This window comes from Cupriavidus sp. Met-2, from assembly GCF_049843575.1.
GTDB classification, from domain to species: Bacteria; Pseudomonadota; Gammaproteobacteria; order Burkholderiales; family Burkholderiaceae; genus Cupriavidus; species Cupriavidus metallidurans.
This window is the reverse complement of sequence record NZ_JBBHZL010000008.1, coordinates 1-56,738: the sequence shown is the minus strand read 5'-3', so window position 1 is coordinate 56,738 and position 56,738 is coordinate 1. Positions and strand designations below refer to the sequence as shown.

Below are 56,738 nucleotides of genomic sequence, written 5' to 3'. Positions count from 1 at the left end.
GATAGCAGATGGCCGGGGATGTAGCCCGTGCTGAGTTCGATAACCTGCAGGCGAACCTTGGGCCATCGCCGGATCACCTCGCGGACGATCGGGACGGTCAGGATCTTGGCCATCGATTGCGGTAGGCCGATGGCAACACTGCCTTCCGGATCGACCATCAGGTCGCGCACGTCCTCACATGCGATGTCGAGGCGCTTCAGGATGTCCCGGGCGTGGATCTCAAAGCGCTGGCCGGCCACGGTCGGCTCCACGCCCTTGTGGCTGCGCATGAACAGCGTGACGCCGAGCGCCTCTTCCAGATGCCGGATTTGCAGGCTCAGGGCCGGCTGGGCGATGTGAAGGGTTTCTGCCGCACGCGAGATGGATCCCGCCGCTGCCACGGCAAGAAAACACTGCATCGCGCGCAAATCGACTGGCATTCCCACAGTTGTCTCCTGTCCTCCGATCTTGCCGGCGCGTCCTGCTCATGCGTCCGGCCGATGATCCAAGGGGTATATGCCGCCACGATAGCCGACATCAAAAAGATATCTTGGACATATATGCGCCCGAGGGCAATAGTGCGACATCACACAGGCCGCATTACCCGGACAGCACAGGGTCGGCCACAAAAAGGAGACACGATGGGTATCAGTCGCCGCAAGCTTCTGATGGGTACCGGGATCGCATTGCTTTCGCGGCCATTGCTGGCAAGTACATGGCCCGCGCGGCCGATCCGGTTGGTGGTGCCGTTCGCGGCAGGCGGGCCTGGGGATTTCGTGGCTCGGCAGATCGCCATGCCACTGTCCCGGAAGCTTGGCCAACCGGTGGTGGTCGAAAACAAGCCCGGCGCGGGTGGCAACCTCGGCACGCAGACCGTGCTCGATAGCGAGGCCGATGGCTATTCGGTCCTGCTCAACACGGTTGGCATGCACGCGGTCAACCCACTGATGTTCCCCGATCTGCGTTTCCAGCCCAGGCGCGATCTGGCGGCGGTTGGCGTGATCGCCACCGTGCCGAATGTGCTGGTAGTGCATCCCACCAAGCTCGGTGTGAGCAACCTGGCCGATCTGGTTCGTCTTGGCCGGCAGCGTCCGAACAATCTCAGCTACGCCACATACGGGGCGGGTAGCTCCCCGCATATCTATGGCGCCTTGCTCCAGAAGGAAGCGGGGTTCACCGCGGTCGCCGTGCCCTACAAGGGAAGCGCGCCAGCAAGCAGCGACGTGATGGCCGGAAATGTGGACTTCCTCTTCGACAGCATGACCACCTGCATCGGGCAGATTCGAGGGGGCAAGCTCAAGGCGCTGGCTATCACCTCGGCAGCGCGCTCGTCATTGCTGCCCGATGTGCCGACGCTACAGGAGTCGGGCTACCCGGCGCTCGACCTGAAATTCTGGCTCGCATTGCAGGTCTCGGCCAAGACGCCCGCACCAGTCCTGCAGGCGCTGCGCGAAGCCGTGGCGGCCTGCACGCAGGATGCCACCTACGGCGACGCGCTGGTGGCGCGTGGCGCGGAGCCATTCCGCATGGCGCCGGCGAGTGTGCAGGATTTCGTCAATCGGGATGCTGCGCGCTGGACCGACCTCGCACGCTCCATAGGCATCAAGCCCGAATAGAGCGCACCGGCAACGCGGGCCGCCCGACGGCGGTCAGTCGCAGTCCTTGAAGCGGCATCAGCATTAGACATACATCCATGATTGCATTGAACGGTATCCGCGTACTCGACCTGAGCAAGGTGCTAGCCGGTCCTTTGTGTGGCCAGTACCTGGGGGAGCTTGGCGCAGAAGTCATCAAGGTTGAACCGGTTGGCCGTGGCGACGACACACGGGCATGGCTGCCGCAGGACCGAGGCCAGTCAGCGACCTTCCTCGCGGTCAACCACAACAAGCGCAGCCTCGCTGTCGATCTGAAGACCGCCGAGGGCAGGCAGATCGTGCAGACGTTGGCAGCAAAATCGGACGTGGTCCTGCAGGGCTTCGGCAGCGGTGCCGCCGCACGGCTGGGCGTGGACTACAAGACGCTGTCCGGCATGAACCCGTCGCTGATCTACTGCGAGATTTCCGGATACGGAAGAACGGGCCCGCTAGGCCAGGAACCTGGTTACGACGTGATGCTGCAGGCGTTCAGCGGCATGGTCAGCACCATGGGCGAAGCGGGTGGCAAGCTGGCGCGCGCCAGCTTCTCGCCGGTAGACCTGGGGACGGGCATGCACGCGTTCAGCGGCATCCTGGCGGCCCTGCTCGAGAGACAGAAGACCGGGCGAGGCATGTTCCTGGAGGTGTCGTTGCTCGACACAGCCATGGGGTTCATGAGCTACCTGGCACAGAACTACTGGTGCAGCGGGAAGCTGCCGCGCCCAATGGGAACCGCCCATCCCGCCATGGCGCCATACCAGGTATTCGAGGCATCGGACGGCCCCATCATGATTGGCGTTGGCAATGATGCCCAGTGGCGGCGCTTTTGCCCGGTCGCCGGACTCGACGATGTCATCGACGCACCCAAGTTCGCGACCAATGCCGCGCGCGTCGCGCATTTCGATGAAACCGTGGCGATGGTGCAGGCGCGCATTGCGCTGCAGCCAGTCGCGCACTGGATCGAGGCATTGCGCAAGGCGGGTGTGGCTTGCTCTCCCATTCACACGCTCGGCGACGCATTGGCGCATCAGCAGGTTGCGGCACGCGAACTGATTGTCGAATCCGATCACCCCGTGCTTGGCAAGGTTCGCAACGTTGGCTTGCCGATCCGCTTTGGCGAGGCGCCACGTGGTGCGCATCGCGCTCCGCCGCTGCTGGGCCAGCACACCGACGAGGTACTCGGCGAGGCTGGCTACGGCCCCGATGCTATTGCCGATTTCAAGGCGCGAGGCGTGATCGCCACCGCCAACCTGCCGCAGGCTGATTCCCAGCCGGCCGCGGCCCCTCTCACTGCATGAGTGGAACCCCATGACATCCGTTTCCTACGAGGTCCGCGACAACATCGCGGAGATCCTTCTTGATAGCCCTCCCGTCAACGCGCTGAACGAGGCGATGATCGACGCGTTGCTGCAAGGGCTGCGCCGAGCAGCCGAGGACGACTCGGTACGCGCCGTGATACTGGCCAGCGCCGTGCCACGCCGGTTCTGTGCCGGGCTGCAACTCGATAGCCTGCGCGACGCGCCGCCATCGCGCGGCTACGCACTGGTGGAGAAGCTCTATAGCGGGCTGTGCGAGGCACAGTTCCATCTTGGCAAGCCGTCGATCGCCGCCGTCGGCGGTACCGCCCGGGGCGGTGGCATGACACTGGCGATCCACTGCGACATGATCGTTGCCGCTGACACCGCGACCTTCGGCTATCCGGAGATCGATGTCGGGCTGGTACCCGCGATTCACTACACCCATCTGCCGCGCATCATCGGCCGGCATCGTGCCTTCGATCTGCTGTTCACGGGGCGTTCGTTCGATGCGGCGGAAGCCATGTCGTTGGGGCTGGTCAACCGCGTGGTGCCAGAACAGCGCGTCATGGAGGAGGCTCGCGCGCTGGCGCGCTCCCTGTGCCAGAAATCGCCCGAGATCATGCGGATGGGGCGGCAGGCATTCATGCGGGCTAACGACATCGACTACCGGCGTGGCGTGGCAGGCGCGGTGGAAACGTTCGGGAACATCTTTGCTACCGAGGACGCGCAGGAAGGCATCGCCGCATTCGTGGAGCGACGCAAGCCACGCTGGCAAGCGTGAAGACCATGACGATGCGTGATCCTGGAACATCAGATGGGGCGCAAGACAGCGACGAGGCATTCCGCGCCGAGATCCGCTCCTTTCTTAGGAATGCCGTGCCGGCGGATATCCGCGCCGCCACGCGCGCGCACTGCCTGGTCACGCGGGAACAGGCGGCGCGTTGGCATCGCATCCTGCATGCCCAAGGCTGGGCAGCACCCGGCTGGCCACGCGAGCACGGCGGCACGGGGTGGTCGCTGGTGCGGCAGGCCATCTTTCGGGAAGAACTTGCGGCCAGCGACGCGCCCTACATCGAGAACCTCGGCATCGATACCATCGGCCCGACGCTGATCCGACACGGCACCGATGAGCAGTGCAAGCGGTTCCTGCCAGGCATGTTGTCGTTCGACGACTTCTGGGCGCAGGGCTACTCCGAGCCCGACGCAGGATCGGATCTGGCTGCACTGCGAACCACGGCCCGTCGCGAGGGCGATTGCTGGATTGTGAACGGCAGCAAGATCTGGCAAAGCCTCGGCCACTGGGCCAACTGGGCGCTGTTGCTGGTGCGTACCGATCCGGCCGCATCGCGCAAGCAGGATGGCATCTCGATCCTGCTCGTGGACCTGCGCACCCCCGGCGTGACAGTGCGGCCGATCCGGTATATCAACGGCTCGCATTTCCACGTCCAGATGTTCTTCGACGATGTGCGCGTGCCGGCAGCCAATCTGGTTGGCGAGCCCAATGGCGGATGGGCGATCGCCAAGGGCCTGTTGGTCATCGAACGCCTGTTCGTGGCCCGCATGGCGGAGTGCAAGGCGGAGCTGGCCAGGGCCGCTGCGCTGCTCCACCCGCCGCCAGGCGAAGGCGATCCGGCCATGCGCGGCGAACAGGAGATGGCGTTTGCGCTGACGGCGCGGCGCCATGCCGCACTGGAAATTCGTATGCGCGCGCTCGAAGCCGCGTGGTGGCCGGCGATCCAGCAGGCGGCCGAAGGTGGTCGGCCGGATCTTGAAGCTTCGCTGCTGAAGCTCGAGGGCATCCAGCTGCTGCAGGATCTTCATCTGTTCCGGATGGATACACATGGCACAGCCTCGCTGCGGCTCTATCCCGAAGCGCTCGATGGCCAGCCGCCTGGTGTGCCCGACGATGCCGCGTCCGCTGGCAATCAGACACTGCACATGTGGCGCTATCGCGGGAGTTCGTTGGCAGGCGGTTCGTCGGAAATTCAGCGACAGATCATCGCCAAGGCGATCTTCGACGGACAGACCGAACTGGACGTGCCGCGCAACGACCATCTTGGCGACGAACAGGCCATGATGGTCGACACGATGAGGCGGTGGCTGAGCAAGCATTACAGCTTCGAGTTCAGGCAGCAGGCCATGCACACGCCAGGCGGGTGCAGTGCATCCGCGTGGTCAGGCCTGGCCGGGCTCGGCATCACCAGCCTGACCATACCGGAGGCGCTAGGGGGCATGGGGCAGCCGATGACGGATCTGCTCCCACTGATGGAGACGCTGGGTGAGGCATTGGTACTGGAACCCGTGCCGTGGAGCGCGGTGTTCGGTACGCAGATATTGCTTGCGCTCCCCGTCGGCCCGTCACGTGATGCGCGCCTGGCCGCATTGGCCGGTGGTGATGCGCGCTGCGCAGTGCTATGCGGGAAGGAACCAGGCGTCGGGAAGACGCCGCAACCGACCGTGATCGCGCAGCGTGTCGGCGACGAGTGGCAGCTCAATGGTGACGATGCAATGGTCATGGGCGGCACCGATGCGCATCACTTCATCGTGGCCGCGACGCTGGACGACGGCAGCCTCGGCCTGTTCGATCTGCCGGCCGATGCCTCTGGCGTCGTCGTGCAGGGCTATCGCTTTCATGACGGCCGCGGCGCGGCGGAAGTGCAGCTGACCAACGTGCGGCTGAGCGCGTGCTCCATGCTTGGCCAAGGCGAACAGGCGGCGACGGCGCTCGATATAGGCATGACATTCGCCACGCTGGCCTTGTGTGCCGACAGTATCGGCGCCATGCGGCGCGCGCTGGGCATCACTGCGGAGTACCTGCGCACGCGCAGGCAGTTCGGCCGCACGCTCGCGGAACAGCAGGTGGTTCAACACCGCATGGCCGACCACTTCCGCGCCTGGAACGGTGCGCGTCATCTTGCAAGGCGGGTACTGGCCGATTGGGATGCGGCGCCGCCTGCCGAGCGCCGTCGCCGCATCTGCGCGGCGAAGCACCTGTCTGGCGTGGTTGGCCGCGCCATTGCGTTCGACGTCCTGCAATTGCATGGCGCGGTTGGCTTGCAGGATGAGACGCCGATCAGCCACTACAGCAAACGGCTTGTCGGCAACGATTTGCTGCTTGGCAGCGCCGATACCCATCTGGGTCGCTTCGCCGCCGCAGCGGATGCGGTTCCGCCAGCGCCGGTGCGCTGACAGAGACCGATCAGAGACGCATCAGTGCAATGGATCAGGAGGAGACAAAGAATATGCGGGCATTCCATGCTTCAAGACGTCTGATACGCGCGCTCGCTGGTGGTCTGATCGCGTTGGCAGCCACCGCAAGCTTCGGCGCGCCGGATGCCGCCTGGCCATCGCGGCCCGTCACCATCATCGTGCCCGGTGCGGCGGGCGGCACGATCGACATCCCGATTCGCCTGCTGGCGCAAAAGCTTGGCGCGCGTCTGGGGCAGGCCATCGTCGTAGACAATCGTCCGGGCAGCGGCGGCATCATCGGCACACAAGCCGCGCTGCGCGCGCCTGCCGATGGCTATACGCTTCTGGCCGGCAACGTCGGCCCGCAGGCCATCAACTACAGCGCGTACAAGCATCTCTCCTACCAGCCATCGGACCTGACGGCGATCACCGACATCATTGCCTTTCCTAACGTGCTGGTGGTCAACGCCCAGTCGCCAGCGAGGACCGTGGCTGATCTGGTCGAGCAGTTGAAGCGGAATCCCGGCAAGCTCTCCTTCGGCTCTGCCGGTATCGGTCAGACCAGTCACCTCGTGGGCGAACTGTTCAGGATGCGCACCAGCACCGATGCCATCCATGTGCCTTACAAGGGATCGACACCGGCCACCACGGCGTTGCTGGCAGGAGAGACCACGTTTCAATTCGACAATCTGACGCAGGCGCTGCCGTACATCCGTGCCGGCAAGCTGCGTGCCCTGGCGGTGGCTGCCTCGCAGAGAGCGCCGTCGTTGCCCGATGTTCCCACCATGGAGCAGGCTGGCTTCGCCAATTTCACGTCGACAGCGTGGATCGGCATCTTCCTGCCAGCGAAGGCGCCACCTGCCGTCATCGCTTCGCTCGAACAGGCCCTGGCGGCGGTCATGCGAGACCCCGACCTCATCTCCCAGTTCCGGCAGATGGGCGGCATTCCGGGCGGACAGTCGCCGGAGAAGTTCTCCGCGTTCGTGGCCGCGGAGCGGGAGAAATGGGGGCTTGTGATTCGCACATCGGGCCTGACGCTGGATTGACGCCCAGTGCATCGGCCAGCCGGGTGATTCAACCGGCGACCCGCCGCCGCATCTGCCGCCACTCCACCCACTGCCAAGACAACAGCGCCGGTACCCCGAACAGGACTTCGCGCGCGCGCTTGACCAGCGCGAGCGCGAGCGAGGTCTGCGGGTCGATGCCGAAGCTGGTGCCCAGCAGCACGATCACCGCCTCCTGCACCCCCAGCCCCGCCGGGATGAAGAACGCCACCTGGCGTGCGGCGAGTGTCAGGGCTTCGATGGCCAATGCCTCGCCGAAGCCCACCGGGTGGCCGAGCAGCGATAGTCCCCACCAGACTTCGAGCGTGCCGACGACGAGCCCGGTCATCTGCCAGATCAGCGTGCGCACCAGCACGCCGTAGTGGCGGCACAGCGCGCGAATCTGCGCGTCGAGGCGGGCGCCGTCGATCAGCGCGGCGAGCTTGTGGTCGTCGCCGAGCATCCGCTGCGCGAACGATTCGAGTCGGGTGAACCATGCGCCGTGGCGCAGTGCGTAGGCGAATAGTGCGGGGATCGGCAGTGACAGCAGCAGGCCGATGGCCACCAGCAGGCCGTGGTCGCTGTCCTGCGTGATCGACATCAGCAGCAGCACCCCGGCTAGTGCGAACAGGTAGTGCGAGAACATCGTCACCATCACCTCGATGACGATGCTTGCCGAGACCGCCGTACCATCTGGCACGCGCCGCCACGCGAGGCGGATACCGACGAGTTCGCCGCCGATGCCGGCCGTGGGCAGCAGCCGGGTCACGGCTTCGCGCACCGTCGCCACCCAGAGCAGGAAGCCCGTGCCAGCGCGTTTCTCGGGATCGGCCGGCGCGAGCAGCACGCGCCAGCCATAGGCGTCAAACCAGAGCGCGATGAGGTGGATCGGCACCAGCCACAGCAGCGGCCATCCGGCCTGCTCGAGGATGTGTGCCACTTCGGCAATGCCTTCCGTGGCCACGACAACCGTCAGGATCAGCAAACCAGCCAGTGCACCCAGCAGGGCGAAGCGTTTCATCGAAGTCCAGCGTGAAGATCAGTGAAGCCACCGCGACGCGGGGCAAAACGGTCCGCGGCGGCGCGCACGCGCGGGGAGAGCAGCGCGGCGAGTTCATCCGCGTGCCGGTAGCCGGTCATCGATGCGCCCACTTCGGCACCCGATGTCACGGCGGGATGCAGATACATCTCGACCACACCGCGCGGCAGTTGTTCGAACGCCGCCAGCAACGTGGCTTCGTCCATTGCGCCCGTGTCGGACAGCCCAAGCACATAGTCGTTGTAGGCAATGCCCGCGCGTTGCAGGCGCGCGCGCAGCAGCGCGAGCCAGGGGCGCAGCAGCAGCGGTCCACCGGCCTCGCGCGGTAGTCGCACGGCGCGCATGCCGTAGTCGCGTCCGATGCTCAGGATCAACGACAGCACGGTCGGATGCAGATGGAAATGCTTGTGTGCGTTGACGTGATCGAGCGGCAGGCCGGTGGCGGCGAAAGCCTCGAACTGCGCGCGGATCTCGGCAGCCAGTTGCGCGCGCACACGCGGCAGGAAGAAGAAACGGAAGCCGTCCCGCACCATCGCGCTGCCAAAGCGGCCGCTGGCGTCAACCAGATCCGGAATCTGGTCGTACGGCAGCGTGGCAACGCCATCGGCCAGCACCAGATGCAGGCCGACGCGCAGCCCGGGTAGCCGGCGTGCGCGTTCCACCGCGTCGGCGGCGGCCGGCGAGCTGACCATCAGGCTGGCGGCGTTCAGGATGCCCTGGCAGTGCGCGCGCTCCACGGCCTCGTTGATGTCGTGGTGAAGGCCGAAGTCATCGGCGGTGACGATCAGCAACTGGCCGTGGGTCATGCGGGTCAGGCCTCGTGCGAGCGGAGGAAGCGGAAGAACTCCACACCTTCGCGCAGCCGGCGCTTGGTCATGTTCCAGCTACCCGCCATTTCCCGCACGATCTCCCAGATCTTGCTGGGCCGGAAATAGAAGCGTTTGTAGAACGTTTCCACGCCGTGATAGATCTCCTCGCGGCTCAGGTGCGGATAGCTGATCGCGGCCAGTTGCACGCCGCTGTCGTTGACCAGGTGGATGACCTTGTTCTCCTCCAGCCAGCCGTTGTCCACGGCCTGCTTGTAGAGCGTGGTGCCGGGATACGGCGCGGCCAGCGAGACCTGGATCGTGTGCGGATTGATTTCCTTGGCGTACTCGATCGTCTTCTCGATCGTGTCGCGCGTCTCGCCGGGCAGGCCCAGGATGAACGTGCCGTGGATCTGGATGCCGAGCTTGCGGCAATCCTCGGTGAAGCGGCGCGCGATGTCGGTGCGCAGGCCTTTCTTGATGTTGAGCAGAATCTGGTCGTCGCCCGACTCGTAGCCCACCAGCAGCAGGCGCAGCCCGTTCTCCTTCATGATCTTGAGCGTGTTGTAGGGCACGTTGGCCTTGGCGTTACACGACCAGGGCAGGCCGATCTCGCCCAGCCCGCGAGCGATCTCTTCCACACGCGGCTTGAAGTCGGTGAACGTGTCGTCGTCGAACATGATTTCGCGCACTTCCGGCATGTTCTCCTTGATCCATTTCACCTCGTCGATCACGCTCTGCGCGGATCGCGTGCGATACCGGTGGCCGCCGACCGTCTGCGGCCACAGGCAGAACGTGCAGCGAGAGCGGCATCCGCGCCCCGTGTAGATCGACACGTACGGGTGCATCAGGTAGCCGATGAAGTAATTCTGGATCTTCAGGTCGCGCTTGTAGACCGGGGCGACGAACGGCAACTCGTCCATGTTCTCGATCATCGGACGCGCCGGGTTGTGTTCGATCGTGCCATCGGGCAGGCGATAGCTGAGCCCGGCAATGCCTGCCAGGGGCTTGCCGGCGGCAACGTCCTGGCACGTGTAGTCGAATTCCTCGCGACAGACGAAATCAATCGCCTCGGTGGCGCTGAGCGTGCCGCCCGGATCCACCGCAGCCTTGGCGCCGACCATGCCGATCATGATGTCCGGACGCCGCTCCTTGAGCTGCTCTGCAAAGCGCGCATCGGTCGGAAAGGACGGCGTGCTCGTGTGGATGATGACAAGGTCGTAGTCCACCGCGATATTCAGCGTCTGTTCCACGCCGAGCCCATCTGCCGGCGCATCGAGCACACGGCTGTCCGGCACCAGCGCGGCAGGCTGTGCGAGCCAGGTCGGATACCAGAACGACTTGATCTCGCGTTTGGCCTGGTAGCGTGATCCTGCGCCACCGTCAAAGCCGTCGTACGAAGGGGCCTGAAGAAAGAGCGTTTTCATCGGGGGCTATCCTGAGCGTGAGGCGTGGTCGAATAAAGAGGCTTGGGCAACGCAGGCCGGTTGCCCGGCTGCGCTGTGGAATGGGTAGGTGGCGCGTCGGTAGTCGTCATCACGTGGCCGCGCCAGTGCACACGGCCACCGCCGAGCGCGGCAGCCCATTCCACCAGCAACAATGCGTCGCGCAGTGGCGCGCGTAGCGCAGCGCCGATGCTGCCGGCGATCACGCTGCGCGCGAGCGCGCCGACGAGTGCGATGGCCAGCACCGGAAGGTGCGGCGCGAGCAGGCAGCCGAGCACCAGCATCGGCCAGGTGCAGGTCAGGAACGTGAAGAAGAAGCCGGACGCGTTCAGGGACCGGATCGTGCGAAGCCAGCGCAGCTCATGGCGCCACAGGGCGCGCAGGCTGGTCTCGGTGACGTCGGTTTCCACCACGACATCCGACAGCACGGTCTTCCATCCCGATTGCCGGGTCAGCTCGCCCAGCCAGTAGTCGTCCGCCAGCCGGTTCGCCAGCGCCCGAAACCCGCCGATCGCGTTGAGGGTGTCGCGGCGCAACGCGATTGTCGCGCCAAAGGCAAAGCGCCGCGACCCGCCCGCGTGGGCCACGCGGACCGACGGCGCGAACCATTCGTTGATAAAGGCGGCACCCAGCCGCGACCAGATGCCGTCGACTGGGCGGCCCCGATACAGGCATGTGACGACACCGACATGCGGATCGCTAAGCGGTCCTGCCAATCGGCGCAGGTAGTCGGGCGGCACGGCGATGTCGCTATCCGCGATCACCAGATGGGCGTGACGCGCCGCGCGGTACAGATTGATCAGGTTGCTGACCTTCGGATTGCGCCCATGCGTGCGCGCGTCGACGATCAGCACGATGTCGCGTTCCGGGAATGCCGTGCGCAGAAGGTTCACGACCGTGATCGCCGGATCGTCATAGGCGCAAACGCCGAAAACAAGCTGGTAGTCGGGATAGTCCTGCCGGCACAGGCCGGCCAGGTTTTCGTAGAGATGGGGTTCGGCCCCGCAAAGCGGCTTGAGCACACTGACCGGTGCCAGGTGTGATGGCGTGGCGGTCTGGGCAGGGCGCTTACGGCTGACACACGCAGCCACAACGGCGTAGACCGTGGCGGCCTCCACCATCAACTGTCCCACTGCAGCGGTCCAGATGGCACTCATGTCTGCCCCTTATCGCACGCGACCAAGCATCACTGCATCACCGGAATTCTTGTGAGCACACCGTGAACTGCATCAGGCCTGAAACAAAGGCGTGGACGTATTATTGCCGTCATACGCGCGTTGCGCCACAACTGGCTGTCATCGTTCACCCCGACGCGGTTTACCTGCATCCACTTTGCATCTTCGGGATTAATCCTGGATTAATGGCTTACCATTTCAGACCACTGTCACCGTGATGTAAAAGTGCTACCGTATGCACGTATTGCTCACCCCCATTTCGATCCCGTTTTCCCTGAATACCATGCGCGATAGTTCCATCGCTGACGATTCCCTGGCCCCTGAAGTCGCCCAGCACGACGAAGCCGCGCGGGCACGCCATCTGGCAGGCCGACGCAGCACGATGGTCAGTGTCTACGTCAATATCGCACTGAGCATTGCGCAAGCCGTGATCGGGATCATTGCGGGTTCACAGGCGCTAGTTGCGGATGCACTCCATTCGCTTTCCGATCTGATTTCCGATTTCGTGGTGTTGTTTGCAGGACACCATAGCCGCAAGGATGCCGATACCGATCACCCGTACGGGCACCAGCGTTTCGAGACTGCTGCCTCACTGGCGATCGGCGCATTGCTGCTGGCGGTGGGTGTCGGGATGCTGTGGGCGGCCGTCGGCAAGATCCAGCACCCGAACGGCGTACAACCGGTGCAGACCATTGCGATCTGGATGGCGCTTGGCGCGCTGGTGGCCAAGGAGTTGCTGTTCCGCTACATGCTGCGCGTGGCCGAACGGATCCGGTCGAGCATGCTCGTGGCCAACGCGTGGCACGCGCGATCCGATGCCGCATCGTCACTGGTGGTGGCGCTGGGTGTCGGTGGCAACCTGCTTGGCTATCACGTGCTCGACCCCGTGGCGGCGATCGTGGTCGGCTTGATGGTGTCGCGAACGGGCCTGAAGTTCGGCTGGGACGCGCTGAGCGACCTGATGGACCGCGCCGCGGACGAGGATACTGTGGCAGCGCTACGCGCGGCCATGCTCGAGACGCCGGGCGTGCTCGGATTGCATGACCTGAAGACGCGCAAGATGGGCGACATGATTCTGGTGGACGTCCATCTGGAGATCCAGGCCGACCTGACCGTCGAGCAAGGCCACGCGATTGCCACGGAGGCGGCGCGTCGTGCCATGGCGCGCAACGACGTCCTCAACGTGATGACCCATGTGGACCCGGTAAGGGTGACCGGAGTGAGCGGCGAGAGCCGCCGCTCAGCGTAGCTCGCTGCGGCGGTACAGGCTCAGACCCACCGCCAGGAACGCCAGTATCCCGGCGCAGCCCCGGTTGACCCAGCGCACGGCGCGCGCCGACATCGTCCGCATGGCGTGCTGCCCGCCAAAGGCGTAGATCATCATCATCAGGATGTCCAGGATGGCGGCCACCACGGCCAGGATCGTGTATTGCAGCGCCACCGGCTTGTCCGGGTGGATGAACTGCGGCACGAAGGCCGACGTGAACAGCAGCGTCTTCGGATTGGACAGCGCCACGAACAATGCGCGCAGGAATGCCGCCCAGCCATTGACTGACGCCTCGCCGGACGAGACAGTCAGCGCCTGCACCGGCGCCCGCCACAGCCCCCACGCCAGATAGAGCAGGTACGCGGCACCGATCCACTTGATCACCGCGAACATCTGCTCGGACGCCAGCAGCACGGCGCCAAGCCCGCAACCCACCGCACCGATCAGGATCAGGTCCGCCAGTGCCGCGCCGGCGATGCCACAGGCTGCCACCCGCATGCCGCGCGTGGCTCCGTTGCTCAGGGCCAGCAGCATCGTCGGGCCGGGCGTCACCACCACGGCGCCAACGGCAATCATGTACAGGAACAGGGTAGTGGCATCCATCGGCAGCATCCTTGGCGGTGGTCCCTCACCATGCGCGGCCTGTGGACAAATGGGCGGTTGACCTGGGGACAACCGGGTGAACAGCCTGTGGTCCGGCTGGGGGTCGCATGTGGGACGTATACGAACAACTCGGCAAGCTTACCGCTTTCCGCAGGCGGAAAGAAAACTTGTCCACCCGTATCCACGTATACATAACCCGCTTGCCCTAAGGGTTCGGGCAAACGTAAACCATTGATGCGGCAAGAGATAAGCCGGTTATCCACGCTGACGGGTCAGTCTTATCTATTACTACTATCTATGTATACGTAAACAACAATGTAAACAGACATGTATACGTAAACACCCGTATACGTGCCCTGCCTATTATTTCGGCACCTTGAACGCTTTGCGCGCGCGCTGTACTTCGGCGCGAGTCCAGCATCCTTCGCGATGGTCGTTGACCAGCCCCATTGCCTGCATCAGCGCGTACATCGTGGTCGCGCCCACGAACTTCCAGCCACGCTTCTTCAGGTCCTTCGACAACGCCACCGCCTCCGGGCAGGTGGTCATGCCCTGCAGCACCTCAGCCGTGAGCGTCTTGGGCCGGCTCTTCGGGTCGGGCTCGAACTTCCAGAAGTACGCAGCCAGCGACGATTCGGTCTTCAGCAGTTCCTTCGCGCACTGGGCATTGTTGATCGCGGCTTCGATCTTGCCGCGATGGCGGACGATACTTGCGTCGCCCAGCAGCCTTTCCACGTCGTGCTCGGTGAACCGCGCCACCTTGTTGATCTCGAAATTGGCAAATGCGCTGCGGAACGCCTCGCGCTTGCGGAGGATCGTCAGCCAACTCAGGCCCGACTGGAAGCCTTCCAGGCAGAGTTTCTCGAACAGCCGCCGGTCGTCGTCGACAGGGAAGCCCCATTCGTGATCGTGGTAGTGGCAGTAGTCCTCGAGCGTGCCGCACCAGCCGCAGCGTTCGCGGGGCTGTGGCGCGGATGTCGATCTGGTCATGCGATGGGGCTCCTTGGCGGGCAGGTTGGACGTGCGTCCACGCGATCTTGCGCCTGTTACCCGACGCGGTAAAGGCGCGGCATGGCTGGATTCGGACATGCGATTTGCATCACTGCCTGACGAATCCGGCTGGCGAAAAAAAAGCCAACCCGGAGGTTGGCTTTCTTCTGCTTGCGCAAGCGTAAGCGGTCAGGCGAGCTTCTTGCCGGTACGGTCGTGCATGAACACGAGTGCGACGAAGCTGATGGCCGCAGCGGCGATCACGTAGTAAGCGGGCGCCAGCTTGTTGTGCGTCGATTCGATCAGCCAGGTGACGATCAGCGGCGCGAAGCCGCCGAAGATCGTCACGGCGAAGTTATAGGCCAGCGACAGGCCAGTGGAGCGGACCTCGGTCGGGAACTGCTCGGCCAGCACGGCGGGCGCCGGGCCCGTGAAGGCGGCCAGCAGGATGCCCAGCACGATCTGCACCTGGAGCAGGGTAGCCGTGGTCGGCGAAACGTTGAGCCAGTGGAACAGCGGGTAGGCCAGCACGCCGATGGCCAGCGCCACGACGCCAAGCATCCGCTTGCGGCCCACGCGGTCCGACAGCATGCCCATCAGCGGGCACAGCACCAGGATGATCGCACCGCAGATCGCGGTGGACTGGAACGTGGCGCCCAGCGGCAGACCGAGTTGCTGCTTGGCGTAGGACGGCATGTAGAACACCAGCACGTAGGTGCAGACGGTCCAGAGGATCGTCACGCCCAGACCGGCCAGCACTTCGCGCGGATGATCGCGCAGCACCTGCGACAGCGGCGAGAACTTCACATTGCTCGCGCGGCGCTCGGCTTGCCGTGCCTCGAACTCGGGCGGCTCTTCCAGGTGCGAGCGGATGTACATGCCCACCGGGCCGATCAGCAGGCCGAACAGGAACGGGATGCGCCAGCCCCAGGCATCGATCTGGGCCTGGTCCAGGCCGTTGGTCACCAGCGCGCCCATGGCCGCGCCGAGCATGAACGAGATGCCCTGGCTGGCTTGCTGCCAGCTGGCGTACATGCCACGTTCCTCGTCGGGGGCGTGCTCGATCAGGAACGCCGTGGCGCCGCCGACTTCGCCGCCGGCCGAGAAGCCCTGGATCAGGCGCGCCAGCACGATCAGTGCCGGAGCCCACAGGCCGATCGAGTCGTAGGTCGGCGCCAGGCCGATGATCGCCGTGCCCAGCGCCATCATCAGGATGGTCAGGGTCAGCGCCGCCTTGCGGCCCACGCGGTCGGCGTAGACGCCCAGCACGATCGCGCCCACCGGACGCATGAAGAAGCCCACGCCGAACGTGGCTACCGTCAGCAGGAATGACGTCATGTCATTGCCGGTGGGGAAGAACAGCTTGGCGATGATGACTGCGAAGAAGCTGTAGACGGTGAAGTCGAACCATTCCAGGCCGTTGCCGATGGTCGCGGCGATGATCGCGCGGCGTCGGGTGGCCTTGGACAGCTCATTGGCGGATGTAGCAGTGACGGACATGGCGCGAATGATGATGTTGAGAGAACCTTTGGATGCCACTGCAAGCGCGTGCTCTGGCAGTGGCGAAGGCGTCATCTTAAGCGATTCCTTACACCAGCGAAGCCGTCAGCCCGGGCGGTGGCCGTGATGGGGCGCGTGTTGCCCGGCGGCGGGGCGCTCATCCCCTGCCGGAGCGACATTGCGGTCCGGAAGATTGGGTTTCTTGCGTGTGAACCAGAGCCAGACGGCGCTCGCGAGCCAGCCTGTGACGAATACCGTATCGCCCGCATGGTTGAACAGCGCGCTGGCGTAGGGGGTGCTGAAGACACTGGCGAGCGCTTCGGCGGGCAATCGTGCGACGATCCAGAGCAGTACGGCGGGGACGCTGCCGTAAACGCCGGGCTGCCACCACAAGGCATGGGGCAGGGCGTGCAGGGGATCGAAATGCTTGGCCACGGGGTTCTCCAGCCGATGCCCGGCACGTTGTCTGGGGCGCAGGGGCATCGTGTTCCCCATCATAGGCCGATTCGGCTTGCGCCTGTCGACGGTGCGGCCGGATCCCCTATGTGCTGTGTGCGTTATCCAACGCTCGCGCGCGGTGCGCGGATGGTCGGCGCAGGTCTTGTTGAAGTTTTTTGCACGAGGTGTCCGTAATTGGCCTGCGTCAGCGCCAGCTTTCTTTGCCAGACTTGAGGCATCGCACAAATTCGCTGAACGGCAACTCGCCATGAACACCATGCTTCCCGTCCTCTACGTGTCCCACGGATCCCCCATGCTCGCGATCGACCCAGGTCCGACCGGCGCCGCCTTCGACGCGCTCGGCGTCCGCCTGCGCGCGCTCAAGCCCAAGGCCGTGCTGGTGATTTCCGCGCACTGGATCTACAGCACGCTGGCGGTCAGCACGCGCAGCCAGCAGGAGGCATGGCACGACTTCGGCGGCTTTCCGCGCGAGCTCTACACGCTGCGCTATGACGCGCCGGGCTCGCCCGAGCTTGCCGGCCGCGTGAAGGCGCTGGTCGAGGCGGCTCAGATCCCGGGCGCCGGGTTTGTTTGCGAGGATGAAGAGCGTCCGCTCGATCACGGAGCCTGGATGCCGCTGCGTCACTTCTTCCCGGATGCCGACGTTCCCGTGGTCCAGCTCGCTTTCAACCCGTACCTGCCTCCGGCTACGCAGATCGAGATCGGCCGCGCACTGGCGCCGCTGCGCGAGGAAGGCGTGCTTGTGATCGGTTCGGGCAGCTTCACGCATAACCTGCGCGAAGTGTTTGGGGCGGGTGAACGCAAGGCGCAGCACGGCCCGGCGACCGAGCCGTACGTCGATGCCTTCCGCGACTGGATGAGCGGCGCGCTGGACGAGGCGCTGGCCACCGGCGACGTCAGCCGCATCGCGGACTATCGTGCCCAGGCACCGTTCGCCCGTCGCGCGCATCCGACGGACGAGCACCTGTTGCCGTTCTACGTGGCGCTGGGCGCCGCGATCGGGCCAGCCTCCGTGGCCGAAGGGCCAGCGCGGGTGGACCGCGTGGCCGATGAGGTCACCTATGGCGTGCTGGCGATGGACACGTTCGTCTTCGATGGCATCGGCACAGGTCATGCGCCGCTGTCGAAGGCGGCCTGAGCCTGCCGCGTGTCGAATCAGGTGATGAGATAGCGGCGTGCCGCCTTCGCGCCGAACAGGGCGATATAGCCCATCGTTAGCGCCACCACGGTGATGCCGATACGCAGGTCCGAGAGGTGCGCGACGCCGCCGATCAGCACGGGCCCGAGCAGCAGGCCCACATAGGCGAAGCGCGCTACGCGCGCGATTGCCTCCGCCGCGGCCACGCCGGGCAGGCGCGACGCGGCGGCGAAGAAGATCGGCACCATGTTCGCGGCGCCGAGCCCCATCAGCCCGAAGCCGATCAACGCGGCCAGCGGCAACGGCACGGCGATGGCCAGCACGATGCCGGCAAAGCCGAGCCAGGCGCTGCCGGTCAGCGTCCGCGCGTCGCCGAAACGGGCACGCAGGCGGTCACCGCCGAAGCGGCCGCAGGCCATGCCTCCCGAGAACGCCGCATACCCGAAGCTGATCCAGCCCAGCGGTGCCACGGCCACGTCGCGCATGTAGACGCTGGTCCAGTCGTACATCGCCCCTTCACCCACAAGCCCCAGGAACGCCATCAGGCCCAGCAGCCATAGCGCGCGCGACGCGTGTTCGCGGTGATGGTCGGCCGTGGGCAGCACCGGATGATCGGCCAGCAGCCCCGGCGTCATGCCGATTGCCACGCCCGCCGTCAGTGAGGCGATCAGCGCAGCGTGCACCAGCGGCGGCACGCCAAGCGACAGCATGAGCCCGCCGAACGCCGCGCCGATCATCCCACCCAGGCTGAACATGCCGTGCAGCGCGGACATCACCGGACGTGTGCGGCTGGCTTCCACGATCGCGGCCTGCGCGTTCATGCCGACGTCAAACGCGGCGTTGGCCATGCCGAATATCAGCAACGTGGGCAGCAGCAGGGCAAAGCTCGGCATGGCGATGATCGCCAGCGTGAGCAGCGCGAAGGCGACGCCGCCGATCATCGAGGCGCGCGCGCTGCCGAGCCGGCCCACCCAGCGGCCCACCGGGCCCATGGCGACGATGGCACCAGCGGCCACGGCCAGCATGGCGAACGACAGCATGGCATCGGACAGGCCGAAACGTGCCTTGATCGTAGGAATGTGGACGCCCCAGGTGGCAAATGTGGCGCCGTTGGCAAAGAACAGCGCCATGGTGCCGCGTGTGGCACGGGAGACTGCCGAGGGCGACGGGGGTGGAGCGGTTTCGGTACGGGCGGGTGATTCGATCGAGTATTCGGACATCAGGTACTACCAGACAGCAAGGAGACAACAAAGAGACAACAAAGCCATGACATGAGGCAATAACGCTGCGACGTCGCTACGCGGGGGCCGCGCCGGCACGCAGCAGGCCACGCTGATGCAGCGCGAACGCAAAGGCGGCCAGCGCGCCGATGGATAGCGCCACCATGACCCACAGCATCAGCCAGTAGCCGCCGGCGGCACGCCAGAGCAGGGCGCCGAACCACGGCGCGGCGGCCTGCATCAGCAACACAGGGGTCATCATTAACCCATTCAGCGTTGCATAGTGATGACGCGAGATCAGTTCGGGCATGGCCATCGCGCGCAGCATCGTGTTGACGCCGTTGGCGCAGCCATAGCAGATCGCCGCGAACATCAGCCAGTAGCCGTTCCCCAGCGCCAGACAGGCCAGCCCGATGGTCATCACGATGTAGACCGGCATCGACAGCCGCACCGGGTGATCGATCGGCAGCCGCGCCATGGCGAGCCGTCCGGCCACTTGCGCGGGCCCGATCAGCGCGGCCACGATCAATTGCTGCGCGACGGGCATCCCCTTCTCCGTCAGCATCGGAATCAGGTGGGCGCCGAGTAGCGATGCGATCACCGCCGTGGCTGTGAACGCCAGCACAACACACCAGAATACCGGCTGGCGCAGCGTCGCGCGGGCGATGCCGGAGGACGCCGCGCCGGCCAGCGGTGTGCCGCTGTGGGTGGCGGCATGGGCGTAGCTGGGATGCACGGCGTAGCGCAGCCGCGCGTGCAAGGGCGCGCAGACGAACAGGTTTAGCGCGGCAAAGACGACCAGCGTCTCGCGCCAGCCCAGATGGAGCACCAGCCACTGCGCCAGCGGGATGAAGATCGTGCTGGCGAAGCCAGCAAGCAGCGTCACATGGACGATCGGCTTCTGGTAGCCGTCCCCCCAGGCCTGACGCAGCACCACGAACGCCGGCTCGTACAGTGTCGACGCCATGGCCAGCCCGAGCGGAATCCACATCAGCAGGAATACCGCCGGCGACGGGCACCACGCCCAGAGCAGCAGTCCGATGGCGGCCAGCACCGAGCCCGTGCCCATGACCTTGCGTGCCGGCACGCGGTCCAGCAGCCGGCCTACTGCGAACGAGCACATCGCCCAGACCAGCAGCCCCAGCGAGAATCCGCCCGCCAGGAACGGTTTGCCGTACCCGAGAGACTGGCGCATCGGTTCGATGAACACGGTGAACGCGAAGTACAGCGTCCCCCAACTGATGATCTCGGTGATGCCGAGCGTCCAGACGATCTGGCGGGGTGGCAGTGCCGGGCCACCGGCGGGATGGGGGACGGAAGGAGCGTTCATGGCGCGCCCGACGCGGATTTGGGGGGGCGCCGGTGGCGAAGCTTGATCGATGAAGCGAAGATTGTATCGGTCCGCCCGTGCCAGCGGGAAGCCACTTTCCGGGGGGATCCCTTAGTCCGGCGTCGCCGGACCTTTCAGCTCGACGGTATTGCCGTCCGGATCCTTCACGTAGATCGACGGCCCGCGGCCCTCTGCGCCAAACCGCTGCTCGACCGGACTTGCATCAACATGATGAATACTTAGATGCCTAAAAATTGCTTGTTCATCGAACGGGTCGATGCGAAGGCAGAAGTGATCGAGGTTGTGGCCCTCCGGGCCGGGTCCGGCCCCGCCAGCCTGCCCGAGCGGGCCATCGAGCGAAACCAGATCGATCAGTCCGCCGCCGGCGCGCAACTGGGTCAGGCCGAAGGCGGGCTGCTCGCGCTCGATGGTGCAGCCAAGCACGTCAACGTAGAAGCGCACGAGGCGGGGGACATCGGCGGTGCGCAGCACCAGATGGTCGATACCGCGGATCTTCAGCATGGCGGGTTGCGCTGACCGGAGGGTCACCGGGAATCATTGATCGGGGATCAGCCGCTTGCCCAGGCTGACCGCGGCGTCACGGGTGTAGCCAAGTTCGTTGTAGAACGCCAGCACGGCGTCGTTGCCTTCGCGCACCAGCAGGTTGATCTTCGGGCAGCCGCGCTCGACCAGCAGCGCCTCGGCGTGTGCCATCAGCATACGCCCATAGCCACGGCCCTGATGGGCGGGGTCCACGGCCAGGTAGTAGACCCAACCGCGATGCCCGTCGAACCCAACCATGGCCGACGCGCGCACATGTCCGTCCACATCGCCGATCAGGAACATCTCCGGCTGCTCGGTCATCTTGCGGGCGATGTCGCGATGCGGATCGTTCCACGGGCGTGTCAGCCCGCAGGCTTTCCACAGGGCGATGACATCGGCTTCGTCGGTCGGGTTGTAGGGGCGGATTTGCATGGGAATGCCGGGAGTGTGTCGGCCTGCCAGTGTAGCGCCGGCCAGGCTATGACACGCCAAGACGCGCCCAGATGCAAAAACGGCGCGGGATTCACTCCCGCGCCGCCGTTCTGCTCCGCCGCAATCAGGCTGCCTGCTGCCCCGCCTGCGGATTGCGGAACTGGGCGAGCAGCTTTTCCCACCGACCGCGTGCCGCCTTGAGGTTGTTTTCCTTCACATGACCGAACCCGCGAATATCGTCGGGCACGTTCGCCAGCGCCACCGCCGTATCGTGGTTGGCCGCGCTCAGACCCTTCGACAGCTCGTCGAGCAGCGAACGATACTCGCCGATCAGCGCGCGTTCCGTGCGACGCTCTTCGGTCTTGCCGAAGATGTCGAGCGGTCCGCCGCGCAGGCCCTTGAGCTTGGCCAACATACGGAACAGCGTCATGGTCGACGGGCCGAAGCGGCGCTTGACCAGATGACCCTTGTCATCGCGCTTGGCCGTGGTCGGCGGCGCGAGCCAGAAGTTCAGCTGATAGTCACGGCCCGGCTCGCCTTCGAACTGCGCACGCAGCTTGTCCAGGAAGATGGGGTCGGTGTACAGGCGCGCCACTTCGTACTCGTCCTTGTACGCCATCAGCTTGGCCAGGTTGCGTGCCGCGGCTTCCGTCAGCGGCAGCGGCTTGCCTGCGCCCACCAGCGCGCTTTCCGCCGCGCGCACGCGATTCACCGCGTCGCGATACTGCTCGGCGTAGGCCGCGTTCTGGTACTTCGTCAGCAGGTCGACGCGATTGGTGATCAGCTTCTCCAGCAGCGCGCCCGACGACGTCGGCAGCTTCACCACATCCGCGCCTTCCGTCTGCGTCTTGAGCTTGCCGGTAAGCGACAGCACGTGATCGGGGTCGTGCGCCATGTGGCGGCCCCAGTCGAATGCGGCCTTGTTCTTGTCGACCGAGACACCGTTCAGTTCGATCGCACGCACGAGCGCTTCGAGCGACAGCGGAATCCAGCCCTTCTGCCACGCGTAGCCCAGCACCAGCGGGTTCGTGTAGATCGCGTCACCAAGCAGCGCCACGGCCAGCGCGCTGGCATTGATGAAGTCGCAGGCCTCGCCGACCGCATTGCGGATGTCCTGCTCGGCGGACAGGCCCGGGAACTGCCACTTCGGGTCCTTGATGAACGCGGCGGTCGGGGTTTGTGCCGTGTTGACCACGGCACGCGTGCGGCCCGTCTGCGTCTTCGAGATGACCTCATCGGTGGCCGACACGATGGCGTCGCAACCGATCACGAGATCGGCCTCGCCCATCGCGATGCGCGTGGCGTGCAGGTCATCCGGCTTGGCCGCGATCTGCACATGCGACAGCACGGCGCCACCTTTCTGCGCCAGGCCGGCCATGTCGAGCACCGTCACACCCTTGTTCTCCAGGTGCGCCGCCATGCCGAGCAGGCCGCCGATCGTCACCACGCCGGTACCGCCCACGCCGGTCACGAGGATGCCGTACGAACGGCGCATCGTCGGCAGCACGGGTTCGGGCAGCGCGGGCAGTCCTCCCATCGACATGCCAGTGGCCTGAGGCTTGCGCACCTGCGCGCCTTCGGCCGTGACAAAGCTCGGGCAGAAGCCGTTCACGCACGAGAAGTCCTTGTTGCACGACGACTGGTTGATCTGGCGCTTGGTGCCGAGTTCGGTCTCCAGCGGTTCCACGGAGAGGCAGTTCGACTTGACCGAGCAGTCGCCGCAGCCTTCGCACACGGCGTCGTTGATGAACGCGCGGCGTGCCGGATCAGGGAACGTGCCGCGCTTGCGGCGGCGACGCTTCTCCGTGGCGCAGGTCTGGTCGTAGATCAGGATCGTGCAGCCAGGCACCTCGCGCAGTTCGCGCTGGATGTTGTCGAGTTCCTCGCGTGGATGCACGGTCAGACCCTCGGGCAGCTTGATCGCGCTGTTGTACTTCTCGGGCTGGTCCGTGACGATGACGATCTTCCTCGCACCCTCGGCGGCCACCTGGAAAGCGATGTCCTGCACCGAAAGCTGACCGTCGACGGGCTGGCCGCCGGTCATTGCCACCGCGTCGTTGTAGAGGATCTTGTAGGTGATGTTCACACCGGCCGAGATCGACGCGCGGATCGCCAGCAGGCCGGAGTGGAAGTACGTGCCGTCGCCCAGATTGGCGAACACGTGGTTATCGCCGGCAAACGGCGCCTGGCCGATCCACGCCACGCCTTCGCCGCCCATCTGGCTGAACGTGCTGGTATTGCGGTCCATCCAGACCGTCATGTAGTGGCAGCCGATGCCGGCCAGCGCGCGCGAACCCTCGGGCACGTTGGTCGACGTGTTGTGCGGACAGCCCGAGCAGAACCACGGCTTGCGCTCGGCGGTGACGCGCGGCGTGGCCAGCGCTTTTTCCTTCGCCTGGATCAGGGCCAGGCGCGCCTCGATGCGCGCGCGGATGTCGCTCGGCAGGTCGAACTTCTCGAGCCGCGTGGCGATGGCCTTGGCGATGATCGCCGGGGACAGCTCGTAGTGCGCCGGCAGCAGCCAGTTGTTCTGCGGGATCGACCATTCGCCACCCGCGTTGTCCTTCTCGTCGAACTTGCCGTAGACCTTGGGACGCACGTCGTCGCGCCAGTTGTACAGCTCTTCCTTGAGCGCGTACTCCATGATCTGGCGCTTTTCTTCGACGACCAGGATTTCATGCAGACCCTCGGCGAACGCACGCGCGCCATGCGCTTCGAGCGGCCACACGCAGCCCACCTTGTAGAGCCGGATGCCGATGCGGGCGCAGGTCTCGTCGTCCAGCCCCAGGTCGGACAGTGCCTGGCGCGTGTCGAGATAGGCCTTGCCAGCGGTCATGATGCCGAAGCGCGCGTGCGGCGAATCGATCTCGATGCGGTCGATCTTGTTGGCGCGCACATAGGCCAGCCCCGCGTACCACTTGTAGTCGAGCAGGCGGGCTTCCTGTTCCAGCGGCGGGTCCGGCCAGCGGATATTCAGGCCGCCCTGGGGCAGCGCGAAGTCATCGGGCAGAACGATCCGCACGCGGTGCGGGTCGAGTTCAACCGATGCCGAAGATTCCACCACATCGGTCACGCACTTCATGGCCACCCACAGACCCGAGTAGCGGCTCATCGCCCAGCCATGCAGGCCGTAGTCCAGGTACTCCTGCACATTCGACGGGTAGAGCACGGGCAGGCCGCAGGCCTTGAAGATGTGTTCCGACTGGTGCGCCAGCGTGGAGGACTTGGCCGAGTGATCGTCACCGGCCAGCACCAGTACGCCGCCGTGCCTGCTGGAGCCGGCCGAGTTGGCGTGCTTGAAGACGTCGCCGGTGCGGTCGACACCCGGACCCTTGCCGTACCACATGCCGAACACGCCATCGAACTTGGCGTCCGGATACATGTTGACCTGCTGCGATCCCCAGACGGAGGTGGCGGCAAGGTCTTCGTTCAGGCCGGCCTGGAACACGACGTTGTGCGCCGCAAGGTGCTTCTTGGCTTTCCAGAGTGACTGGTCGAGCGCGCCGAGCGGCGAGCCGCGGTAGCCGGAGATGAAGCCTGCGGTATTCAGGCCGGAGGCGCGGTCGCGTTCCTGTTGCAGCATCGGAAGACGTACCAGTGCCTGCGTGCCGCTGATGTAGATGCGGCCGCGTTCCAGCGTGTACTTGTCTTCGAGGGAAACGTTTTCGAGCGCGCGACGGATGGCGTCGCTGACCGGAGGGGTCAGTGGGGCATTCATTTGTGCTCCTCTAGGGGCATGCTGTCGGGATCACCGACACATCAGTTGTGGGCAGCCGTTCGCAGTCTCTTTTGGAGCCATTGGACGACCGTGTCTCTGCGCGGCATGGTAGCACCGGCGTGCAGGCCGCGGTACCGTGCGATGCAGCATAAATCGCGCCCGGGACCCCCGTGATTTCCCGTATACGCATACGCCACACGTGTACACTGCGGTGCATCCAAACGGCGCACGCGCGAGCCACGATGTAGACCGCGCGCCACCACGGCGTATCCTGTCGTGGTGCAACCCGCCCCATCCAACTCCGACCATGACCAATACTCCTCGCCAGGGCGCGACCCTGGCCGTGCTGATCGATGCCGACAACGCGGCGCCTGCCATCGTCGAAGGCCTGCTGGCCGAAGTGGCCAAGTACGGCGTTGCCGCCGTCAAGCGTATCTACGGCGACTGGACGCGTCCTAACCTGTCGGGCTGGAAGGACCGCCTGCTGGCGCACTCGATCCAGCCGATCCAGCAGTTCCGCTACACCGTGGGCAAGAACGCCACCGACAGCGCGATGATCATCGACGCGATGGACCTGCTCTACACGGGCCGCTTCGACGGGTTCTGCATCGTCTCCAGCGATAGCGATTTCACGCGCCTGGCATCGCGCATCCGCGAACAGGGCCTGACCGTCTACGGTTTCGGCGAACGCAAGACGCCGAAGCCGTTCGTGACCGCGTGCGACAAGTTCATCTACTCCGATGTGCTGCGCGCGGACGCCGATTCGGATTCCGACTCCGAGACCGGGAGCGCGCCGGCACGCAAGCGCACGACCCAGGAACTGCGCCAGGATTCGCGTCTGGTGCGGCTGCTGCAGAGCGCGTCGCAAGCCGTGTCCGACGAGGATGGCTGGTCCACGCTCGGTGGCATCGGCAACTACATCGCCAAGCAGGCCCCGGAATTCGATTCGCGTAACTATGGCTACGGCAAGCTTTCGGAGCTGGTGACGGCGACGAACCTGTTCGAGGTGGAAACGCGCAATGGCGGCAATAACAAGACCCTCTGGGTGCGGCTGAAGAAGCGCAACAAGGGTGAGGGTGGTGGGCAGCCGCAGCCGGCGCAACCGCAGCAGCAACAGCAGCCGCAGCAGCAGGGGCAGTCGTCCCAGCCGTCCCAGTCGCAGCAGCCATCGCAGCAAGCCCAGCCACAGCAGCAGCGTCCGGCCCCGGCACCCGCACGACCCGTGCAGCCCGCGCCCGAACCCGTGGCAGTCATACCGGCAACCGAGCCCGCTCGGGTGACGGAAGAGGAAGACGACGACGCAGCCGGTTCCGCCTCAACGCTGATTCAGGAGGCCGTGGAGGTCTCCACCGAGAGGCCGAAGGCGGGCGGCAAGCGCGGCAAGCGTCCCGATGTCACGCTGAGCGATACCCCGTGGCCGATCGACCAGTCGGTGTTCTCGGCGCCCGGCGCGACCGTGCTGTCGGCACAGGTAGACGTGCCCGAGGAGACGAAGGCGGCAGCGCCTGCGGAGGAAGCCAAGAAGCCGGCGAAGAAGAAGCCTGCGGCAAAGAAGGCCGCACCGCGCAAGCGGGCGCCGGCGAAGAAGGCGGCTGCAGCGGAGTAAGCGCCGTCGTGGTCTGACGTCGCTGTCCTCTCCTGCAGGCGGGAGAGGACGAGAACCTCGTGCAGATTCAACGCAATCGGTTTGTTCCTCTCTCCCTTGCGCGGGAGAGAGTCAGCGCCTCAACAACTGACGCGCTATCTGACCAGCTGATTGATCTCGATGATCGGCATTAGCACGGCCAGCACGATCATCAGCACCACCACACCCATCGTCAGAATCAGCAGTGGCTCAAGCAGGCTGGTCAGGAACAGCGTACGGCGCTCCAGTTCCTGGCCTTCGCCGGTGGCTGCGCGGTCGAGCATCGTCGGCAGGTTGCCGGTGGCCTCGCCGGACCGGATCAGGTGCACCAACACCGGAGGAAACTGGTTCTGGGCAGCCAGCGCGCGCGCCAGCGATGCGCCTTCGCGCACGCGCGTGGTGGCGTCTTCGACGTTGGCCTTGAGCGCCTGATTGGTCAGTGTTTCTCCGGCGGCTTGCAGGCTGCGCAGGATCGGCACGCCGGCCGATACGAGAATCGACAGCGTGCTGGCGAAGCGCGCCGTGTTGTACCCGCGAATCAGCTTGCCGACCAGCGGCGCGGTCAGTAGCCAGCGGTGCCATGCCAGACGAACGTCGGGCTGCTTCAGCAGGCTGCGAATGATTGCCACGACCGCGGCGATGACACCCAGCGCGGCCCACCACCAGTTGCGCACGAAATCTGACAGCGCCAGCATGATCACGGTCAGCGTGGGCAGCTTCTGCTTGGTGTTGGCAAACACGCTGACCACCTGCGGCACCACATACGACAGCAGGAAGATCACGATCGCGAACGCCACCACCGTGACGATGGCTGGGTACGTGAACGCGAGCCGGATCTTCGACGTCAGCGTGTTGCGCGTCTCGATGTAGGTGGCCAACCGTTCGAGCACCATGCCGAGATGGCCCGAATGCTCGCCGGCAGAAACCAGCGCACGGTAGATGTCCGGAAAATCCTTGGGGTGCTGGGCCAGCGCCACGGAGAGCGAGCTGCCGCCCATGACTTCGGCGCGGATGCCCGCAAGGAGCTCATGCACGTACTGGCGTTCGGCTTGATCGGCAAGCGCGCCCAGGGCTTCGTCGAGCGGCAGGCCCGACACGATCAGGCTGGCGAGCTGGCGCGTGAACAGCGCCTGCTCCTGCGTCGACAGCCGGCGCACGAACGCGCTGCTGCCGCTGCGCTTGGCCAGCCCAGCGCCGGCTAGCGGGTCAACGATGATCGGCGTCAGTCCGCGTGCGCGAAGTTGCGCGCGCGCCTGCTTTGGGCTGTCGGCCTCGATGACGCCGCGATCTGCACGGCCGGCGGCGTCGGCGGCTTCATAGCGATAGGCGGGCATACTGCGCGGGCTCCTTCGCTCTAGTCGCGCGACACGCGCAGCACTTCTTCAAGCGAAGTGGCGCCGCTGTCGATCCAGCGCTGCGCATCACCGCGCATCGTGTGCATGCCCTTGGCCAGCGCCCGTTGCTTGATCTCGGACTCGGGCTGCTGGCGGTGGATCATCGTCTGGATTTCGGCATCGACAGTCAGCAGTTCATACACACCCATACGGCCTTGATAGCCGGAATTTCCGCACTTGTCGCAACCAACCGGGTGCCATACGCGCTGCAGTGGCTTGCCGTCGGCAAGAAGCGTCTCGGATTCGCCCGGTGTGACTTCGATGACTTCCTCGCGCTTGCAGTGCGGGCAGAGACGGCGCACCAGCCGCTGCGCCAGCACGCCGATCAGCGACGAGGAAAGCAGGAACGGCTCGATGCCCATGTCGACCAGCCGAGTTACGGCTGAGGCTGAATCGTTGGTGTGCAGCGTGGCCAGCACGAGGTGGCCGGTCAGCGAAGCCTGCACCGCGATCTGCGCGGTTTCGAGGTCGCGGATTTCGCCGATCATGACCACGTCCGGGTCCTGACGCAGAATCGCGCGCAGGGCCTTCGCGAAGGTCATGTCGATGCGCGCGTTGACCTGCGTCTGTCCGATGCCGTCGAGATCGTATTCGATCGGGTCCTCGACGGTCATGATGTTGGTCGTATGGGAGTCCAGCCGCGATAGCGCCGCGTACAACGTCGTGGTCTTGCCCGAGCCCGTGGGTCCGGTCACCAGCACGATGCCGTGTGGCTGGCGAATCAGATCATCGAAGCTGCCCAGCGTCGAGCGCGCCATGCCGAGCTTGGCCAGATCGAGACGGCCCGCTTCCTTGTCGAGCAGACGCAGCACCGCGCGCTCGCCGTGTCCGGTCGGCAGCGTGGATACGCGCACGTCCACCGGCCGTCCGCCCACGCGTAGCGTGATGCGGCCATCCTGCGGCAACCGTTTCTCGGCAATGTCGAGCTGCGCCATGATCTTGATCCGCGAGATCAGGGCACCATGCAGCGCCTTCTTCGGACGCACCACGTCGCGCAGCGTGCCATCCACACGGAAACGCACGACCGATGCCGATTCGAACGGCTCGATGTGGATATCGGAAGCCTGCTCGCGCGCGGCCTGCGTCAGCAGCGCATTGATCATGCGGATGATTGGCGCATCGTCCTCGGACTCGAGCAGGTCTTCCACGGCCGGGATGTCCTGCATCAGGCGCGACAGATCGACTTCGCCTTCCACCTCGCCCACCACCTGCGCGGCGGTGCCGTCCTGGCGGTTATAGGCGTCGGACATCGCCGCCTCGAGTTCGGCCTGTTCCAGCACGCGCAGATGCAACGCGCCGTGCACGCGCGCCACCTCGGCCAGCGCGGCCGGAGAGGTCTTGCGGCTGACCCAGACTTCGAGTCCGTCGGGGCGTTGGTGCGCGATCAGCAGCGGTGCTTCGCGCGAGAACGTGTACGAGACCAGCCGCGCCGCCATCGGCGACGGGGCTTCGAGTGGCGTTTCTGTCGCGGCGGGTGCCGTCACTGGCGTATCGGTTGCCATGATGATGTTCGACCTTACGCGCCCTGGCCGGAAGTGGTCTGCGAGAGCGGCCGCTGTACCGGCTGCGGCACGGTCTGTGGCGCGGGTGCGGACGTGGACGGTTGTCCCGGCGCAAGGGGCACCGGGCCGGGCACCGGACCGTTGTAGCGCGGGTCGACGAACGGCGCGGTCGGCGCATCGGCCGGCGGCAGCACGGGTGTGTTCAGCTCGCGGACCACCATGTTCGGCGAGACGAAGTTCTGCTGCTGGCCGCGGATGAAGTCGTAGCGATCCTGCGTCAGACGATCCGTGGCGGTGGTGGTGCGCATCACGTAGGGGCGCAGGAACACCAGCAGATTGGTCTTCGAGCGGGTCTTGTTCTCGTAGCGGAACAACGAGCCGAGGTAGGGGATGTCTCCGAGCAGCGGCACTTTCTGGACGTTGTCGCCGTAGTTGTCCTCGATCAGGCCGCCCAGCACGATGATCTGGCCATCGTCCACGAGCACATTGGTTTCGATCGATCGCACGTTCGTGGTGGGGCCCTGCGGGTTGGTGAGCGTGCCGGGCGCCACTTGCGAAGACTCCTGGTAGATCTGCATCTTGACCAAGCCGCCTTCGGAAATCTGTGGGCGCACGCGCAGCGTGATGCCGACATCCTTGCGGTCGAACGTCTGGAACGGCGTCACCGAGGTCGAACTGCCAGTCTGTGCGTACGATCCCGTGGTGATCGGAATGTTCTGGCCGATGAGGATCTTCGCTTCCTCGTTCTCGAGTGTGATCAGGTTCGGCGTGGACAGCAGGTTCACGCTGGTGTTCTGTCCCAGCGCGTGGAGCAGCGCGCCCAGGCCGATGGCCTTGTTGATCACCCCAAGATTCAGGCCGCCCACATCGGGCACGAGGCCACTGATGGCCGCCAGGCCGGCGGTCTTGTTCTGGTTGTAGAGCGCGGCCGCCGCAGTCAGGTTGATGATGTTCTGGCCGCCGGTACCGAAGTTGGTCCCCGCGAAGCCGACGGTGTTGCCGCCCGAATTGATCAGCCCTTGCCACTGGATGCCAAGCTGGCTGTCCAGCGTGCCGCTGACCTCCACGATCATCGATTCGATGTAGACCTGCGCGCGCCGCGCGTCGAGGTCGTCGATCACGCCGCGCAGATTGCGGTACACCGGCTCGCTGGCGGTAATGATCAGCGAGTTCGTCGACGGGTCGGCCTGGACGATGCCGCCCGTGGTTGGCTGCTGGTTGACCGCGAACGATGCGGAGAACGCGTTGCTGCCGCCGCTGCCGAAGCCGCCGCCGGAGCCGCTGCGGTTGTAGTTGCCGGTATTGCCGCCGGTGTACTGGCCGCCTTGCGGCAATGAGGTGGATTGCATTGCGGCGCCGCCCGTCGCGCCGCCGCCGGGTTGCGTCGAGCTGGAGAAACTGCTGTCTGCCGCAACGATGGCCCGCAGCGTGGCCGCGAGCTTCACGGCGTCGGCATTCCTGAGCGGCACCACCCAGATGTTGCCAGGGCGCGCGAACGGCTGGTCGATCTTCTCGATGAGCTGGCGTGCCTGCTGCACGCGTGCGCGGCTGGAGGCGCGGATCATCAGCGAGTTGCTGCGCGGTTCCGCCACGACGGTCGTGCGCAGGCTCGCGTCGCCAGCGCCGGCTCCACCTGCGGCGGCGGTCGGGTCGAGCAGTTTCTGCAGGACCACTGCTGCATCGCTGGCGATCGCGTTCTTGAGCGGAATCAGCTCCACTTCGCCGGACGCGGGCGCATCCACCGCGGCGATGATCCGTGCCAGACGGCGCAGATTGTCCGCGTAGTCGGTGATGACCAGCGTGTTGTTGGCCGGGTAAGCGGTGATCGTGTTGTTCGGCGCGATCATCGGCCGCAGCACTGGCACCAGGTTGTTGGCCGATTCGTAGTTCAGGCGGAAGACCTGCGTCACCACCTGGTCGCCGCGATTGCTGCTGGGACCGACAACCGTGGGCGAGCCCTGCAGTTTGGCATCGGCTTCGGGTACGACCTTGGTGAAGCCGTTGGACTGGACCATCGCGTAACCCTGCATCCGCAGCACGGAACCGAGCGTTTCCAGCGCCTGCGCGCGCGAGACCGGCTGCTCCGTGACCAGATTCACGGTGCCCTTCACGCGCGGATCGATCACGAAGTTCTTGCCGGTGGCCTGACCGACCGCCTTCACCACCGACTCCAGATCGGCGTTGACGAAGTTCAGCACCACCTGGTCGCGATTGCTGCGCGAGCCGATGTCGTTCGGTTGCGGTGGCTGCTGGGATGGCTGGGCCCAGAGCGGGGCGGGCGCCAGCAGCGACAGGCCGCACAGCAGGACGACGGCGCGGGCGCAGGCGGTACGAAAGACGGGTTGGTTGGCTCGGGTTTTCATCATCGATTCAAGGCGGGCTGCCGAGGACGGGTCCTCAGTAGCGCAGCCTGGTCACATTGTTCTCATGTCGTCCCAGCAGGCTCATCAGGCCTGCCAGCTGGGTGGCCGCTTCGGGGTCGGTACGTGCCGTGCCATCGAAGCGCGCCTGCCGGCCGATCGTGCCGCTGCCCTCCAGGTACAGCGGCCCGGCCGTGGTTTTCAGTTGCAGCGTGCCGTCCGCGCCGGTCAGCTCGACCTCGGCGCGGTAGCTGCCCAACGGGCGCAACCGGCTTACTGCGGCGGACATCTGCTCGAGTTGCATCGACAGGTGCCCGTACTTCTGGTTGCCGGCGAACTTGCCTTGCAGCGCCGACCAGTCGATACGCATCATGCCGTCGGGGCGCAGCGTATTGAAAGGCGCACCGACGCCCTCTAGCAGTGACGCCGGCAGGCGGATGCTGCCCGGCGTCACGGTCCAGCCCGACGGCGTGACGGCTACCGTCGTCGGCGTGCTCATCGCCTCGCTGTGCGAGACGGTCACGCGGGCCGTGCCCGTGAGCAATGGCCAGAACGCCACGTCCCAGGTCAGCCGCCCCGGCAGTACCGTGGCGGTCTGGCTGCCCGTGCCCGCTGACAGCGCCAGCGTGGCGCTGCCGTGCCATATCGTGCCTGCCGCGTCGGCCAGCAGCACCCGGCGTTGCGTCTCGCCGGCGATGCGTTCGGCCAGCCACGTGGCCGGCATCGATACCAGTACGGTGACGCCGACAGTGGCGATGCAAAGCAACGTCCAGCGCACGCGCCGCCAGCCGCGCGACGCGCGGATGCGCTGTCGCGGGAGACGCAGGGCTTCGAGCCGCGCCATCACCGGCCGCCGGTGCCGGGGCCCTGCAGCGTCGCGGTCATGTTGACCAACGCCGTGGCGCCCACATAGCTGATACGTGTATCAGTGACCTTCAGTCGTTGCTGTAGCCGCACGTCCTGCAGCCAACCGGCCACGGACCCGAACGGCACCTTGTCCAACTGAATCTGGACGGCGTTGTCGCCGGTCGTCATCAGGCGCGTGGCCTTCAGGCCGTGCTGCACCAGGCTGTCCTGCAGCGCCTGGGTCAGCGCGTCGCCACGCAGTGACGGGGCGCGATTGGCCGACAGGCCGCGTGCTTCCTGCGCCAATGTTTCCATCTCGGCCAGATCCGCACGCAGCACCGGCAGGTTGCGCATCAGCCGCGCTCCCTCGACGGAGGCCGGCTCCCACAGCAGCAGGTAGCCAAAGACCAGCACAAGCACCACCGCGCCACCGCCGAGGATGGCCTGTTCGCGCGGATTGCGTGCGGTCCAGAATACGTCGACCTGCTCGCGCCACCGATCGGGGACGCGCGGCTTGAAGCGGGCGAGGCGCGTGGCCATGTTGGTTGACATGCCTGATCTCATGATGCCGTCCCGCCTTCCGCCTTCACGGTCCAGTGCGAACCGGTCGGCGCCGGGGCGCCCCCGCTGCGGCTCGCCGCATCGGGCGGGCTTCTGTCTTCATCCATCTGCAGACCGGCCTGGCGCACGGCGTTCTGCAGTGCGGAGGTGTTGGTGCCGGGCTTGAGCGTCACGTAGAGCGTCGCGGCGCGGTATTCGAGCTGGAGCAGCGCATCGGGCGGCAGATCGCGCGCGGCGCGCGCAAAGCCGTCGGCGAGCGGCAGGAAATCGTTGGGTGTGCTGCGACCGCTGGCCGTGCGCAATTGCTCCACCTGGCGGCGCATCAGCAGAATGGGCTCGGCTACCGGCGGCACGTTCGGAAATGCTGTGTGCAGCAGATCGACCTGAGCCGCCTCCAGACGCTTGGCTTCCTTGCGAAGCGTCAGCCATTGCACGTTCATGCCGACGATCTGCACGAGCAGGAGCGCGACGACCAGCAGGGCCGGCCAGCGCCATGCGCGCACGTTCCAGCGGTCCATGCGCCCTTGGGCGAATTCGAACTGCGCCAGATCGAGCTGCGGCTGCTGCAGGCATTCCTCGATACCAGCCAGCCAGATGCGCCAGGTCTCGGAGGCACGCGATGCGTGCATCGGCGGACGCTTGCCTTGTAGCGCCGGTACTGGCGCGTTCGCCAGGGCCGCGTTGTCGCCATGCCATTGACCGGCCGGCGCCAGGAGCTGCCATGTCGACAGCGCACGGTCATCGAGCAGCAGACCGTAGCCCTCGTACGGGCCGGTGCGCACAGTCAATTGCCACAGGCGCGACAGTTCGCCCGGCGCAGGTGCCGCGGTGTCGAGCAACAGCGCTGATTGCGCGAGTGTGGAGGTGGCGGCTTCCACGACCAGCGTGGCGGGTTGTTCCGGACTGGTATCGACCGTGCCCACTTCCGTTGGCGCCGACTGCGCAGCGGCGCGGGCCGGAGATACGGGACCATCCGCGGTGGCCAGCGCCGGTTCCGGCTCTGGCGCCGGTTCGGGGGCCGTGACTGGGGCCGCGAGCGGCAGGCAAAGCTGGGCGGCCACCACATGGCGGCGGCGATGCTTGTGTTCTGCGAACTGGTCGAGCGCTGCGCGCATCCAGGCGCGGTCGGTCACCATCAGCAAGCGGCGGCGCGGGCCACGTGCTGAACCGGCGCCATCGAATGCCGGCCCCAGGGCGATATGGCATGGCGCGGCGTCGGTGGCCAGCACGTCCTCCACGAGGTTCGGTAGCGCGAGGCGCATCCGTACTGGCGGCAGAGGCGGGACCATGGCCGCCGTCAGCAGGACATCGCTGGCGGCCACGATCAGCACCAGGCGGTCTGCCGGCGGCATCTCGGACGGCACGGCGTGGCCTTCGCGCAACAGCTCGGGTGCCTGTTCGGCCGCCTGGCGGCGATTCTTATCCCCTACGGGCGTGCGTACCAGCGCAAATGGCATGGCGCCGAACTGCCACGGTTGCGGCTGATCGTGCGGCCGATGCGGCAGGCGGACGTAGAGGGTGGTACTCAAAATTTCCCTGTAATCAGTGGAAAAGTCGCGCGGGAGTTGCCCGACAGGGGCGTCCGGGCGACGCAAATCGTTGCGGGGGATAGCCTGGAATAGCGGCAGACAGCCGCCCAGGTTCGGCGCAGCAGCATACCTTGCCTGTGTGACTAACTCGCGTCAATAGCGTCCCATCCCAATTTGCAGGCGGCAGAATCTAACGCTGTCGCAGGACAAAACCTGATGCGCGTCGGCCAGTTAGTTCGACGGGGGCATGGCATCGGCATCGCGCGACCAGACGACGCGGGTCGTATTGCCGCTGCCCTGCACATTCTGGCGCTCGACCAGCGATACCTTGAGGCGGCGCGCCCGATCGTGCCGCACCAGACCGTAGATCAGGAAGTAGCGCGAGCTCACGTCGAGCGTGTTGGCCGTGATCACCGCCTTTGGTGCAATCGTCTGCAACTGTGTCGTGATGTCGCCAGTGTTGTTGAAATAGGCGCGGTCGCGCTGGCGGACAAGCTCGCGCGCGCGGTCCAGCGGCAGCTTGTCGATCACGGCGGCCAGCACCTCCGCGTCCGCGGTATTGGCGTTGACCGTGGTGCGTTCGGGCAGCACCGTCACGAACGGTTCGAGCGTGTCGATCATCTCCGGGGTGAAGCCCGGAATCGCCAGCAGGCTTTGCACGCTGTCTGGCGGCCTCGGCACGGGTTGCCCGTCGCCCGATCCACCCTTGGCTGCGCGCAGGACATATTGCGCAGTGCTCTCCGCCAGCGCAGCGTTCATGCCGAGCGTTTGAAGCAGGCGTCCGAATGCCTGCATCGATGCGGGGTCGATCGAGATCGTGAGACCGGATTCGCCGGACGTCGACTGATAGAGGTTGGTCAGGTTGAAACGTGCCTGGGCATCCAGGATGCGTCCGGAGAGGAACGACGTTTCTCCGGCCTGATCGGTGCGAAGCCCGGCGCCGAGAAAATCGGACAGGCGTGTTTCGGCCACCGGGACCGACCACGGCTCGCCGAGGTAGTCGACGTTCGAGCGGCGCTGGTCGTCGCGCAGAATCAGGCGTGCCCAGTCCACCGCGGCGCGCTCGATCCACTGGGCCTGCGCCATCAGCCGTTGATTCTCGATCGAGCGGATCTGCACCTGCTGGCGCCAGAGCATGCCGGAGACCACCACCACGGCCAGCGTCACGATCAGCAGCGCCGTGACGACAGCGGCGCCACGCTGGCGGGATCGCATGAAGGAGGGAGGGGGGTGATGGCGCACGGTCACAGTCCCGTCGTGCAGATCTTCTGGAACTGGCGGGGTACGTCGCCGTCGCCCATGCGGGCCAGGACCGTCAGTTCGACTGCACGGATCGCCACGGTCTTCGCCACAAGATCGAGGCCAGGCTGCGCATCGCTGGCGCCGACTGCCGCCGCGGCGCTGCCTTGCTGCAGCGCGGCCCGAATGCGCCCGGTGTCCGTCAGCCAACCGGACGGCTCCACCCAGACCCGTGCGGAAAGCTGCTCGGCGTTGGGCAGCAGCGGACGCAGCTGGACACCTGTCGTGGCGGCCGTCTGACGCATCGACTGAATGGCGTTCTGTACCTCGTTGCGCGACATCGCCGGGCGGCTTGCCGCGCGGACGACCGTGTTGCCGTCCAGGCGATAGGACACGACCTGCCAGGCCGGCGGCGAGCCGGCATCGCGTCGATCGCGCACCATCAGTATCTGATTCTGGGCGAGTTCCACCGGGCTGGCCTGCAGCAGCGCAGGCAGGGTCAGGTGCTCGCAGTCGGACTGGAATTGGCCATAGAGCACCTTGAGCGTATCGAGCCGCTTGTCGTGATCGACCAGACGTTCACGGGTGCGCGTCATCGAATCGAGCGCGCGCCATCCGATCACGGCCATCACGGCCAGCAGCGTGATCGCCACCAGCATCTCGAGCAGCGTGAAGCCGCGGCCGCGGTCAGAGGACATTGCGCGTTTCATTCGGAACCAGCGTGACGAGCCAGGCCAGCCGCACGGACTTGTTGGTGGCCGAAGGGAAGACGGAGATCTCGACGCGCCGGAAGGAGGGATTCGGCGTGCTCGTGACGGACTCCTCGCACCAGAGCGTGGCGCCGCCCTGCGGGCAGTCATAGCCACGCGTGCCGGGCTCGGGCCAGGTCTTCGAAAGTCGCAATGTGGCGAGGTGGTTCTCGGCGCTGAACTCAGCCAGCATGCGCTGCTGGAGCGATATGCTCGACTCGGTCATCGAACCCATCGCCCGCATGGCGGCGGTCAGGGCCACTGCGAGGATCGTCAGCGCGACCAGTACCTCGATCAGCGTGAAGCCTTCGCGGCGATGTTGAAGAAGGCGAGGCGCGCTCATTGCAGGACCGTGGCCACGTAGCGGCCGCTGCCATCGCCGGTCACATCGACGCGAATGGCGCCGCTCGTGAGGATCAGGCGCTGCGGTTCGTCGATCAGCTCGCGCCCAAAGACCAGTCGAACCGGGCCGGTACCCAGGCGGCGCCCGCCTTCGGCAATGACGGCGCCGTCCAGGCGTACCCGCCATTGACCAGGCGCGAAGATATCGGTCCGCATCGGCACCCAGCCCTGCGGCGTGGATTCGAGAAAGCGCCAGCCCCCGGCATCACCCTCCCAGGCGATTGGGCGGGCGCCAAGCTGGGCGTCTTCCTGGGCGAGTTCGAAGAGGCGGGCGATGCGCTGGCCGTCGTCGAGCACGCGCCCGCGTTCGTTGGGCGAAGCATTGACGGCCACCAGCGAGATAACAATGCCGGCGATCACCATGACCACCAGCAGTTCGAGCAGGGTGAAGCCGGGGACCCGGCGGCACGTCCGGCGACAAGGAGCGAATGCGGTCAGGCCGCGTGGTGTCGCCGGGCGCATGGATCAGAAAGGGCGCTTATTCCCAGTTGCCGATGTCGGCGTCGTTGCCGGTGCCGCCGGGCTGGCCATCGGCACCGAAGCTGAACACGTCGATCTCACCGCGTACGCCGGGGTTCAGGTACTGGTACGGGTGACCCCACGGGTCCTTCGGCAGCTTTTCCAGGTAACCACCACCCTTCCAGTTGTTGGGAACGGGCTCGATGGTCGGCTTGGTCACCAGCGCCGCCAGACCCTGTTCGGTGGTCGGGTAGCGGCCGTTGTCGAGACGGTAAAGCTTCAGCGCCTGCATGACCGACGAGATGTCCTGACGCGCCGCGACGATGCGTGCCTCATCGGGGCGGCTCATGATTTTCGGCACCACCAGGGCCGCGAGCACCCCCAGGATCACGATCACCACCATGATTTCGATCAGGGTGAAGCCGCGCGCGCGGCGGCGTTGGCTGGGGAGTCGGGTGTCGGGCTGGCTGGCGAATCTGCGCATCGTGAATAGTGCCTTGGACTTGTATGTCGGGAGAGAGCCGCGCCGAGGCAAGCAGCACGGCGGATATGATCGGAAAGTATAACCGCCGCCGCATGACTGTTTAATGTGCTGAGGCAGATCCGGCTGTGCCTAATGCTGCATTGCATCAAAAATCTTGCATTGGCGATGCACGTTATCTATGATTCCAGTCACGATGCAACTGACCCGATTCTCCGACTACGCGCTGCGCCTGCTGATGTATGTATCACGCGGCGACGGCAGCCGGCCAATCACGATTGCCGAGGTTGGCCAGCAATTCGATATCTCGCATAACCACCTCGTAAAGGTGGCTGCGCGGTTGTCGAAGCTCGGCTGGATTTCGGCAACGCGCGGGCGCCACGGCGGTCTGCAACTCGGCCCGGGAGCGGAGAAACTGTCCGTTGGCGCGATCCTGCGCGAGCTCGAAGGCCGCAAGGCCATCATCGACTGCGCCGATCCGCCATGTGCCTTGAATGGCAATTGCCGTTTGAAACGGGCACTCGATGACGCCGAAGAGGCGTTCTATCGCGCGCTGGATGGTGTGACCCTGGCCGATGTGTCAGGTAGCCGCACGGCCGAATCGATCATCAGCCTGCATCGAGATTTCCTGAGCCGGCACGTGGCATAAGGATTCGGGGGGCCACCCCGACCCATGTCGTCTGCCGGCTTTATTGTGTGCAAAAACATGCATTTTACATGCATGATTCAAGGAGTTTTGCTGATGTTGTCCGCTGCTTCCCGCCCCTATATCGATGCCAGCGTCCCCGTGCTGCGTGAGCACGGTCTTGCGATCACGACACATTTCTACCGAGAGATGTTCGCGGCGCGCCCCGAACTGAAGCGCATTTTCAACATGGGCAATCAGGCCAATGGCTCGCAGCAGCAATCGCTGGCCTCGGCAGTGTTCGCCTATGCGGCCAACATCGATCGTGCCGACGTGCTTGCGCCCGTGGTCGAGCGCATCGTCCACAAGCACGTGGCGGTCGGATTGACGCCGGCTCACTATCCGATCGTCGGCAAGTATCTGCTGGAAGCCATTGCCGCCGTGCTGGGCGACGCCGCCACGCCGCCGCTGCTGGCCGCCTGGGACGAAGCCTACTGGCTGCTGGCCGGCGAACTGATTGCCGCAGAGGCCCGACTCTATGAACGCCATGGCGTGGCGGCAGGTGAGCTTCTGCGCGTGCGCGTGGTGAACCGCGAGCAGGAGGGGGATCAGGTGGTGGCGTTGACGCTGGCCGCCGAAGACGGCTCGCCGCTGCGTGACTTCGCGCCGGGTCAGTACATCAGCGTCGAGGCATCGTTCGCCGACGGACGCCGTCAACTGCGCCAGTATTCGCTTTCGGGCGAGCGCGGCCTCCCGACGTGGCGTATCTCGGTGAAGCGCGAAGATGGCGCAAGCGACGCGCCGGCGGGTACGGTATCGAACTGGCTGCATGAGAACGCCCAGGTCGGCACGACGCTGCACGTGAGCACCCCTTGGGGCGATTTCGCGCCCGAGCTCGATAGCCGCCAGCCGATCGTGCTGATGTCGGCAGGCATCGGCGTGACGCCGATGGTCTCGGTGTTGCGCACGCTCGCACACGAAAATCCGCATCGACCGGTGCTGTTCGCCCATGCCGCCCGTCATGGTCGTCAGCACGCGCATCGTCGCGACCTGGCATGGGCGCGCGAGCGGATGCCCAATCTGCGTACCCATGTCAGCTATGAAACGCCGCAGTCGGTGGATGCCTCGGGGCGCGACTACGACCACGCCGGCACGATGCCGGTCGAGGCCCTGCTCAAGTCTGGTGACAACGCCGCTTTCAATGACGCCCGCTTCTATCTGTGTGGCCCGCTTGGCTTCATGCAGGAACAGCGTCGCGCGTTGATCGCCTCGGGCGTTCCAGTCGGACATATTCATCGCGAAGTGTTCGGGCCGGACCTGCTCGACGACATCCTTTGATCGCCGTCGCATTCTTCGAATCTGCCTGCTGATATTGCGTCAGTTGGCAGACGACAGGTGACATGTGGGTCTGGTACGCTAGGCGGTCTCCCTATTCGAGCCGCCCGGCGTATCGATCTGTGTCAACCCTGCTTCGGCCTGCCCTCCGTTTCGACCCGTCCGCCGCCTGGATGCCTCGCCTGGCTGGCCTGGCGCTGTTTGTCGCGCTGTGCGCGCTGGTGACCCATTGGGTCCTGGTATTCAGTGCGATGCGGACGATCCCCGTACCAACTTCCGCGCGTATCGCCCAGACCGAGCCAGTCGAGACCGGAGCAGTGGCGACGCTATTCGGCGGCAGCGCTCAGTCAGGCGTTCGCGATGTGCAACTGATCGGCGTCGTGGCGGATCTGGATGGCGTAGGCCCTGCGGCGGCAATTCTGTCGCTCGACGGCGGGCCGCCCAAGGCCGTGCGCGTCGGCGCATCGCTGTCTGCGCAGATTCGTTTGACGGAAATCCACGGCCGCAACATCGTGATCGAACGCAACGGCGTGCGTCAGGAGATTGCATTGCCGGTGCAGAACACGCCGACAGCGGGTCGGCCGGGCAACCTTGGCGCGGCGCCGCCGGCCGGTGCCGGTGCACCGCTATCGACACCGATGCCGGCCCCGGCCGCCCCGCCGCCGGTGGTCAACGCGCCGGCCCAGCCACAGGAGTTCACCGCATCCCCGGCGCAGCCGGTGCCACCGCCGCCTCAACATGCGCCTGCGCAAGGCCCGGTTGGCGAGAGCCTGGGCGCGAAGGACTAAGCTTGTCGGATGCCCCCACGTTTCAGAATATTGCGCAGTGTTTGAGTATCTTGCGTCTGTTTACGGCACTCGTCTGTTCTGTGAGCCCCGTAACATCGTATTAAAAGCGCCAAACTTGCGTGGTTGTCTGGGTTCTAATCCGTACATGCCCAACGTGATGAAAAGGAGCACAGACATGCAACGCAATCACAAGACGCACGCACTCAAGCAGTTCATCGCGGCTTCCGCCGTATTCCTGGTCGCCGGTGGCGCCTTTGCCCAGACCGCAGCACCTGCGCCGTCCGACGGCCCGCAAGGCATGCCCATGCACCGCATGGGTGGCCCCGGCGAGCATCGCGGCGGAGACTGGCTGATGAAGCTGGCCGATACGGACAAGGACGGCGCGATCTCGAAGGCTGAGTTTGATGCGCTGTTCAACAAGATCGATACGAACCACGACGGCAAGCTCGACAAGTCCGAACTGGCGGCCTTTCACAAGGCAATGTGGGAGCAGCGTCGGGCCGAGATGAAGGCTGATTTCGAGGCCAAGTTCAAAGCCGCTGACAAGAACAACGACGGTGCGCTGACCCGCGACGAGTTCAAGGCAGCCTTCCCGCGCATGGCAAACCGCTTCGATCGGATCGATGCCAATCACGATGGCAAGGTGACGATGGCTGAGATCGAAGCCAGCATGCAGAAGATGCACAAGGAACGTATGGACCGGATGGAGCGCCACGGCCCTGGCGGTCCGGGTGCCGCGCCGGCGCCTGCAGCGCCTTCGAGCGGCGGCAACTAAGCCGACTTTCACCGGCAGATGAGCGCGACCTTCGGGTCGCGTTTTTTTTTCGTGGACGGGACTCACGAAAGATCATGGCACCATCCTTGCCTGTGCAATCCAGTGCATTTCATCGGCGTATTTGGCCCGTGATAGCGGGTATCGCATCAAAAAAATTGCGCATTTGTGCACGACTTGCTAAATTTGCGCAAAAAAATTGCCGACAAACATATTGCGGAGCAACAAAACGTGAGCAAGGTGGAGCTGGACAAGATCGACCGAAAGATCCTGGAAGTCCTGCAGACCAATGGAAGGCTGACGAACCTGGAAGTGGCGGAGCGCGTGAATCTGTCGCCAAGCCCTTGTCTGCGTCGCATCCGTCGTCTGGAGGAGATTGGCGTCATTCGCCAGTATGCAGCGCTGCTGGAGCCCAACAAGATCGGGCTGGGCCTGCTCGCCTATATCAACGTCAGGCTGGAGAAGCAGGGGGGCACCCCGAAAGGCAAGGCGCCGCTAGACCTCTTCCGGGCGGCCATCCAGACGTGGCCCGAAGTTGCGGCTTGCCACGCCATGACCGGCGAGATGGACCTGCTGCTCAAGGTGTATGTCGAGGACATGGAACACTTTGCCCGCTTCATGCAGGAGCAACTGCTTGCGCATCCTTCCGTGATCGATGTGCGTTCGAGCTTCGCACTCGAATCGATCAAGGACACCACGGCGCTGCCAGTAGCTGGCAACGCCTGATCGGCTGGCTGAACGCCATACCAAAGCAAACGGCGCACCGCGAGGGTGCGCCGTTTGCTTTTCCAAGCTAGCACGTTGGGCGTGCTAGCGCGGCGTGTGTCAGACCGTATGTTTCTGCGGCACCAGCGAACGCCAGAAGCGCAGGCCGAAGCGGCGGGCATCGCGCAGATTGCGACGCATCATGTAGTCGAGGTCGGCAACTTGCTCGTCAAGCGCTTCGGTCAGACGGCTCACGGTGTCGGCCGGCGTCAATTCCAAGTATGCATCGGCTTCACCGTACGCATACTGCACCTTCATGCCGGCCTTCTTGGCGATGTGCATCATCGCCGCGTTGCGCGACAGGCAGTGCATGTAAAGGGTACGCACGCTGGTATTGCGTCCGTGGATCGCGGCCCGCTCGAACAGCGCGCTGCCGATACCGCGGCCACGCGCGCTCTTGGAGACCGACACGCCAAATTCGGCGACGCGACCCTGCGCATTGTCGCGCAGGTTGGCAAAGTGACCCACGCCGATCAGTTCCAGGCTCTCGTCGTAGACGCCGAACACGCTGTCGTGGTCGAAGTCGATGCTGTCGACGTACGCCTCGACCACATGATCACCCACCGACTGGCCAAAACGGAGCAGGCGATCCTCCTCGCCCAGGGCGAGGAAATGCTTGAGCAGGCGCGAGCGATGATGGGCGGCCAGTTCACGAACCAGAACGGTGTGACGGTGGGCTGCCTGGCTTGCTGCGGCTGCGCGGCGGAGATCTTCGTCGGTTACGGCTCCGACGGCCTTGCTCAGTTCGAGCGGGTTCACTTTTGTTTCCTTCTTCAGTGATCGGTATAAAAATAACATCGTCGCGGTGGATGCCTGTGCACTTTCGTGTCACGATGCACTGGATCCGGGCAAACACTAGGTTGCTGCGACGCGAAAACTATTGTAGTGGAATTGTCAGTCTCGCGTAAGCTATCCTGCGCCGCAACACACCCAGAAAAGTGTGATATTTCGAAAAATTGAGCCAAATCAACGGTTTGGCTGCGCGATCCTGGCGTCACCAGGGGGCGTGTTGTGGATTTGCTGCAACGCCGCATTCTCCTGCTGCCGGCCACTCGCTGGACCCGTTCGTACCCAGACACCATGACCGAGCCCCCCGTAGTTGTGATCTTCGCGCATCCGTCACCCAGGCGTTCACGCGTTAACCGTCCCCTCGCTGAAGCGCTGGCTGCGTTGCCCCATGTGGAAGTGCGCGAGTTGTACCGGCTCTACGTCGACTACGACATCGATGTCGTCGCCGAGCAACGCCTGCTGTCCACCGCCGAGACCCTGGTCCTGCAGTTTCCCGTGCGCTGGTACAGCGTGCCCGCGCTTCTCAAGCTGTGGCTGGATGATGTGCTCGAAAGCGGCTGGGCCTTTGGCCCCGGCGGCACGGCGCTGCGTGGCAAGTCGATGCTGGCTGTGGTCAGCACCGGTGGTCATGCCGATGCCTATGGCCCGGAGGGCACTCATGGCCATCCAATCGCCGATTTCCTGCTGCCGCTCGAACAGACCGCGCTGTTGTGCGGCATGACCTGGCTCCCGCCGGTGGTGCTGCATGACGCCGACAACGCCGATAGCGATGCCGTGGCGCTCCATATCGAGCATGTGGCGCGTCATCTGCCGGCGCTACCGCTACCCCCTGAAACGCAACAGTGGACCGATGCGGAGCTGGGCGGGGAGGACGCGCCATGAACCAGCACGATTTCATGATTGCGCTGGTCGTCTTCCTGGTGGCGGCAGTGGTGGCCGTGCCGCTGGCGCGGCGATTCGGGCTTGGCGCCGTGCTCGGATATCTGCTGGCGGGTGCGGCAATCGGGCCCTACGCGCTGAGGCTGGTGACCAACGTCGAGTCGATTCTCCATTTCTCGGAGTTCGGCGTTGTCCTGATGATGTTCGTGATCGGCCTCGAACTCGAGCCACGCAAGCTGAAGAACCTGCGCAAGACGATCTTTGGCTACGGCACGGCCCAGCTGGCGGCGTGTGCGCTGGTAGTCGGGGGAGCGGCCGCATTGCTGGGTGCGTCGTGGCAGGTTGCGATCGTCATAGGTCTGGGGCTCGCGCTGTCTTCCACCGCCATTGCCTTTGCTACCCTGGCCGAGCGGAACCTGATGGGCACGCCTGCTGGTGCGGCCAGCTTCGGCATTCTGCTGTTCCAGGATATCGCTGCGATCCCGATGATCGCGCTGCTGCCCTTGCTGGCGATCGATGCCGCCGACATCGCACCCCACGGCCCGCCTCACTGGCAAACGGTGGCCAGGGCGGTGGCCGTACTCGGCATCGTGGTGGTCGGTGGCCGGTACCTGGTGCGGCCCGCATTGCGGTTCATCGCGCGCACGGACATGCGCGAGATGTTCACCGCCTTCGCGCTGCTGCTGGTGGTTGGCATCGCGCTGATGATGGAAGCGGTGGGCGTGTCGATGGCGCTTGGCACATTCGTCGCCGGCGTGCTGCTGGCGGATTCCGAGTACAAACACGCGCTGGAAGCCGACATCGAGCCATTCAAGGGGTTGCTGCTCGGCCTGTTCTTCATGGCCGTCGGCATGTCGATCGACTTCGGCGTGCTCGCCCAGGCGCCGTGGAAGGTACTTGGGCTGGTTGCCGGATTCGTACTGGTCAAGACACTGGTGCTGGCGGTGCTCGCGCCCCGGTTCGGGATTGCGCGAGGCCAGTGGTTGCTGTTCGGGCTATTGATTTCGCAAGGCGGCGAGTTCGCGTTCGTGGTGTTTTCGGTGGCCGACAATGTTGGCCTGCTGACCGAGCATATGCACGCGCTGCTGGTCCTGATCGTGGCGCTGTCGATGGTGGCCACGCCGCTGTTGTTGCTTGTCTTCGATCAGCTGATCGCGCCGCGCCTGCACATCCTGATGCGGAAGCCCGACGATGTGATCACGCCGCAGCACAACCCGGTAATCATCGCGGGTTTCGGGCGGTATGGTCAGATCATCGGTCGCCTGCTCTATGCGCAGGGCATCGGTGTGACCGTGCTCGACCATGATCCGGACCAGATCGAGTTTCTGCGCCAGTACGGCTTCAAGATTTTCTACGGCGATGCCACGCGGGTGGACCTGCTCGAGGCAGCCGGCGTGGCGGAGGCGAAGATTCTGGTCGTGGCGATCGATGGCATGGAAGACAGCCTCGCCTTGATCGACCGCGTGCGTGAACGCTGGCCGGAGTTGACGATCTGCGCCCGGGCACGCCATGTATCGCACGTCTACCAGCTCAAGGACCGGGGTGTTGGCATCTACGAGCGTGAGATGTTCGAGGGGTCGCTGATGATGGGGCGCCGCGTGCTGGAAGGCCTCGGCTTCGACCCTGCGGAGGCGCGCAACGTGGCGCTTCGGTTCCGCCGTCACAACATCCAGGGGATCGACCGGTTCTATCCGTACTACACAGACCAGAAGAAGCTGACGTCCCTGACCAAACAGGCGCGAGACGAGCTCGAGGAAATGTTCCGGCAGGATCGTGAGCAGCGGCGCAAGCGCGAGGAGGCCGAGTGGTCCTGAGGGCGGGCGCTGCCGCTGGGGGCAGCGCTATCCGGTGACGCCCGGCCCGCGCGGGGTCAGGCCGCCTTCGAGGAGGTCGACCACCATCTCCGCGAACTGGGCGTATGACAGCTTGCCGCCGGGCTTGAGCCACGTGAACGTCCAGTTGATCATGCCGAACACCGTCATGGTCAGCGCGGTCTGGTTCTCGGCCGTGACCCGGTCCGGATAGGCGAGGCGCAGCAGGCGAGTGAAAGCGGCCACCACGTCGCGCTCACGCCTGAGGATCTGGTCGCGCTGTTCTTCGGCCAGGAACTTCACGTCATTGATCAGTGCGATATGGCGTGTCTGCGACGTTTCGTATTCGGCCAGGAAGGCGCGCAGCAGGTGCCCGAACGTCTCCCGGCTGTTCAGTCCGCGCCGCGTGCTATCCGCTTCCACCTCGCTGACGATTTGCATGAGCTGACACGTATAGCGGTCCAGCAGGTCGAACAGGATCGCCTCCTTGCTCTCGTAGTAGTGGTACAGCCGGGCTTTCGACGTGCCGCACGCGGCGGCCAGATCGGCCATCGACGTGCTCGGGTAGCTGGTGGCCGCGAAGGCAGCCGCTGCCAGGTCAAGGATTTGTTCTCGTTGCGCCTCGAAATCGGGCGCTTTGGTTCTGGCCATATGGCTCCGAAATGTTCGCCGGGAGGGCGATCGGGGGTCGCTGGGGTTTGCTGGGTCGATTAAGGGACCGGGTTCACGCGTCGTCGTCGCCGAGGCTGTTGCGACGGATCTCGCAGGTGTCGAGTGCCTCAGGGTTGCCGCGCAGCACGAGCTGGCCGGTGCTGACCAGCTCACGGCAGCGCCAGAACACGAACCAGTCACTGGCCAGCAGCCCTTCGATGGCCCCCATCACGCTGCCCACCACTTGGGCGGCCGGTGTCCACTCGGCAGGGGCGCGCTCCAGGATCACGTCGTCGACGGTGTGGTAGGCCGCTGGCACCAGCGTGTTGCCTTTCCACAGCCGCACGTCGGCATTTTCCTTGACGTTCTGCTGCCACTCGTAGCCCAGCCGGCCCAGGCGCAGCACCGAGACCGGCGCGATGGTCGAGAACCGGCGCGCCAGCCGTGCGGCCGAATACATGCCGATGGCGGTCAGGCTGCCATGCGTGGGCGTTTCCAGCTCGCGCAGGTCCATCGCCACCTCGTTGATCCGCTGCGGCGTCTGATAGAGATGAAAGACCACGCGGCGCAACATCAACTGGTCTGACGCGCTCTGGCCATGCCAGATCGCCACCTCCATGTCGTCGCGGCGCAGGGCCTGGAACTGATCCAGCGCCTGGCGCATCTCGGCGGCGAAATCGATATCGGAATGGGGCGCTACCCGCTGCCAGAAGCCGGAGCGGATCAGGCCGGTACTGTCGATATCGGCAATGGGGCCGACGGCGAGGTCGTCACGGAGGACGACAACCGGATCGGGACGGGCCGCCTGGGCCAGAGCCTGGCGCAGCGTGGTGCCCGCGACATCGCCGTTGACGACATGGATATATTGCATGACCGTGATTGTATAGGGTGCGACGGATCAAGCCTGTCCCCGCCATTGTAATCACGGCATGTGGTCAGTCGCGCATTGGCGGCACCCCGGCGTGTGGGATTTCCACCATATGCGCGACGCCTAGCGCTCGTCGTAGCTGACCACCACGCGCGGCGTCACCGCCCGGGCCTGACAGGTCAGGACAAAGCCCTTTTCCATCTCCCACGGCTCGAGCGTGTAGTTCTTCTCCATTTCAACCTCGCCCTCGAGCACTTTCGCCCGGCAGGTGCAGCAGACCCCGCCCTTGCAGGCGTAGGGCAGGTCGAGGCCGGCCGCCAGCGCGGTGTCGAGCACTTTGGCATTGCCAAGCGGCAGGCGCATCTTGTGCTGTTTGCCGTCCAGCACCACCACCAATTCGGCCGTGCCGGTCTGTCCTTCGAGCGAAACGGGTATTTCGCGCCGTGGGCCGAGTGGCACGCCGAAACGCTCGGCATGGATGCGGTGCGGGTCGAGCCCGGCTGCCTTGAGCGCCTCCTCCACCTCGTCGATCATCGACGCGGGGCCACACACGAACGCGGCGTCGATATCGTCGATCGGAATCAGTGCGTCAAGGAATCGGCTCACGCGTTCGCGATCCAGGCGGCCATGCAGCAGATCCACCTCCTGCGGTTGGCGCGACAGTACGTGATAGAGCGTGAAGCGCGACAAATACTGATTCTTCAGGTCCTCGAGCGCCTCGGAGAAGATGATCGTGTCGACGCTGCGATTGCCGTAGACCAGGGTGAAGCGGCTGTTCGGTTCCACGGCAAGTGTGGTGCGGATCAGCGATAGCACCGGCGTGATGCCGCTGCCCGCGGCGAAGGCCACGTAATGGCGCGACGCGGCCGGATCCAGCGGCACGTGGAAGCGTCCATCGGGTGTCATGACGTCTAGCGTCTGTCCGGCCTCGACGTTGTCGTGGACCCAGGTCGAAAACACACCATCGTCGACGAGCTTGACCGCCACGCGCAGTTCGCCGCTTTCAGCGTAGTCCTGCACGCCACTGCAGATCGAGTACGAACGGCGCACGTCGTTGCCGCCGACCGGCGCCTTCAACGTGAGGAACTGGCCTTGGGTGAACCGGTAGGCATCCCGCAGGGCGTCAGGCACATCGAATGCGATCGACACCGTATCGGACGTCTCCGGACGAACCTGCGCCACGCGCAGCGGATGGAACTGTGGGGTCATGGCCGGTGGGGGTCAGTAAGGTTTGAAATAGTCGAACGGCTCACGGCAGTCCAGGCAGCGGTAGAGCGCCTTGCATGTAGTGGACGCAAAGCGCGACAGCTCCTGCGTATGGGGGCTGCCGCAGCGCGGGCATGTCACGGCGTCTTCGGACTGGGCCCGTGGCACGAAGCGCAGCGGTTTGGCATTATCCGGCGGGGCATCCGTGACGCAATGCCCCGGCGGGGCGATGCCATAGGCGCGCAGGCTGGCGCGGCCGGATTCGGTGATCCAGTCGGTGCTCCAGGCGGGGGCCAGTACTGTGAGGACGCGCCAGGGGGCGACCCCAGCGGCCTCGAGCGCGCGGCCCACGTCCTCTTCGATCTGCGACATCGCCGGGCAGCCCGAGTACGTCGGCGTGATGACGGCTTCCAGCGTCAGTCCATCGTCGCCCAGCCGCACGTCTCGCAGAATGCCGAGGTCGCGGATCGAAACGACCGGGATTTCGGGGTCTGGCACGGCCTCCAGTGCCGCGCGCGCGGTGGCGAGCCGATCGTCGGGCGTATCGGCCCTTTTCCCCGAAGGCGTCGAGAACGTTGGCGCGAACGGGGATGTGGTGGCATCACGGGCACGGGTGTCGCGCATGGCTTCGATCCCTGGCTTACCACTGCGCGCCGGGATGGGCGCGCGCAAGCCCCTGCAACTCGGCCAGCAGATAGCCCATGTGTTCCGAGTGCACGCCCTGCTTGCCTGTCGAGAGGAACGCGGACTCGGTCGGCAGGCGCAACGTCGCTTCTTCGAGTGTGGCGCGTACCGTGGCGTCCCATGCATCGCGCAAGTCGGCGGTCAGCACGCCGATGCCTTGCTCCGCGGCTTCCCGCTCGATCGGATCGACGGCGAAGCACTCGTTCATATACGGCATCAGATGCTCGAGCGCGCGTTGCATCCGGAGGTGAGACGTTTCGGTGCCATCGCCAAGCCGCACGACCCAGCCGGCGGCATGGTGCAGGTGGTAGCGCGCTTCCTTTATCGACTTGGCGGCGATGGCGGCGAGCTCGGCGTCGCGGCTGCGCTCCAGCGCGGGCCACAACTCCACCATCAACGCGCCGAACAGAAAGTTGCGCATGATGGTGATGGCGTAGTCACGATCCGCGCGCGCAGTGCCGGCCAGCGGTCCGTGGTGCGGCAGTTCCAGCAGCGTCCAGTTGTGAAACTCGCGCTCGCCACGCCAGTAGGCGTAGTCGTCTTCATGCCGGGTGCGGCCGGTCAACTGGCCTTCAAGCACGCCGGCATGGCTGTAGAGCAGCCGGGCCTGCCCGATCAGGTCGAGACTGATGTTGGTCAGCGCGATGTCTTCCTCTAGCGCCGGGCCGTGGCCACACCATTCGGCATTGCGCTGTCCCAGGATCAGCGCATTGTCGGCCAGGCGGAGCACATACTGCAGCGGCGCGGAGCGAGTGAGCGGAAGGCCGGCCAATGAGGCGTCGCCGTTGGAGGCGGCAGTGATGGATGAATTCATGTCGCCGGCCTTACATGTGGTTCACTTCTTCGGGCAACTGATAGAACGTCGGGTGGCGGTAGATCTTGTCGGCCGCCGGGTCGAACAACTCGCCCTTCTCGGCAGGCGCGCTCGCCGTTATCGCTGACGATGGCACCACCCAGATCGACACACCTTCCTGCCGCCGCGTGTAGACGTCGCGTGCCATGAGCAGTGCTTGCTGCGCATCGGCGGCGTGCAGGCTGCCGCAGTGCTTGTGTTCCAGGCCCTGTTTGCTGCGGACGAAGACTTCCCACAGCGGCCATTCCTTTTGCGTCATGTCTGTCTCCTCTTTGCGTTCAGGCTGCTTTGGCGTCGGCTTTGCGACGTGCCTGTTTTTCGGCGTGAGCCAGTGCGGCTTCCCGTACCCAGGCGCCGTCGTCATGTGCCTTGACGCGTGTGGCCAGGCGCTCCCGGTTGCACGGGCCGTCGCCGTTGATCACGCGCCAGAATTCTTCCCAGTCGAGCGGGCTGTAGTCGTAGTGGCCGCGCTCGGCATTCCATACCAGGCCGGGATCGGGCAATGTCACGCCGAGCACTTTGGCCTGCTCGACGGTGGCATCGACGAACTTCTGCCGCAGGTCATCGTTGGAAATGCGCTTGATGCCCCAGGCCATGGTCTGGGCGCTATTGGTGGATGCGGAATCGGGCGGGCCGAACATCATCAGCACGGGGAACCACCAGCGATTGACGGCGTCCTGCACCAGCTCGCGCTGCGCTTCAGTGCCACGCATCATGGCCAGCAGCGCGTCGTAGCCCTGGCGCTGGTGGAACGATTCCTCCTTGCAGATGCGGATCATGGCCCGCGCATACGGCCCGTATGAACAGCGGCACAGCGGGATCTGGTTCATGATCGCGGCGCCGTCGACCAGCCAGCCGATGACGCCGACATCCGCCCAAGTCAGCGTCGGGTAGTTGAAGATCGACGAATACTTGGCGCGGCCAGCGTGCAGCGCATCGACGAGGTCGTCGCGCGAGGCATTGAGGGTTTCGGCCGCACTATATAGATAGAGTCCGTGACCGCCTTCGTCCTGGACCTTGGCCAGCAGGATGGCTTTGCGCTTCAGCGACGGCGCGCGGCTGATCCAGTTGCCTTCGGGCAACATGCCGACGATTTCGGAATGCGCATGTTGCGAGATCTGGCGGACAAGGGTCTTGCGATAGGCGTCCGGCATCCAGTCCATCGGCTCGATCTTGCCGTCATCGGCAATGCGGGCATCGAACGCGGCCTGTTGATCGGCGAATTCCGGGGCGATGGGCGCCACTTGCGGTGCCTGGCCGGGCAGGTCGAGGCTCTGTGTGTACATCACGTCTCCTTGACGGGGCGTCTGCTGCGACGGGCCGACTCGTGATTTGTGATCTGGGTGCTTGGGTCGGTCGGGCTTGCTCACTATATATATAAACCGACCGGTCGGTCAATTTAAAAGACTATCCGATTGGCGAACGATTTCAGAATCACGCCGTCACGTGAGGCACGCGCCACGTGTAGTATGAAAATTCATCTCTTTACTGGAGGGCAATGCAATGGCGAGCAAGGCTTACAGCAAGATCGTGGTGGCGGTGGATGGAAGCAGCACCTCGGATCTGGCATTGCAGGAGGCGATTCGTGTGGCGGGGGGCAGCGGGGCGACGATTCTCGCGCTCTACGTCGTCGACAATGCCATGGTGCTGTTCGACGCCGGGTACTACGATCCGTCGCAGATCGAACGCGCTTTCGTGGAAAGTGGCACTCGGGCCCTCGAGGCGGCCAGCAAGTTGCTCGGCGATGCTGGGGTGAAGTTCGAGACGCAACTCGTCACGGAACCTGCCGTGGCCGGGGACATAGCTGGGTCGATCAACGCCGCGGCCAGTGAGTGGGGCGGCGATTTGCTCGTCATCGGTACACACGGCCGACGCGGCGTGCGCAGGCTCGTGCTCGGCAGCGTTGCCGAAGCCGTGATTCGTCAGTCGACCATGCCGGTCTTGCTCGTGCGCGGGACGTCGTCAGAGCAGTAACAAGGCAGGCGCGCGAACGTTCAGCCGGCGAAGCGGAAGTGTCCGCCACGCAGCATGATCTCGCGCGCTTCGGTCAGTTCGAACATGCTGTGCGCCAGTTGCTCGATGCGCGCGCGGTTGTTCGTAAAGGCGCGCACCAGATCCTCTTCGCGCGGGGAGCGCGCGCCGCAATAGGCCTCAAGCGCCTCGGCCGTGACCGAATACTGCGAACGATTGCCGTTGACGGTCGCCGGGCAGGAGAGCGTCAGACTAGTGCCACAGTATGTCGGGTTGCTGTTCGGGAACGTGATATCGACCATGGCGCACCTCGTCTTGCCGGGAACGGGGAAACGGCGAATATCCTTTCAATATAGGTAACTGCAGCCGTCCGGCAACCCTGAGCGAGCCTGAATTTCTCCTTTTGGCCGATCACATCAACTGGCGTGCAGGCTGCCTCGCCGGGAGCGGCCGCCGTGCTCGTGCGCAGAGGCCAGTGCGCTCATCCGGGCAACGGCTTGATGCGCGCTGTCGACGTGGGCATTGGCGTACGCTGCTTGTTCGACCAGGAACTGCTCGAATGCCGTGGTGGCGAGTGGAGATGGTCCGATCCTGTCAGGTGCGGAGGGGGCTATCGCATCAATCCGCCCTGGTCGTGCCGCAACCTCCGCCAGTCGTACCTCAAGTTCCGAGAGCATGGCCTGAACCGCAGGACCCGGGTGCTCGTTGACACTTCCCGATTCCGCGCCGGCCCGAATCAGCCCGGCCAGGGAAGCCATGCGCCGCGCCGTGTCATGGAGCGACGTGTGGGCCGCCGTCAGATCGGAAGCGAGATCCCCGGCAGACTGGGACAGCGTGGCTTCGGCGCGAGATGATGCACGGCCCGCCGCTACGCGCAGGGCCTCGAGCCGCAAATGGGACGGCGTGAGTGTGCGCGAGGAGCGGCTCGCCGCGCGCAGGTAGACGGCGTTGACCGCCAGCGCGTCAATGCTGTGGCGGAAGACGCGCGACAGCTCGGCACGCGGTGCCAGTATGTAATAGCTAGCCAGTGCGATCAGACACCCGATCGCGGTATCGAGCCCTCGCATCGCTGCGACCTGGCTGCTGCTCGATGTGGGTTCACCGAGCCAGGAGAAGAGAATGACCGCTGGTGTGAGACAGAAGGCAAAGCCCGCGGGGTTGCCCGCCAGCCGCGCAGCATAGGCACTCGCCAGGAAGAGGGCGCTTAGTCCCAGCACCGGCGCTGGCGTTGGGTGCCACAGGCTGATCGCGCAGGCGAGCAGGGCACCGGCCAGAGATCCGGCAAATCGCAAAAACGAGATCTGGCGAGTCGTCTGCAGCCGCGGACTCAACACCATGATCACGGTGACGGCCACCCAGTAGCCGTGATCGACATGCCAAATTTGCGCGGGCAGAAGACTCAGGCCGCCGGCGAGCGCAAGGCGCACCGAGTGCCGGGTGACGCGAGTGTCGCGCGCGGCCAGATCTGCGAGCATGAGACCGAGGCGATCGATCAGGCCGGCGAACCCGCTGTTCGGCCAGGAGAAGCCCTCGCGCCAGCGATCGAACGCAGGAAACTGCGCAAGCGCTGCCAGGGCCGATTGATATGCCGGAGGCGTGCTGGCATGGGTACGCCGGGCAGCCAGTTCGCGCAGGTCCCGGAAGAGCACGGCCGTCAGCGCGGGAAGGTCCGGGCCGTGGCAGGACAGGGCTTGCAGAACTTGAGCGTGGATGTCGGTCAGGCGGCTAGCCGCGCAGGCTAGTGGCAACGCATGGCCGACGCCCAGCCTTTCGCGCAATTCACCGGCGACAATCAACAGCGCGAATATCGCATCGCCGACCGCGATGGCGTAGGCGTAGTGCACGAGCGCAACGGGATCGGCCAGGCCACGCCGGCTGGCTAGCGCCCTGCGCGCCGTTTCGATGCACAGGCGAATCTCCTGCTTGTGCGGTGTCATATCCAGCGAGCCTGCTTCTGCGAGCGCCACTGCGAACCGTCGCAGTGCGTCGTAGATAGCAATGATCTCGGTCCGTGGGCGTGTCTCGCGATCCGAGGGGATCAGCACAAGACTGACCGCGCAGGCGAACAGGCCGCCGCGAAGAAAATCCAAGCCGGCCATCCAGGCATGAGCGGAGGCGGATGGCCCCGACGCAGGCTGCAGGCATGCGGCGATCAACACCACGTAAAGGAGCTTGAACCAAAGCGCGGTGGCGGGACCGCGAACCTCCGACAAGCCTGCCATAAGACCCGCGGCCAGTACGAACGCCAGCGCTGCAAGCGGCGAAGCATGGAGGCTCGCGCCAATCACACTGACGGCCGCGCCGCCAATACCCACAGTTGCCAGTCCACGAATACGGGCGGCAGCGGTGCCGGGGCGGTCGGCGAGGCAAGTCCAGATGGATGCCGTGGCCGACCAGATGTAGCCCGTGTCCCCAGTCAGCCAGGCCGTACCGGCGAGCGTGAGAAATGACAACGCGTAGACTGCACCGCGCCGTAGAAAGGCGGCATCAGGCCAGTAGCGGAGGTAGTGCAAGGCGGGGCGCATCGAGCAGGCGGGGGCGGCTGAGTGGTATCAGGGTCAGTACCGATGTCACTGTACTTGCCTGTTTGCTGCGTCGCAACAAATCTGATTTGAATCAGGGGTTGGCGCGTAAATCGTGCATTGTGGCACCGCAAGCGGGATGCGCGGTGCATGGCGGTGCGTTCTCCATATTCCTCATATGGACAGAAGGAAACAGCCCAGCTGACCCACGATTCCCCAAATTTTGGGCAAAAAAAACCCGCGCAGGTGATGCGCGGGTTGGAATCCACCGAGGTGGTGGAGGAGACAGACTTCACTATACACGACTTGTTGCGTCGCACCAAGCGTCCCTGTGCGAGATGTTCGATGACCGCACAACCTCGTTGTGGTCGTACAACGGCTAGCGGAAAAGATAGGCAATCCAGACAGCCGCAACGAGTCCAACGCCGTCAGCAAATAGTGCGCAGGCTAGCGCGTGCCTTGTATTGCGCACATTGACGCTGCCGAAGTACACCGCAAGCACATAGAAGGTGGTTTCCGTCGATCCCTGGATAATGGCTGCGAGCCGTGCCTGGAAGGAGTCGACGCCGTAGGTTGTCATCACGTCGACCATTAGTCCCCTTGCACCGGCCCCGGAGAGGATCTTCATAAGCCCAACGGGCAGGGCGGGCACGAAATCGGTATTCATGCCGAGCCACTGAAAGACACTCGTAAGCGCTTGCATCACCACATCCATGCAGCCTGTTACACGAAACAGGCCGATGGCAACGAGGATGGCCACCAGGTAGGGAATGATCTGCACCGCCACGCCGAACCCTTCCTTGGCGCCATCGATAAACGCATCGTAGACATTGATGCGGCGCAGGGCTCCAACGACCAGGAAGAGGGTGATCAGGGAAAGGATAAATCCACTGCCGGCCAGGGCAGTGAGCTTGCTGACTTGATCTGGCGGAGCATGTCGCAACCAGAAGAACAGGACGCCAAGCAGGCCCCCGATGAGGCCAAACGTGACCAGTACGGCGGGTTTGAGCAGGTTGAGCCGCTGGACCCACGCTACGGCCAGCAATCCAGCCAGGCAAGACACCGCCGTGGCCAGCAGTGTCGGCAGAAAAATATCCGCAGCATTGAAGCCAACCAATCCCTGTTTCACAGCCATCGCCTGTCGGATGGCGATCACCGATGTCGGAATCAGCGTCAGCCCCGCCGTGTTCAGCACAATGAACATGATTTGCGCATTGGTGGCGGTGCTGGGCTGGCGATTCAGCGACTGGAGCTCACGCATCGCATTGAGCCCGAGTGGCGTGGCGGCGTTATCGAGCCCCAGCATGTTGGCGGAGATATTCATCATCATCGCGCCTTGCGCCGGATGGCCCTGCGGCACGCCGGGGAAGAAGTGGCGCAATAGTGGATTCACCAGTCGGGCGAACATATCCACGGCGCCGGCGCGCTCGCCGACGCGCATGATGCCGATCCACAGGCTCATCACTCCGGCCAACCCAAGTGAAATCTCGAAGGCAGTGCGCGCGCTGTCGAACAGGCTGGCCAGCATGGCTGGAAACACCGCGGTGTCGCCACCAATCAACCGCACACATGCGGCGACAAAAGAAACGAGAAAGAATCCGAGCCAGACGAGGTTCAGTGCCATCGGCGAGAAAAGTGGCGGTAAGAAGGCTTCGCCGTTCCACCGACGAAGCTTCGCATCATAGCCCGAGGCCGATCACACTCAGGCGATATCGGCGCCGCGCTTAGCCAGCAGGTCTCGCAGGATCGACCGGTGGCAATGGGCCTCGTTCTCGCAATAGCAGCCGAGTGAGAAATTGGTCCGATGGGATAGCGCCGCCAGCAGATCCAAGGTGCGACTCGCGTCTGGTTCGGCCATCTGCGACCGGAAATGTCTGTCGAATGCGCGCCAAGCCTTGTCGTCTGTCGCTGCTTGCGCTTCCGCGACTAGATCGGCGGAGGGTGAAAGTACCGGGTACCACACATCGTAATAGTCCCTGCTGGCGAACTCCGCCTTGGGGACACCTCGCGGTGGCCGTCTCACGGTACCGATGCGCAGGCCTTCATCCGCTGCGCGGGGTGTGCCAAGCCTGACGATACGAATGCTCATCTAGTTGTCTCCACTTTCGCCGGAATTCCGTATCGGGGAATCCGGCGGCTGAATCCATGGTGTCACATGCCTCTATATATATGACGCATTTGCCGTTGAGCCGATGATTTTGGCGATAGCCAGTCAGGCTTTGGAAGAGCCTTTTTAGATATTTTCAGAAAGTGCTTGCCAACCCC

At 64.9% G+C, this 56,738-nt stretch carries 53 protein-coding genes (1 of these 53 running past the window's edge); 16 read left to right on the top strand and 37 right to left on the bottom strand.

Annotated elements, in window-relative coordinates:
- A protein-coding gene (locus WD006_RS17785; RefSeq protein ID WP_011517852.1) for a LysR family transcriptional regulator crosses the window boundary here: on the bottom strand, positions 1-419 show its start. 544 nt of this gene lie to the left of the window's left edge; only the first 419 of its 963 coding nucleotides appear in the window; it begins with the start codon at positions 417-419; its stop codon lies beyond the left edge, outside the window.
- 201 nt (positions 420-620) lie between these two features.
- Here WD006_RS17785 and WD006_RS17780 point away from each other — a divergent pair, with 201 nt between their 5' ends.
- From WD006_RS17780 to WD006_RS17760, 5 genes are all read left to right on the top strand, one after another.
- The gene (locus WD006_RS17780; protein WP_011517851.1) at positions 621-1,595 is read left to right on the top strand and encodes a Bug family tripartite tricarboxylate transporter substrate binding protein; all 975 of its coding nucleotides are present in this window, start codon (positions 621-623) and stop codon (positions 1,593-1,595) included.
- Positions 1,596-1,672: 77 nt separating this feature from the next.
- Entirely contained in the window at positions 1,673-2,911 is a 1,239-nt protein-coding gene (locus tag WD006_RS17775) for a CaiB/BaiF CoA transferase family protein (protein ID WP_011517850.1), read from the top strand.
- Between the two features lie 10 nt (positions 2,912-2,921).
- The gene (locus WD006_RS17770; protein WP_011517849.1) at positions 2,922-3,692 is read left to right on the top strand and encodes an enoyl-CoA hydratase/isomerase family protein; all 771 of its coding nucleotides are present in this window, start codon (positions 2,922-2,924) and stop codon (positions 3,690-3,692) included.
- 11 nt (positions 3,693-3,703) lie between these two features.
- Entirely contained in the window at positions 3,704-6,100 is a 2,397-nt protein-coding gene (locus WD006_RS17765) for an acyl-CoA dehydrogenase family protein (RefSeq protein WP_375199038.1), read from the top strand.
- A 53-nt stretch (positions 6,101-6,153) separates the two neighbouring features.
- Entirely contained in the window at positions 6,154-7,146 is a 993-nt protein-coding gene (locus WD006_RS17760) for a Bug family tripartite tricarboxylate transporter substrate binding protein (protein WP_011517847.1), read from the top strand.
- A 28-nt stretch (positions 7,147-7,174) separates the two neighbouring features.
- On the opposite strand, the gene WD006_RS17755 is transcribed toward WD006_RS17760, so the two are convergent.
- Genes WD006_RS17755 through hpnI form a run of 4 tightly spaced genes read right to left on the bottom strand, consistent with a single transcriptional unit; the run spans position 7,175 to position 11,590 of the window.
- Entirely contained in the window at positions 7,175-8,164 is a 990-nt protein-coding gene (locus WD006_RS17755; protein WP_011517846.1) for a lysylphosphatidylglycerol synthase domain-containing protein, read from the bottom strand.
- On the bottom strand, positions 8,161-8,988 hold the full coding sequence (gene hpnK / locus WD006_RS17750) for a hopanoid biosynthesis-associated protein HpnK (RefSeq protein WP_011517845.1): 828 nt from the start codon (positions 8,986-8,988) through the stop codon (positions 8,161-8,163). The genes WD006_RS17755 and hpnK overlap by 4 nt, the downstream gene beginning before the upstream one ends.
- A gap of 5 nt (positions 8,989-8,993) precedes the next feature.
- A complete protein-coding gene (gene hpnJ / locus WD006_RS17745; RefSeq protein ID WP_011517844.1) occupies positions 8,994-10,415 on the bottom strand; it encodes a hopanoid biosynthesis associated radical SAM protein HpnJ in 1,422 nt (473 codons plus the stop codon).
- Complete coding sequence (hpnI, locus tag WD006_RS17740; protein ID WP_029306878.1) at positions 10,412-11,590, bottom strand: bacteriohopanetetrol glucosamine biosynthesis glycosyltransferase HpnI; 1,179 nt, start codon at positions 11,588-11,590, stop codon at positions 10,412-10,414. The genes hpnJ and hpnI overlap by 4 nt, the downstream gene beginning before the upstream one ends.
- Positions 11,591-11,891: 301 nt before the next feature.
- On the opposite strand from hpnI, the gene WD006_RS17735 reads away from it, so the two are divergent.
- The gene (locus WD006_RS17735) at positions 11,892-12,857 is read left to right on the top strand and encodes a cation diffusion facilitator family transporter (RefSeq protein WP_029306879.1); all 966 of its coding nucleotides are present in this window, start codon (positions 11,892-11,894) and stop codon (positions 12,855-12,857) included.
- Here WD006_RS17735 and WD006_RS17730 read toward each other — a convergent pair.
- The 4 genes from WD006_RS17730 to WD006_RS17715 form a co-directional block, all read right to left on the bottom strand.
- A complete protein-coding gene (locus WD006_RS17730; RefSeq protein ID WP_017516035.1) occupies positions 12,849-13,478 on the bottom strand; it encodes a LysE family translocator in 630 nt (209 codons plus the stop codon). The genes WD006_RS17735 and WD006_RS17730 overlap by 9 nt on opposite strands.
- A 363-nt stretch (positions 13,479-13,841) precedes the next feature.
- Complete coding sequence (locus WD006_RS17725) at positions 13,842-14,468, bottom strand: DNA-3-methyladenine glycosylase I (protein ID WP_029306880.1); 627 nt, start codon at positions 14,466-14,468, stop codon at positions 13,842-13,844.
- Between the two features lie 189 nt (positions 14,469-14,657).
- On the bottom strand, positions 14,658-15,968 hold the full coding sequence (locus WD006_RS17720; RefSeq protein WP_024569536.1) for an MFS transporter: 1,311 nt from the start codon (positions 15,966-15,968) through the stop codon (positions 14,658-14,660).
- A gap of 105 nt (positions 15,969-16,073) precedes the next feature.
- Entirely contained in the window at positions 16,074-16,361 is a 288-nt protein-coding gene (locus WD006_RS17715) for a hypothetical protein (protein WP_375199039.1), read from the bottom strand.
- 322 nt (positions 16,362-16,683) lie between these two features.
- Between WD006_RS17715 and WD006_RS17710 the strand changes: the two genes are divergently transcribed.
- Entirely contained in the window at positions 16,684-17,565 is an 882-nt protein-coding gene (locus WD006_RS17710) for a DODA-type extradiol aromatic ring-opening family dioxygenase (protein ID WP_029306882.1), read from the top strand.
- A 17-nt stretch (positions 17,566-17,582) separates the two neighbouring features.
- Here WD006_RS17710 and WD006_RS17705 read toward each other — a convergent pair whose 3' ends face one another.
- From WD006_RS17705 to WD006_RS17685, 5 genes are all read right to left on the bottom strand, one after another.
- Positions 17,583-18,785: an MFS transporter gene (locus tag WD006_RS17705; RefSeq protein ID WP_011517835.1), complete on the bottom strand. Its 1,203-nt coding sequence runs from the start codon at positions 18,783-18,785 to the stop codon at positions 17,583-17,585.
- 76 nt (positions 18,786-18,861) lie between these two features.
- The gene (locus tag WD006_RS17700) at positions 18,862-20,115 is read right to left on the bottom strand and encodes an MFS transporter (protein ID WP_011517834.1); all 1,254 of its coding nucleotides are present in this window, start codon (positions 20,113-20,115) and stop codon (positions 18,862-18,864) included.
- Between the two features lie 111 nt (positions 20,116-20,226).
- The gene (locus WD006_RS17695; RefSeq protein ID WP_011517833.1) at positions 20,227-20,637 is read right to left on the bottom strand and encodes a VOC family protein; all 411 of its coding nucleotides are present in this window, start codon (positions 20,635-20,637) and stop codon (positions 20,227-20,229) included.
- A gap of 33 nt (positions 20,638-20,670) precedes the next feature.
- Entirely contained in the window at positions 20,671-21,090 is a 420-nt protein-coding gene (locus WD006_RS17690) for a GNAT family acetyltransferase (protein ID WP_017512166.1), read from the bottom strand.
- 124 nt (positions 21,091-21,214) lie between these two features.
- The gene (locus tag WD006_RS17685; protein ID WP_011517831.1) at positions 21,215-24,808 is read right to left on the bottom strand and encodes an indolepyruvate ferredoxin oxidoreductase family protein; all 3,594 of its coding nucleotides are present in this window, start codon (positions 24,806-24,808) and stop codon (positions 21,215-21,217) included.
- A gap of 307 nt (positions 24,809-25,115) precedes the next feature.
- On the opposite strand from WD006_RS17685, the gene WD006_RS17680 reads away from it, so the two are divergent.
- Complete coding sequence (locus WD006_RS17680; RefSeq protein WP_011517830.1) at positions 25,116-26,414, top strand: NYN domain-containing protein; 1,299 nt, start codon at positions 25,116-25,118, stop codon at positions 26,412-26,414.
- 134 nt (positions 26,415-26,548) lie between these two features.
- On the opposite strand, the gene gspF is transcribed toward WD006_RS17680, so the two are convergent.
- From gspF to gspG, 11 genes are all read right to left on the bottom strand, one after another.
- Positions 26,549-27,766: a type II secretion system inner membrane protein GspF gene (gspF, locus tag WD006_RS17675; protein ID WP_011517829.1), complete on the bottom strand. Its 1,218-nt coding sequence runs from the start codon at positions 27,764-27,766 to the stop codon at positions 26,549-26,551.
- 20 nt (positions 27,767-27,786) lie between these two features.
- Positions 27,787-29,262: a type II secretion system ATPase GspE gene (gene gspE / locus WD006_RS17670; RefSeq protein ID WP_029306883.1), complete on the bottom strand. Its 1,476-nt coding sequence runs from the start codon at positions 29,260-29,262 to the stop codon at positions 27,787-27,789.
- An 80-nt stretch (positions 29,263-29,342) separates the two neighbouring features.
- Positions 29,343-31,691, bottom strand: a complete 2,349-nt coding sequence (gene gspD / locus WD006_RS17665) for a type II secretion system secretin GspD (protein WP_035822516.1) — start codon at positions 31,689-31,691, stop codon at positions 29,343-29,345.
- A 34-nt stretch (positions 31,692-31,725) separates the two neighbouring features.
- Complete coding sequence (locus WD006_RS17660) at positions 31,726-32,532, bottom strand: type II secretion system protein N (RefSeq protein WP_011517826.1); 807 nt, start codon at positions 32,530-32,532, stop codon at positions 31,726-31,728.
- Positions 32,532-33,086, bottom strand: a complete 555-nt coding sequence (locus WD006_RS17655; RefSeq protein ID WP_141192902.1) for a type II secretion system protein M — start codon at positions 33,084-33,086, stop codon at positions 32,532-32,534. Before WD006_RS17655 ends, WD006_RS17660 begins: the two co-directional genes overlap by 1 nt.
- An 8-nt stretch (positions 33,087-33,094) precedes the next feature.
- On the bottom strand, positions 33,095-34,624 hold the full coding sequence (gene gspL / locus WD006_RS17650) for a type II secretion system protein GspL (protein WP_011517824.1): 1,530 nt from the start codon (positions 34,622-34,624) through the stop codon (positions 33,095-33,097).
- 231 nt (positions 34,625-34,855) lie between these two features.
- Positions 34,856-35,839, bottom strand: coding sequence for a type II secretion system minor pseudopilin GspK (gene gspK, locus WD006_RS17645; protein ID WP_029306884.1), 984 nt, complete (start codon positions 35,837-35,839; stop codon positions 34,856-34,858).
- 29 nt (positions 35,840-35,868) lie between these two features.
- Positions 35,869-36,561, bottom strand: a complete 693-nt coding sequence (locus WD006_RS17640) for a PulJ/GspJ family protein (protein WP_035832205.1) — start codon at positions 36,559-36,561, stop codon at positions 35,869-35,871.
- Complete coding sequence (gene gspI / locus WD006_RS17635) at positions 36,551-36,955, bottom strand: type II secretion system minor pseudopilin GspI (protein WP_011517821.1); 405 nt, start codon at positions 36,953-36,955, stop codon at positions 36,551-36,553. Before gspI ends, WD006_RS17640 begins: the two co-directional genes overlap by 11 nt.
- Positions 36,952-37,476 (bottom strand): prepilin-type N-terminal cleavage/methylation domain-containing protein, encoded by a 525-nt coding sequence (locus WD006_RS17630; protein ID WP_011517820.1) that lies wholly within the window; start codon positions 37,474-37,476, stop codon positions 36,952-36,954. Before WD006_RS17630 ends, gspI begins: the two co-directional genes overlap by 4 nt.
- Before the next feature lie 16 nt (positions 37,477-37,492).
- Complete coding sequence (gene gspG / locus WD006_RS17625; protein WP_011517819.1) at positions 37,493-37,957, bottom strand: type II secretion system major pseudopilin GspG; 465 nt, start codon at positions 37,955-37,957, stop codon at positions 37,493-37,495.
- A 193-nt stretch (positions 37,958-38,150) separates the two neighbouring features.
- Here gspG and WD006_RS17620 point away from each other — a divergent pair, with 193 nt between their 5' ends.
- The 5 genes from WD006_RS17620 to WD006_RS17600 all read left to right on the top strand — a co-directional run bounded on the left by WD006_RS17620 (position 38,151) and on the right by WD006_RS17600 (position 42,200).
- A complete protein-coding gene (locus WD006_RS17620) occupies positions 38,151-38,603 on the top strand; it encodes an RrF2 family transcriptional regulator (protein WP_024569529.1) in 453 nt (150 codons plus the stop codon).
- A gap of 93 nt (positions 38,604-38,696) precedes the next feature.
- Positions 38,697-39,917, top strand: a complete 1,221-nt coding sequence (locus WD006_RS17615; RefSeq protein WP_029306887.1) for a globin domain-containing protein — start codon at positions 38,697-38,699, stop codon at positions 39,915-39,917.
- A 170-nt stretch (positions 39,918-40,087) separates the two neighbouring features.
- Positions 40,088-40,702, top strand: coding sequence for a general secretion pathway protein (locus WD006_RS17610; RefSeq protein WP_011517817.1), 615 nt, complete (start codon positions 40,088-40,090; stop codon positions 40,700-40,702).
- A 175-nt stretch (positions 40,703-40,877) separates the two neighbouring features.
- Positions 40,878-41,477: an EF-hand domain-containing protein gene (locus WD006_RS17605; RefSeq protein WP_029306889.1), complete on the top strand. Its 600-nt coding sequence runs from the start codon at positions 40,878-40,880 to the stop codon at positions 41,475-41,477.
- A 228-nt stretch (positions 41,478-41,705) separates the two neighbouring features.
- Positions 41,706-42,200 carry an Lrp/AsnC family transcriptional regulator gene (locus WD006_RS17600; RefSeq protein WP_008647119.1) on the top strand — a complete coding sequence of 165 codons (495 nt, stop codon included), beginning with the start codon at positions 41,706-41,708 and terminating at the stop codon, positions 42,198-42,200.
- A gap of 99 nt (positions 42,201-42,299) precedes the next feature.
- On the opposite strand, the gene WD006_RS17595 is transcribed toward WD006_RS17600, so the two are convergent.
- On the bottom strand, positions 42,300-42,998 hold the full coding sequence (locus WD006_RS17595) for a GNAT family N-acetyltransferase (protein WP_029306890.1): 699 nt from the start codon (positions 42,996-42,998) through the stop codon (positions 42,300-42,302).
- 321 nt (positions 42,999-43,319) lie between these two features.
- On the opposite strand from WD006_RS17595, the gene WD006_RS17590 reads away from it, so the two are divergent.
- Together WD006_RS17590 and kefC are read left to right on the top strand one after the other, a co-directional pair.
- On the top strand, positions 43,320-43,910 hold the full coding sequence (locus tag WD006_RS17590; RefSeq protein ID WP_024569359.1) for an NAD(P)H-dependent oxidoreductase: 591 nt from the start codon (positions 43,320-43,322) through the stop codon (positions 43,908-43,910).
- Positions 43,907-45,721, top strand: coding sequence for a glutathione-regulated potassium-efflux system protein KefC (gene kefC, locus WD006_RS17585; RefSeq protein ID WP_029306891.1), 1,815 nt, complete (start codon positions 43,907-43,909; stop codon positions 45,719-45,721). The genes WD006_RS17590 and kefC overlap by 4 nt, the downstream gene beginning before the upstream one ends.
- Before the next feature lie 27 nt (positions 45,722-45,748).
- Here kefC and WD006_RS17580 read toward each other — a convergent pair whose 3' ends face one another.
- The 7 genes from WD006_RS17580 to paaA form a co-directional block, all read right to left on the bottom strand.
- Entirely contained in the window at positions 45,749-46,369 is a 621-nt protein-coding gene (locus WD006_RS17580) for a TetR/AcrR family transcriptional regulator (RefSeq protein ID WP_011517812.1), read from the bottom strand.
- Between the two features lie 73 nt (positions 46,370-46,442).
- Positions 46,443-47,240, bottom strand: a complete 798-nt coding sequence (locus tag WD006_RS17575) for a DUF1835 domain-containing protein (RefSeq protein ID WP_011517811.1) — start codon at positions 47,238-47,240, stop codon at positions 46,443-46,445.
- Positions 47,241-47,360: 120 nt separating this feature from the next.
- Positions 47,361-48,446, bottom strand: a complete 1,086-nt coding sequence (paaE, locus tag WD006_RS17570; RefSeq protein WP_011517810.1) for a 1,2-phenylacetyl-CoA epoxidase subunit PaaE — start codon at positions 48,444-48,446, stop codon at positions 47,361-47,363.
- Positions 48,447-48,458: 12 nt separating this feature from the next.
- A complete protein-coding gene (gene paaD / locus WD006_RS17565) occupies positions 48,459-49,067 on the bottom strand; it encodes a 1,2-phenylacetyl-CoA epoxidase subunit PaaD (RefSeq protein WP_011517809.1) in 609 nt (202 codons plus the stop codon).
- Positions 49,068-49,083: 16 nt separating this feature from the next.
- The gene (gene paaC, locus WD006_RS17560; RefSeq protein WP_011517808.1) at positions 49,084-49,941 is read right to left on the bottom strand and encodes a 1,2-phenylacetyl-CoA epoxidase subunit PaaC; all 858 of its coding nucleotides are present in this window, start codon (positions 49,939-49,941) and stop codon (positions 49,084-49,086) included.
- Between the two features lie 10 nt (positions 49,942-49,951).
- On the bottom strand, positions 49,952-50,239 hold the full coding sequence (gene paaB, locus WD006_RS17555) for a 1,2-phenylacetyl-CoA epoxidase subunit PaaB (protein ID WP_008647104.1): 288 nt from the start codon (positions 50,237-50,239) through the stop codon (positions 49,952-49,954).
- A gap of 19 nt (positions 50,240-50,258) precedes the next feature.
- The gene (gene paaA, locus WD006_RS17550) at positions 50,259-51,266 is read right to left on the bottom strand and encodes a 1,2-phenylacetyl-CoA epoxidase subunit PaaA (protein ID WP_011517807.1); all 1,008 of its coding nucleotides are present in this window, start codon (positions 51,264-51,266) and stop codon (positions 50,259-50,261) included.
- A gap of 217 nt (positions 51,267-51,483) precedes the next feature.
- Here paaA and WD006_RS17545 point away from each other — a divergent pair, with 217 nt between their 5' ends.
- Complete coding sequence (locus WD006_RS17545; RefSeq protein WP_011517790.1) at positions 51,484-51,954, top strand: universal stress protein; 471 nt, start codon at positions 51,484-51,486, stop codon at positions 51,952-51,954.
- Positions 51,955-51,974: 20 nt separating this feature from the next.
- On the opposite strand, the gene WD006_RS17540 is transcribed toward WD006_RS17545, so the two are convergent.
- From WD006_RS17540 to WD006_RS17525, 4 genes are all read right to left on the bottom strand, one after another.
- Positions 51,975-52,253: a DUF1488 domain-containing protein gene (locus WD006_RS17540; protein WP_011517789.1), complete on the bottom strand. Its 279-nt coding sequence runs from the start codon at positions 52,251-52,253 to the stop codon at positions 51,975-51,977.
- A gap of 114 nt (positions 52,254-52,367) precedes the next feature.
- A complete protein-coding gene (locus tag WD006_RS17535; RefSeq protein WP_029306892.1) occupies positions 52,368-54,476 on the bottom strand; it encodes an FUSC family protein in 2,109 nt (702 codons plus the stop codon).
- 376 nt (positions 54,477-54,852) lie between these two features.
- Positions 54,853-56,097 carry a nucleoside recognition domain-containing protein gene (locus WD006_RS17530; protein ID WP_011517787.1) on the bottom strand — a complete coding sequence of 415 codons (1,245 nt, stop codon included), beginning with the start codon at positions 56,095-56,097 and terminating at the stop codon, positions 54,853-54,855.
- A gap of 78 nt (positions 56,098-56,175) precedes the next feature.
- The gene (locus WD006_RS17525; RefSeq protein ID WP_011517786.1) at positions 56,176-56,562 is read right to left on the bottom strand and encodes a DUF488 domain-containing protein; all 387 of its coding nucleotides are present in this window, start codon (positions 56,560-56,562) and stop codon (positions 56,176-56,178) included.
- Positions 56,563-56,738: the final 176 nt, after the last annotated feature.

Bases quoted from the DNA above. Each gene is read 5' to 3' on its own strand.
- WD006_RS17575 (WP_011517811.1), bottom strand. From the start codon at position 47,240: ATGCAATATATCCATGTCGTCAACGGCGATGTCGCGGGCACCACGCTG.
- WD006_RS17755 (WP_011517846.1), bottom strand. From the start codon at position 8,164: ATGAAACGCTTCGCCCTGCTGGGTGCACTGGCTGGTTTGCTGATCCTG.
- WD006_RS17605 (WP_029306889.1), top strand. From the start codon at position 40,878: ATGCAACGCAATCACAAGACGCACGCACTCAAGCAGTTCATCGCGGCT.
- WD006_RS17590 (WP_024569359.1), top strand. From the start codon at position 43,320: ATGACCGAGCCCCCCGTAGTTGTGATCTTCGCGCATCCGTCACCCAGG.
- WD006_RS17685 (WP_011517831.1), bottom strand. From the start codon at position 24,808: ATGAATGCCCCACTGACCCCTCCGGTCAGCGACGCCATCCGTCGCGCG.
- gspD (WP_035822516.1), bottom strand. From the start codon at position 31,691: ATGAAAACCCGAGCCAACCAACCCGTCTTTCGTACCGCCTGCGCCCGC.
- WD006_RS17690 (WP_017512166.1), bottom strand. From the start codon at position 21,090: ATGCAAATCCGCCCCTACAACCCGACCGACGAAGCCGATGTCATCGCC.
- WD006_RS17630 (WP_011517820.1), bottom strand. From the start codon at position 37,476: ATGCGCCCGGCGACACCACGCGGCCTGACCGCATTCGCTCCTTGTCGC.
- paaE (WP_011517810.1), bottom strand. From the start codon at position 48,446: ATGACCCCACAGTTCCATCCGCTGCGCGTGGCGCAGGTTCGTCCGGAG.
- hpnK (WP_011517845.1), bottom strand. From the start codon at position 8,988: ATGACCCACGGCCAGTTGCTGATCGTCACCGCCGATGACTTCGGCCTT.
- WD006_RS17545 (WP_011517790.1), top strand. From the start codon at position 51,484: ATGGCGAGCAAGGCTTACAGCAAGATCGTGGTGGCGGTGGATGGAAGC.
- WD006_RS17540 (WP_011517789.1), bottom strand. From the start codon at position 52,253: ATGGTCGATATCACGTTCCCGAACAGCAACCCGACATACTGTGGCACT.
- WD006_RS17655 (WP_141192902.1), bottom strand. From the start codon at position 33,086: ATGTCAACCAACATGGCCACGCGCCTCGCCCGCTTCAAGCCGCGCGTC.
- WD006_RS17535 (WP_029306892.1), bottom strand. From the start codon at position 54,476: ATGCGCCCCGCCTTGCACTACCTCCGCTACTGGCCTGATGCCGCCTTT.
- WD006_RS17610 (WP_011517817.1), top strand. From the start codon at position 40,088: ATGCCTCGCCTGGCTGGCCTGGCGCTGTTTGTCGCGCTGTGCGCGCTG.
- WD006_RS17580 (WP_011517812.1), bottom strand. From the start codon at position 46,369: ATGGCCAGAACCAAAGCGCCCGATTTCGAGGCGCAACGAGAACAAATC.
- kefC (WP_029306891.1), top strand. From the start codon at position 43,907: ATGAACCAGCACGATTTCATGATTGCGCTGGTCGTCTTCCTGGTGGCG.
- WD006_RS17680 (WP_011517830.1), top strand. From the start codon at position 25,116: ATGACCAATACTCCTCGCCAGGGCGCGACCCTGGCCGTGCTGATCGAT.
- gspI (WP_011517821.1), bottom strand. From the start codon at position 36,955: ATGAGCGCGCCTCGCCTTCTTCAACATCGCCGCGAAGGCTTCACGCTG.
- WD006_RS17660 (WP_011517826.1), bottom strand. From the start codon at position 32,532: ATGGCGCGGCTCGAAGCCCTGCGTCTCCCGCGACAGCGCATCCGCGCG.
- paaC (WP_011517808.1), bottom strand. From the start codon at position 49,941: ATGAATTCATCCATCACTGCCGCCTCCAACGGCGACGCCTCATTGGCC.
- WD006_RS17640 (WP_035832205.1), bottom strand. From the start codon at position 36,561: ATGTCCTCTGACCGCGGCCGCGGCTTCACGCTGCTCGAGATGCTGGTG.
- WD006_RS17720 (WP_024569536.1), bottom strand. From the start codon at position 15,968: ATGTCCGTCACTGCTACATCCGCCAATGAGCTGTCCAAGGCCACCCGA.
- paaB (WP_008647104.1), bottom strand. From the start codon at position 50,239: ATGACGCAAAAGGAATGGCCGCTGTGGGAAGTCTTCGTCCGCAGCAAA.
- WD006_RS17775 (WP_011517850.1), top strand. From the start codon at position 1,673: ATGATTGCATTGAACGGTATCCGCGTACTCGACCTGAGCAAGGTGCTA.
- WD006_RS17760 (WP_011517847.1), top strand. From the start codon at position 6,154: ATGCGGGCATTCCATGCTTCAAGACGTCTGATACGCGCGCTCGCTGGT.
- WD006_RS17615 (WP_029306887.1), top strand. From the start codon at position 38,697: ATGTTGTCCGCTGCTTCCCGCCCCTATATCGATGCCAGCGTCCCCGTG.
- WD006_RS17765 (WP_375199038.1), top strand. From the start codon at position 3,704: ATGCGTGATCCTGGAACATCAGATGGGGCGCAAGACAGCGACGAGGCA.
- WD006_RS17770 (WP_011517849.1), top strand. From the start codon at position 2,922: ATGACATCCGTTTCCTACGAGGTCCGCGACAACATCGCGGAGATCCTT.
- WD006_RS17730 (WP_017516035.1), bottom strand. From the start codon at position 13,478: ATGGATGCCACTACCCTGTTCCTGTACATGATTGCCGTTGGCGCCGTG.
- gspK (WP_029306884.1), bottom strand. From the start codon at position 35,839: ATGCGATCCCGCCAGCGTGGCGCCGCTGTCGTCACGGCGCTGCTGATC.
- WD006_RS17735 (WP_029306879.1), top strand. From the start codon at position 11,892: ATGCGCGATAGTTCCATCGCTGACGATTCCCTGGCCCCTGAAGTCGCC.
- WD006_RS17530 (WP_011517787.1), bottom strand. From the start codon at position 56,097: ATGGCACTGAACCTCGTCTGGCTCGGATTCTTTCTCGTTTCTTTTGTC.
- gspE (WP_029306883.1), bottom strand. From the start codon at position 29,262: ATGGCGGCGCGGCTGGTCTCGTACACGTTCTCGCGCGAAGCACCGCTG.
- WD006_RS17725 (WP_029306880.1), bottom strand. From the start codon at position 14,468: ATGACCAGATCGACATCCGCGCCACAGCCCCGCGAACGCTGCGGCTGG.
- gspG (WP_011517819.1), bottom strand. From the start codon at position 37,957: ATGCGCAGATTCGCCAGCCAGCCCGACACCCGACTCCCCAGCCAACGC.
- paaA (WP_011517807.1), bottom strand. From the start codon at position 51,266: ATGTACACACAGAGCCTCGACCTGCCCGGCCAGGCACCGCAAGTGGCG.
- hpnJ (WP_011517844.1), bottom strand. From the start codon at position 10,415: ATGAAAACGCTCTTTCTTCAGGCCCCTTCGTACGACGGCTTTGACGGT.
- WD006_RS17525 (WP_011517786.1), bottom strand. From the start codon at position 56,562: ATGAGCATTCGTATCGTCAGGCTTGGCACACCCCGCGCAGCGGATGAA.
- WD006_RS17705 (WP_011517835.1), bottom strand. From the start codon at position 18,785: ATGTCCGAATACTCGATCGAATCACCCGCCCGTACCGAAACCGCTCCA.
- WD006_RS17710 (WP_029306882.1), top strand. From the start codon at position 16,684: ATGCTTCCCGTCCTCTACGTGTCCCACGGATCCCCCATGCTCGCGATC.
- WD006_RS17700 (WP_011517834.1), bottom strand. From the start codon at position 20,115: ATGAACGCTCCTTCCGTCCCCCATCCCGCCGGTGGCCCGGCACTGCCA.
- hpnI (WP_029306878.1), bottom strand. From the start codon at position 11,590: ATGAGTGCCATCTGGACCGCTGCAGTGGGACAGTTGATGGTGGAGGCC.
- gspF (WP_011517829.1), bottom strand. From the start codon at position 27,766: ATGCCCGCCTATCGCTATGAAGCCGCCGACGCCGCCGGCCGTGCAGAT.
- WD006_RS17695 (WP_011517833.1), bottom strand. From the start codon at position 20,637: ATGCTGAAGATCCGCGGTATCGACCATCTGGTGCTGCGCACCGCCGAT.
- WD006_RS17780 (WP_011517851.1), top strand. From the start codon at position 621: ATGGGTATCAGTCGCCGCAAGCTTCTGATGGGTACCGGGATCGCATTG.
- paaD (WP_011517809.1), bottom strand. From the start codon at position 49,067: ATGCGCGACACCCGTGCCCGTGATGCCACCACATCCCCGTTCGCGCCA.
- WD006_RS17620 (WP_024569529.1), top strand. From the start codon at position 38,151: ATGCAACTGACCCGATTCTCCGACTACGCGCTGCGCCTGCTGATGTAT.